Origin of the sequence: Escherichia sp. E2562 (assembly GCF_005781075.1) — a bacterium.
Classification (GTDB): Bacteria; Pseudomonadota; Gammaproteobacteria; order Enterobacterales; family Enterobacteriaceae; genus Escherichia.
In genome coordinates this window covers 488802-542364 of record NZ_VATM01000005.1, presented here as the reverse complement: position 1 = coordinate 542364, position 53563 = coordinate 488802, and the positions used below count along the sequence as shown (strand labels likewise).

The 53563-nt window shown below is 49.4% G+C and carries 50 protein-coding genes, 2 pseudogenes and 1 riboswitch (1 of these 53 running past the window's edge); of the genes and pseudogenes, 38 read left to right on the top strand and 14 right to left on the bottom strand.

Features of this window, described 5'->3' with window-relative positions; genetic code table 11:
• Positions 1 to 17 precede the first annotated feature (17 nt).
• Positions 18 to 299 (bottom strand): CII family transcriptional regulator, encoded by a 282-nt coding sequence (locus tag FEK43_RS11465; protein WP_000536662.1) that lies wholly within the window; start codon positions 297 to 299, stop codon positions 18 to 20.
• 116 nt (positions 300 to 415) lie between these two features.
• Complete coding sequence (locus FEK43_RS11460; protein ID WP_000391959.1) at positions 416 to 646, bottom strand: YdaS family helix-turn-helix protein; 231 nt, start codon at positions 644 to 646, stop codon at positions 416 to 418.
• A gap of 108 nt (positions 647 to 754) precedes the next feature.
• Here FEK43_RS11460 and FEK43_RS11455 point away from each other — a divergent pair, with 108 nt between their 5' ends.
• The 28 genes and pseudogenes from FEK43_RS11455 (at position 755) to yegS (ending at position 24719) form a co-directional block, all read left to right on the top strand.
• Entirely contained in the window at positions 755 to 1441 is a 687-nt protein-coding gene (locus FEK43_RS11455; protein WP_061357740.1) for a S24 family peptidase, read from the top strand.
• 545 nt (positions 1442 to 1986) lie between these two features.
• A complete protein-coding gene (locus FEK43_RS23330) occupies positions 1987 to 2445 on the top strand; it encodes an antitermination protein N (RefSeq protein ID WP_001370778.1) in 459 nt (152 codons plus the stop codon).
• A gap of 11 nt (positions 2446 to 2456) precedes the next feature.
• Complete coding sequence (locus FEK43_RS11440; RefSeq protein ID WP_049084739.1) at positions 2457 to 3080, top strand: Nmad5 family putative nucleotide modification protein; 624 nt, start codon at positions 2457 to 2459, stop codon at positions 3078 to 3080.
• Positions 3081 to 3254: 174 nt separating this feature from the next.
• Positions 3255 to 3671 (top strand): hypothetical protein, encoded by a 417-nt coding sequence (locus tag FEK43_RS11435; protein ID WP_135407288.1) that lies wholly within the window; start codon positions 3255 to 3257, stop codon positions 3669 to 3671.
• A gap of 83 nt (positions 3672 to 3754) precedes the next feature.
• On the top strand, positions 3755 to 3895 hold the full coding sequence (locus FEK43_RS11430; protein ID WP_001198858.1) for a protease FtsH-inhibitory lysogeny factor CIII: 141 nt from the start codon (positions 3755 to 3757) through the stop codon (positions 3893 to 3895).
• Entirely contained in the window at positions 3888 to 4001 is a 114-nt protein-coding gene (kil, locus tag FEK43_RS11425; protein ID WP_000361831.1) for a host cell division inhibitory peptide Kil, read from the top strand. The genes FEK43_RS11430 and kil overlap by 8 nt, the downstream gene beginning before the upstream one ends.
• A complete protein-coding gene (locus FEK43_RS11420; RefSeq protein ID WP_000613346.1) occupies positions 3998 to 4186 on the top strand; it encodes a hypothetical protein in 189 nt (62 codons plus the stop codon). Before kil ends, FEK43_RS11420 begins: the two co-directional genes overlap by 4 nt.
• An 8-nt stretch (positions 4187 to 4194) precedes the next feature.
• Positions 4195 to 4875: an AAA family ATPase gene (locus FEK43_RS11415; protein WP_135407291.1), complete on the top strand. Its 681-nt coding sequence runs from the start codon at positions 4195 to 4197 to the stop codon at positions 4873 to 4875.
• Positions 4872 to 5459, top strand: coding sequence for a DUF669 domain-containing protein (locus FEK43_RS11410; protein WP_135407292.1), 588 nt, complete (start codon positions 4872 to 4874; stop codon positions 5457 to 5459). The genes FEK43_RS11415 and FEK43_RS11410 overlap by 4 nt, the downstream gene beginning before the upstream one ends.
• A 23-nt stretch (positions 5460 to 5482) precedes the next feature.
• A complete protein-coding gene (locus tag FEK43_RS11405; RefSeq protein ID WP_001111299.1) occupies positions 5483 to 5779 on the top strand; it encodes a phage anti-RecBCD protein in 297 nt (98 codons plus the stop codon).
• A gap of 10 nt (positions 5780 to 5789) precedes the next feature.
• A complete protein-coding gene (locus FEK43_RS11400; protein ID WP_001214456.1) occupies positions 5790 to 5954 on the top strand; it encodes a DUF2737 family protein in 165 nt (54 codons plus the stop codon).
• Positions 5951 to 6361 carry a hypothetical protein gene (locus FEK43_RS11395; RefSeq protein WP_135407295.1) on the top strand — a complete coding sequence of 137 codons (411 nt, stop codon included), beginning with the start codon at positions 5951 to 5953 and terminating at the stop codon, positions 6359 to 6361. The genes FEK43_RS11400 and FEK43_RS11395 overlap by 4 nt, the downstream gene beginning before the upstream one ends.
• On the top strand, positions 6354 to 6512 hold the full coding sequence (locus tag FEK43_RS11390; protein ID WP_105269881.1) for a DNA polymerase III subunit theta: 159 nt from the start codon (positions 6354 to 6356) through the stop codon (positions 6510 to 6512). The genes FEK43_RS11395 and FEK43_RS11390 overlap by 8 nt, the downstream gene beginning before the upstream one ends.
• Positions 6488 to 6598, top strand: a pseudogene (locus tag FEK43_RS11385) (IS6 family transposase); the annotation flags it as partial. The gene FEK43_RS11390 and the pseudogene FEK43_RS11385, both read left to right, overlap by 25 nt.
• A gap of 220 nt (positions 6599 to 6818) precedes the next feature.
• On the top strand, positions 6819 to 7520 hold the full coding sequence (locus tag FEK43_RS11380; protein ID WP_130210873.1) for a hypothetical protein: 702 nt from the start codon (positions 6819 to 6821) through the stop codon (positions 7518 to 7520).
• Positions 7521 to 7856: 336 nt separating this feature from the next.
• On the top strand, positions 7857 to 8171 hold the full coding sequence (locus FEK43_RS11370) for a hypothetical protein (protein WP_130210875.1): 315 nt from the start codon (positions 7857 to 7859) through the stop codon (positions 8169 to 8171).
• Positions 8172 to 8235: 64 nt separating this feature from the next.
• Positions 8236 to 8580: a hypothetical protein gene (locus FEK43_RS11365; protein ID WP_016248831.1), complete on the top strand. Its 345-nt coding sequence runs from the start codon at positions 8236 to 8238 to the stop codon at positions 8578 to 8580.
• Positions 8581 to 8685: 105 nt separating this feature from the next.
• On the top strand, positions 8686 to 8904 hold the full coding sequence (locus tag FEK43_RS11360; RefSeq protein ID WP_001303849.1) for an excisionase: 219 nt from the start codon (positions 8686 to 8688) through the stop codon (positions 8902 to 8904).
• A complete protein-coding gene (locus FEK43_RS11355) occupies positions 8882 to 9955 on the top strand; it encodes a tyrosine-type recombinase/integrase (protein ID WP_135407297.1) in 1074 nt (357 codons plus the stop codon). Before FEK43_RS11360 ends, FEK43_RS11355 begins: the two co-directional genes overlap by 23 nt.
• Positions 9956 to 10298: 343 nt before the next feature.
• Positions 10299 to 11546: a multidrug efflux RND transporter subunit MdtA gene (gene mdtA / locus FEK43_RS11350; RefSeq protein WP_131161421.1), complete on the top strand. Its 1248-nt coding sequence runs from the start codon at positions 10299 to 10301 to the stop codon at positions 11544 to 11546.
• On the top strand, positions 11546 to 14668 hold the full coding sequence (gene mdtB / locus FEK43_RS11345) for a multidrug efflux RND transporter permease subunit MdtB (RefSeq protein WP_135407299.1): 3123 nt from the start codon (positions 11546 to 11548) through the stop codon (positions 14666 to 14668). The genes mdtA and mdtB overlap by 1 nt, the downstream gene beginning before the upstream one ends.
• Complete coding sequence (gene mdtC, locus FEK43_RS11340; RefSeq protein WP_138158544.1) at positions 14669 to 17746, top strand: multidrug efflux RND transporter permease subunit MdtC; 3078 nt, start codon at positions 14669 to 14671, stop codon at positions 17744 to 17746.
• Positions 17747 to 19162, top strand: a complete 1416-nt coding sequence (locus FEK43_RS11335; RefSeq protein ID WP_135407301.1) for an MFS transporter — start codon at positions 17747 to 17749, stop codon at positions 19160 to 19162.
• Positions 19159 to 20562, top strand: a complete 1404-nt coding sequence (gene baeS, locus FEK43_RS11330) for a two-component system sensor histidine kinase BaeS (RefSeq protein ID WP_135407303.1) — start codon at positions 19159 to 19161, stop codon at positions 20560 to 20562. The genes FEK43_RS11335 and baeS overlap by 4 nt, the downstream gene beginning before the upstream one ends.
• Complete coding sequence (baeR, locus tag FEK43_RS11325; RefSeq protein WP_130206968.1) at positions 20559 to 21281, top strand: two-component system response regulator BaeR; 723 nt, start codon at positions 20559 to 20561, stop codon at positions 21279 to 21281. Before baeS ends, baeR begins: the two co-directional genes overlap by 4 nt.
• 243 nt (positions 21282 to 21524) lie before the next feature.
• Positions 21525 to 21857, top strand: coding sequence for a YegP family protein (locus tag FEK43_RS11320; RefSeq protein WP_130206970.1), 333 nt, complete (start codon positions 21525 to 21527; stop codon positions 21855 to 21857).
• Positions 21858 to 22200: 343 nt separating this feature from the next.
• A complete protein-coding gene (gene yegQ / locus FEK43_RS11315) occupies positions 22201 to 23562 on the top strand; it encodes a tRNA 5-hydroxyuridine modification protein YegQ (RefSeq protein WP_135407306.1) in 1362 nt (453 codons plus the stop codon).
• A gap of 257 nt (positions 23563 to 23819) precedes the next feature.
• Positions 23820 to 24719, top strand: a complete 900-nt coding sequence (gene yegS, locus FEK43_RS11310) for a lipid kinase YegS (protein WP_135407308.1) — start codon at positions 23820 to 23822, stop codon at positions 24717 to 24719.
• A 191-nt stretch (positions 24720 to 24910) separates the two neighbouring features.
• Here the strand turns inward: yegS and fbaB are convergent, their stop codons facing one another.
• Positions 24911 to 25963: a class I fructose-bisphosphate aldolase gene (fbaB, locus tag FEK43_RS11305; RefSeq protein ID WP_000129551.1), complete on the bottom strand. Its 1053-nt coding sequence runs from the start codon at positions 25961 to 25963 to the stop codon at positions 24911 to 24913.
• 256 nt (positions 25964 to 26219) lie between these two features.
• Between fbaB and FEK43_RS11300 the strand changes: the two genes are divergently transcribed.
• The 3 genes from FEK43_RS11300 to FEK43_RS11290 are packed head-to-tail and all read left to right on the top strand — an operon-like array spanning position 26220 to position 29460.
• Entirely contained in the window at positions 26220 to 27497 is a 1278-nt protein-coding gene (locus FEK43_RS11300; protein WP_130206976.1) for a nucleoside permease, read from the top strand.
• Entirely contained in the window at positions 27494 to 28498 is a 1005-nt protein-coding gene (locus FEK43_RS11295; protein ID WP_135407310.1) for an ADP-ribosylglycohydrolase family protein, read from the top strand. Before FEK43_RS11300 ends, FEK43_RS11295 begins: the two co-directional genes overlap by 4 nt.
• Positions 28495 to 29460, top strand: coding sequence for a carbohydrate kinase family protein (locus tag FEK43_RS11290; protein WP_135407312.1), 966 nt, complete (start codon positions 28495 to 28497; stop codon positions 29458 to 29460). Before FEK43_RS11295 ends, FEK43_RS11290 begins: the two co-directional genes overlap by 4 nt.
• Here FEK43_RS11290 and FEK43_RS11285 read toward each other — a convergent pair.
• The 5 genes from FEK43_RS11285 to rcnR all read right to left on the bottom strand — a co-directional run bounded on the left by FEK43_RS11285 (position 29434) and on the right by rcnR (position 33196).
• Positions 29434 to 30180 (bottom strand): GntR family transcriptional regulator, encoded by a 747-nt coding sequence (locus tag FEK43_RS11285; RefSeq protein ID WP_115424782.1) that lies wholly within the window; start codon positions 30178 to 30180, stop codon positions 29434 to 29436. The genes FEK43_RS11290 and FEK43_RS11285 overlap by 27 nt on opposite strands.
• Before the next feature lie 51 nt (positions 30181 to 30231).
• Positions 30232 to 31050 carry a glycoside hydrolase family 25 protein gene (locus tag FEK43_RS11280; protein WP_130206982.1) on the bottom strand — a complete coding sequence of 273 codons (819 nt, stop codon included), beginning with the start codon at positions 31048 to 31050 and terminating at the stop codon, positions 30232 to 30234.
• 65 nt (positions 31051 to 31115) lie between these two features.
• A complete protein-coding gene (gene thiD / locus FEK43_RS11275) occupies positions 31116 to 31916 on the bottom strand; it encodes a bifunctional hydroxymethylpyrimidine kinase/phosphomethylpyrimidine kinase (protein WP_135407314.1) in 801 nt (266 codons plus the stop codon).
• Positions 31913 to 32701 carry a hydroxyethylthiazole kinase gene (gene thiM / locus FEK43_RS11270; RefSeq protein WP_135407316.1) on the bottom strand — a complete coding sequence of 263 codons (789 nt, stop codon included), beginning with the start codon at positions 32699 to 32701 and terminating at the stop codon, positions 31913 to 31915. Before thiM ends, thiD begins: the two co-directional genes overlap by 4 nt.
• Positions 32702 to 32735: 34 nt before the next feature.
• A riboswitch (TPP riboswitch) is annotated at positions 32736 to 32832 on the bottom strand.
• Positions 32833 to 32923: 91 nt separating this feature from the next.
• Positions 32924 to 33196, bottom strand: coding sequence for a Ni(II)/Co(II)-binding transcriptional repressor RcnR (gene rcnR, locus FEK43_RS11265; protein ID WP_000019944.1), 273 nt, complete (start codon positions 33194 to 33196; stop codon positions 32924 to 32926).
• 120 nt (positions 33197 to 33316) lie between these two features.
• On the opposite strand from rcnR, the gene rcnA reads away from it, so the two are divergent.
• Positions 33317 to 34144, top strand: a complete 828-nt coding sequence (gene rcnA, locus FEK43_RS11260) for a nickel/cobalt efflux protein RcnA (RefSeq protein WP_135407318.1) — start codon at positions 33317 to 33319, stop codon at positions 34142 to 34144.
• A gap of 217 nt (positions 34145 to 34361) precedes the next feature.
• Positions 34362 to 34700 (top strand): Ni(II)/Co(II) efflux transporter accessory subunit RcnB, encoded by a 339-nt coding sequence (gene rcnB / locus FEK43_RS11255; RefSeq protein ID WP_131161432.1) that lies wholly within the window; start codon positions 34362 to 34364, stop codon positions 34698 to 34700.
• A gap of 81 nt (positions 34701 to 34781) precedes the next feature.
• Here rcnB and FEK43_RS11250 read toward each other — a convergent pair whose 3' ends face one another.
• The 6 genes from FEK43_RS11250 to apbC all read right to left on the bottom strand — a co-directional run bounded on the left by FEK43_RS11250 (position 34782) and on the right by apbC (position 41573).
• Entirely contained in the window at positions 34782 to 35816 is a 1035-nt protein-coding gene (locus tag FEK43_RS11250; protein WP_135407320.1) for a putative fimbrial-like adhesin protein, read from the bottom strand.
• A 15-nt stretch (positions 35817 to 35831) separates the two neighbouring features.
• Entirely contained in the window at positions 35832 to 38312 is a 2481-nt protein-coding gene (locus FEK43_RS11245) for a fimbrial biogenesis outer membrane usher protein (RefSeq protein WP_135407322.1), read from the bottom strand.
• Between the two features lie 15 nt (positions 38313 to 38327).
• Entirely contained in the window at positions 38328 to 39002 is a 675-nt protein-coding gene (locus FEK43_RS11240) for a fimbria/pilus periplasmic chaperone (protein ID WP_135407348.1), read from the bottom strand.
• 87 nt (positions 39003 to 39089) lie between these two features.
• The gene (locus FEK43_RS11235; protein ID WP_130206998.1) at positions 39090 to 39632 is read right to left on the bottom strand and encodes a fimbrial protein; all 543 of its coding nucleotides are present in this window, start codon (positions 39630 to 39632) and stop codon (positions 39090 to 39092) included.
• Positions 39633 to 39923: 291 nt separating this feature from the next.
• Positions 39924 to 40205: a DUF2574 family protein gene (locus FEK43_RS11230; RefSeq protein ID WP_130207000.1), complete on the bottom strand. Its 282-nt coding sequence runs from the start codon at positions 40203 to 40205 to the stop codon at positions 39924 to 39926.
• 258 nt (positions 40206 to 40463) lie between these two features.
• Positions 40464 to 41573, bottom strand: a complete 1110-nt coding sequence (gene apbC / locus FEK43_RS11225; RefSeq protein WP_130207002.1) for an iron-sulfur cluster carrier protein ApbC — start codon at positions 41571 to 41573, stop codon at positions 40464 to 40466.
• Between the two features lie 167 nt (positions 41574 to 41740).
• On the opposite strand from apbC, the gene metG reads away from it, so the two are divergent.
• From metG to FEK43_RS11200, 5 genes and pseudogenes are all read left to right on the top strand, one after another.
• Positions 41741 to 43774, top strand: a complete 2034-nt coding sequence (gene metG, locus FEK43_RS11220; RefSeq protein ID WP_135407324.1) for a methionine--tRNA ligase — start codon at positions 41741 to 41743, stop codon at positions 43772 to 43774.
• A gap of 140 nt (positions 43775 to 43914) precedes the next feature.
• Entirely contained in the window at positions 43915 to 45285 is a 1371-nt protein-coding gene (locus FEK43_RS23395) for a WGR domain-containing protein (protein ID WP_346763262.1), read from the top strand.
• A gap of 1353 nt (positions 45286 to 46638) precedes the next feature.
• A pseudogene (locus tag FEK43_RS23390) lies at positions 46639 to 47715 on the top strand (DUF4132 domain-containing protein); the annotation flags it as partial.
• A 12-nt stretch (positions 47716 to 47727) separates the two neighbouring features.
• Entirely contained in the window at positions 47728 to 50760 is a 3033-nt protein-coding gene (locus tag FEK43_RS22830; RefSeq protein ID WP_171020816.1) for a WGR and DUF4132 domain-containing protein, read from the top strand.
• Between the two features lie 9 nt (positions 50761 to 50769).
• Positions 50770 to 53563, top strand: the 5' portion of a protein-coding gene (locus tag FEK43_RS11200; protein ID WP_135407327.1) for a DUF4132 domain-containing protein. The gene runs 854 nt beyond the window's last position; 2794 of the gene's 3648 nt are visible here — the first part of the coding sequence; its start codon is at positions 50770 to 50772; its stop codon lies off the right edge, out of view.

Below are 53563 nucleotides of genomic sequence, written 5' to 3'. Positions count from 1 at the left end.
GATCCAGTCTTTCTACATCAGGCCTCGAAGAATTCGCCGTTCTTCGGGGCTTTTTCTTTTGTCAGGTAATCGGCAAGCCGCTTAGTCAGTTCAGCCATTTCATCGTCTTCGATTCCGTATTCCAGAACAGCCAGCATCATGCTTACCTGCGAGAAGAAACCATTCTTCCATCGGCTTACCTGGTATTCCGGAACCCCCATCGCGCGAGCGAATGTCTTCTGCCCCATCAGTGCCAGTTTGTTCAGCAAGGCTGACTCGATGCGAGCCGCTTTCTTGCTTTTAGTTGCAATAGTACCCATAGATAATTTCCTTAATGATTAGATAGAGTTGGCTTCGCAAAGAAACGCAAAACCATAGAGATTTGTTTCTGGTAATGCCCTTTTTCAGGGCGGGGATGTGTAAGAGCGTTAATAACTTAAGCGGCCATTAATTCAGGCCAGATGCTTTCCCAATCAACCGGATGAAGGTCTTTGCGAGTCACTTCACCATTGCTGAACTTCTCAATCAGAACACAAAGTGCTGCGCCCAATTCATGATTACGGCTAAGTGCTTTCCTCAAATAGCCGATAGAAGTTCCGCACTTGGTGGCAAATTCTCTCTGCTCTTCCAGTGAAAGGGAGTTCAGATACAAGCGGAGTTCTTCCATTTGCTATCTCCTTCCCGTTGTTGAATAAGGTGAGTTTACCTGTAGGTAAAAAGCAAATCAATACCCATAGGTTATTTACCGGCAGGTAATCAAAGATAGAATTAAATCATGGATAAATACGAACAAAGACGACTAAGGCTGATAGAGATAAGAGACCGATTCTGTAATGGAAAGGCCTCAGAGTTGGCTCGTCGAATAGAAAGGGAACCATCATACGTTTCCAGAATGCTGTATCCGGAAGGAAAAAGCGGAAAAAAACGCATTGCTGACGATATGATGGAACTAATTGAAAAATCTTTTAATCTCCCACGCGGATGGATGGACATGCTTGTAGATGGTAAAGCTGGAGCTACAGACCATCTTGAGTTTGCGGGTAACGTTCGTGCGGGTTTTGTTCCGGTAATTGGTGAAGCCGTTTTGGGAGTTGATGGCTCAGTGGATATGATTGAATTCAGATCCGGTTGGTTAAGCATCTACAGCGGCGATAAAGATGCTTACGGTCTGAAGGTTAAGGGTGACAGCATGTGGCCAAGGATTCAGTCAGGAGAATATGTTGTTATTGAACCAAATACGCCAGTACATCCAGGTGATGAAGTCTTTGTAAGGACCAAAGACGGTCACAACATGATAAAGATCATGAACAAAACAAGAGACGGTGATTATCAGTTTAGTAGCATAAACAGTGATCACCGCCCAATCACTCTTCCTGTTGAAGAAGTTGATAAAATGCATTTTGTTTCAGCTATTGTGAAACACACCAGGTACGTAGACCAGGACGATCTGCCAAAAGTTTGAGGATAAAGCAGCAAATGTTTATACCCGGCATAGTAGTCGCTGTTGTAATCATCTGCTTCATATGGGCACAGTTATCTCCTGTAAGCTCTAAGCATACAGCTGAACTCATGAGGAAGAAGCACCTTATACATGAGGCAGAATCGATAATTAAAAAGTTCAAAGGCATGTCATACGACGACATGTCATCAGAGCAGATTGCTATGTATAAATGCGCCATTGAGCGCCTTGACTACTTAAACGGACTCAAACCCAAACACACCCCAGTAGAATCAAAATTGCCGCAATGGCCAAGCAATCCAAATAGCTTCTGACATCTCCTTTCAGCCCGCAAAGCGGGCTTTTTTATATCAATCCAAAAAATTAATTACCTGAAAATTCAAGCAGGTAAACTCTCACATCAATTTTATTTACCTACAGGTATAGACAGCAGTTTTACCTGTAGGTATATTTTAAGCCATCAGCAGGACGCACTAACCACCATGAAGGTGATGCTCTTAAAAATTAAGCCCTGAAGAAGGGCAGCATTCAAAGCAGAAGGCTTTGGTGTGTGTGATACGAAACGAAGCATTGGCCGGAAGTGCGAATCCGGATTAGCTGCCAATGTGCCATTGCGGGGTGTTTTCGTTCAGGACTACGACTCACACACACAACCAAAGCTAACTGACAGGAGAATCCAGATGGATGCACAAACACGCCGCCGCGAACGTCGCGCAGAGAAACAGGCTCAATGGAAAGCAGCAAATCCCCTGTTGGTTGGGGTAAGCGCAAAACCAGTTAACCGCCCTATTCTCTCGCTGAATCGCAAACCGAAATCACGAGTAGAAAGCGCACTGAATCCGATAGACCTTACGGTGCTGGCTGAATACCACGAACAGATTGAAAGCAATCTGCAACGTATTGAGCGCAAGAATCAGCGCACATGGTACAGCAAGCCACGGAGTGAAATGGGTGTGACTTGTGTTGGTCGCCAGAAAATGAAATTAGGCAGCAAACCACTTATTTGAGAGGAATTAATATGTCATCAATCCGCTTAACAACGAGAATGAAAGAGGAAATCGCTCGTAACGCTTTAATTAAGTCTGGGGTTTTCACTGAACTTGAAGAAGTAACAAAGTTAAAGAACCAGCTTGCACTTGACGCCAGAGTTATTGCGTTTGGCGGTAAAAAGAAAACTGAGGAAGTGGATCAGTTATCATCCAAGTTGGTAGCTATAAGTGAAGAACTTGAAAAGATGGGATGTTCATTTTACTCATACGATGTTCGTTCTACTTCAATTTATCTGACTGTATCTGGCAGAAGGGTTGGATGGCATTCATATGGGAAAGACGGCAACGGCGAAGATATATTGCTCCCTACTCCAACCAAAGATAAATGCATGTTTGACGCAGAACACGAAATAACAAAAAGGTTTGATGAAATCTGCGCATTGCAACAAAACCTTGAAGCCTTGAAAAAGGATATCGAATCAAATGTATGGGCTGCTTTGAACTCAGTCACAACAGTTAAGCGACTTATTGAAGTTTGGCCTGAAAGCAAAGAATTGCTACCAAAAGAAGCAGATAAAGCAAGTACAGCACTTCCTGCTTTACGGGTAGAAGATTTGAATAAGATGATTGGACTTCCTTCCGAGGCCGCATAGTCGGCCTTTATTTTTGGCATAAACAACAGAATAAACACTGCACTGTGTATTCATTCCAACGATTGAATACACGGAGCAATGTCGCTCGTAACTAAACAGGAGCCGACTTGTTCTGATTATTGGAAATCTTCTTTGCCCTCCAGTGTGAGGGCGATTTTTTTTGACGGAGAAATTATGAAAATTACAGATATTCTGGTTAATCCAGATAATTACGACCAATTCAATATCTCTACTAAATCGGTTGATTTGGGATGTGCAACTGTCAGCGCATGGCTACTTAATGGTAAACAGTTGGATAAATGCCTTGATGCACATATGACGGTTAACAGCTTCCTTGCAGAAAAGACACGCTGGCAAGATGCTGGAGGGAAATATGCTGAATGGCTTGAAAGCATGGGATTTGAATATCAATCTGATGAAGGTTGGTGGAGCATTATAGCTGTAACGCCTGAGACAATAGAATGCTTCGTTAAATACTCAAACGACGATGACTATAAACACCAGGTAGATTCTGCGATAGAAAGATACAAAAGAAAATCGTTCAACCACGAAATATCATCAGTTCTTGATTTCATAGAAATCTTCAAATAAGCCGCCAAGCGCGGCTTTACCGCATACCAATAATGCTTCACCAGAGGCATTTCCGTTATGTGTAAATAAATAAGGAGCACACCATGCAATATGCCATTGCAGGGTGGCCTGTTGCTGGCTGCCCTTCCGAATCTTTACTTGAACGAATCACCCGTAAATTACGTGACGGATGGAAACGCCTTATCGACATACTTAATCAGCCAGGAGTTCCAAAAAATGGATAAAACACTTATGGCTATCCAGACTAAATTCACTATCGCCACTTTTATTGGCGATGAAAAGATGTTTCGTGAGGCCGTCGAAGCCTACAGGAAATGGAGGTCAAAATGATTCCGGTAGAACTGGCGAAAACTCCAGAGTTAAGTCGATTAAAAAGAGAATATCACATTGCTGAGGCTCGTTACTGGCGTAAAGCGGGAGATAAATCAAAGAAACAACTTTGTTTATGGCAGGCACAAAGAGAGCGCATGAATGAGCGCGAGTTTCTTTCCTCTCCATCCGAATTACCATTCTGAGGTGAATTATGGGAACTGCGACATTAATACTCGGTGAGTCTGGCACCGGAAAATCAACCAGCATGAGAAATATCAATCCAGATGAAGCAATACTTATAAAACCAATAGGCAAGCCGCTACCATTTAAATCAAAAGACTGGCTTGCATGGGATGCCAGAGCAAAAAAAGGAACTGTAGTTACCACTGACAAATGGGACGTAATAGTTGCCGTAATTAAGCGTGCTCACGAATACGGGAAAAGAATCGTTATTGTTGATGACTTCCAGTATGTGATGAGCAATGAGTTTATGCGCCGCTCAGAAGAAAAATCGTTTGATAAATTCACTGAGATAGGCCGTCACGCATGGGAGGTCATTAAGGCTGCACAGGATGCGCCTGATGACCTGAGAGTCTATTTTCTTGCCCATACCGAAGAAACCCCTATGGGGCGTGTGAAAATGAAGACTATCGGCAAAATGCTGGACGAGAAAATCACTGTCGAAGGCATGTTTACTATAGTTCTTCGCACTCTTACCCGCGATGACCAGTTCTTTTTCACCACGAAAAACAACGGTGCAGACACTGTTAAATCCCCAATGGGAATGTTTGATTCCAATGAGATTGATAACGATCTCTCTTTCGTCGATGCCACTGTTTGTGATTACTACGGCATCAATAATGTTCATCAAATTAAGGAAAACGCCGCATGAGCAACGTGATTTTTACTTATAACGAAGAAGCAGCACTGACCGCAGGACAAGGTGGTTTTATTAATGAAACTGGCGCTCATGTCATTACCATTACTGAAGCAGAGCTAAAGCAATCAGAAAAAGGCGCAAAATTTATTGAGTTTTCTGGCGAATCCGACGACGGACGTAAAATCCAATATCTTAGCGTTTGTGTTCAGAAAAATGACGGAACGGAAAACAAATTTGGCGCAAATGTCGTTCACGCCATGATGGGGTGTGCCGGGATTGGACAATTAACGCAACATATGGTTTCCGCCAGTAAATTTGTTGCTCCTGAGTTTCACGGAAAGAAAATCGGGTTAGTGCTACAGAAAGTATTAACCACAAACAAAAAGACTGGCGCAGACAGTTACCAGATGGAAATACGCATCCCGTTTATTGCACAAACAGGTCAAACCCTTAAAGAAAAGGCGGAAGGCAAGCAACCAGAAACTATCGCCAACATGGTTGCCAGCCTCAAAGATAAAGACAATCGCTCTAAAAACGTAAGCCAGAATCATGCAGATGATTATGGTTACAGCCAGAACGATTACCCTCCTTTCTGATTACTGAAAATAAGGCTCCCATTATGCCAGCGCCTCTGTATGGTGCGGATGACCCGCGCCGCTGTTCCGGCAATTCCGTATCGGAGGTGCTGGATAAATTCAGAAAAAACTACGACCTGATAATGTCGCTACCGCAGGAAACGAAAGAGGAAAAGGAATTTCGCCATTGTATATGGCTTGCAGAGAAAGAAGAACGCGAGCGAATTTACCAGACATCAATCCGACCATTCCGCAAAGCCACATATACCCACTTCCCTGAATATATCGACCCGCGCCTGCGTAATTACCGCTCACGCTATGGCGCTATCAGTAATGACTGAGGAATTCACCATGAGAGGACTTGCATACAATCCCGGCATTCTTCCGGCAGAAATGATTATTCGCCAACGCGTAAAGCCAATGCCATCGAGAGAGGAATTGCTTAAGAGAAATTCTTTTCCTTCAGTGAATCAAAACAAATATCTGAATGCGATGTGGCGGAGTGGTAAGAAATGAAACAAATGTCACTAATTGAGATGGATGGATTTCTGAAAGGTAAATGCATCCCACGAGATTTAAAGGTTAACGAAACAAACGCTGAATATCTGGTGCGTAAGTTCGGTGAACTTGAAGCTAAATGCGCGGCGCTGGCGGAGGAGAATGCTGGGCTGAAAAACGCAATGGCCGTAACTCTTGAGCATGTGTCGGTCACGGACGCAGGACAGGCCGGAGTAGCTGCGATGATTATCAATGATGCCCTGCACCACAGCGAAACCCCAGCCACCGACGCTTTCTTGGCTGAAGTCCGGGCGCAGGGATTGGAGATGTTTGCACAGAAATGTAACTCAAAATCCGAACAGTCGCTTGCATCTGATATACGCGACAACTGGAAAAACTCTAACTCGGTGGCCAGTTTTGGTTGACCACTTCAACGTTGACCTGGCCGCCAGCGGCGTTGCCTACAAAGAGCGGATGAATATACCGGTAATTGCAGAACAGGTAGCCCGTGAGCAACCGGAGAACTTGCACACCTATTTCATGGAACGGCTACGATACTGGCCGGCGTTGAATTAATCCACATGATGCGCAAGGGGCAATATCAGCATCCTCAGGGTGATGGATTGCCACCCGCGGAACAATTTTATCTGCTAGCTGTATAAAGAAACAGCAATACAACTTTTGCTGACTTTCCACCGTTAACGCGACACAACCTTAATATGCCACAAAGGTTTTTGTTAACGAACTGCGTCTTTTTCTTTCCTGGGTGATGATTGTTTTATAATAAACAAATAACAACATTTATTCTTGTAAAAGTAATAATATCTCTTTGGTGATCGAATTTATTGATCGCATTTCAATTAAACAAATAAGGAGTTTTTTATGCCAAAAATTACCGGTGTTCTAGTGAGCCACCATGTGTTCGATATAAAAAAAGACATGGCTAATGGTTCATTCCCGAAAACATTATTTCCAGGTGCGACATTTCAGATGGTGGTTGACAATGATGTTGTCAATAATAATACATTGGACTGGAGTGTTGTCACCAATGCGGGAGACAATTCGCTGACTGTAAATCAGGACGGCGTGGTGTCATTTTCAAATGATATTGATGAAAGTTGCATTGGTAAAACATTTGTTATTTTTGCGAAGGATAAAGCCACAGGGAAAAATGTGTCATCTTATTTAATTAAACCTTATCGCTTCTTTAAACCTCGTACCGCAACGTCGGACAGATTTTACGATGCATTGTTTTGGATTGAGGATAAAAAAGGGACTGTCCCGGCACGACGCGATATCAATAATGTCCCTTTCGATGAACTGACGGGAGAAATGTTTCATGATGTAAAACGTGAAGTGAATTCCGGGCTTTTTCAGGAATGGGGATTTTTACTGTTTAGTGGGTGGACTAATCCTGTACGTGGTGATATTGGTAGTCTCGAATCAGAAATTTTCACTTTAGAAAATGACAGTATATTTATATCGACAGTCAACTCCCTCCCATACTCCAGAGATCTCCATGATGATATGGACTCCCAGTCTGCACAGGCTGTAGCGTTTTACGGGGAATCTGTTGTTTCCTGATGTTTTAATGAGTTTTTAATAGTCTCCGTCTTTTTAATTTAAAGAGACGGAGATTATCGGCTCTGCAACGTGAAGCTCAGGAACAAAGGTTGTGTCGCGTTAACGGTGGAAAGTCAGCAAAAGTTGTATTGCTGGCTTTTCATGCAGCCAGCAGATAAATTGTTCCGCGGGTGACAGCCATTACCGCGAAGGCATATTGCAAGGGGCGTTGCTTGTGGTCGATTCCTCACTCACTCCAGTTGATGGTTCGCTGCTTGTATGTGCTTATCGCATAAAGAGATATCGGAAGCATCCGCGCCGCTATGATTGTCTTTCTCCTGATGCAGGAAAAGCAGAATGGCTAAATCAGCAGCAGAGCGCAAAGCCGATCAGAGGGCCAAGCAAGCATCATCCGGTATGCGTAAGCTGGAGCTTGTACTTGATGCTCAGGAAATTGAAATGCTGGAGCGTAACTGTGCCACGCGTCGCTTCAGGCGTGCGCCTTACGAGTTTGGTGAGTACATCGCGTTACTGAGCCGCCAAGATGATGCACTTGTGCGCTGGCGTATAAAATCGATCAGCATAAAACGTTGCGGTAAGTGCGGCGAGAGAGTTCCTGTTAATTCATGCCCGTGTAATGGTGACTCACAATGCTGGGTGACCAAAGGCTGATTCGAATTTAAGAACTGAAAGAACACCAAGCCGCCTGATGGCGGTTTTTTATTGGAGACAAGAAATGTCAGATTTGGCTATGAAGATTTTGAAATGGCAAACGACTGGCGATGTCGGCATCAGTAGCGCAACTCTTGCCTCAATCGCATGTGGACTGAAAAAGAATATCTATGGTCATCACTTCGGTGCTCCACATGACGCAGCCGATTTCCGACGATGCGTTGCACTTGTTGAGCAGATTCCAGAAATCAGAGATTCATTCGACAAGGTTGCAAAGCGCGTTCCGGCATTCAAAGGCATCCTCAACGAATGGGATTCTCTCGTTGCTCTGTTGAAGTCTGAAATGAAGATACACGGAAACAAAGCACCAGAGACTTACAGAAGAATTAGCGAGCTACGCAAGGACTAACCACAGCCTCACACTCGATGAGGCCTGTTCATTTCTCAAGATATCCAGACCTACCATCGCCGCATCAATGCGGCTTTTCTTGCGTGTAATTGCGGAGACTTTGCGATGTACTTGACACTTCAGGAGTGGAACGCACGCCAGCGACGCCCAAGAAGCCTTGAAACAGTTCGTCGATGGGTGCGCGAATGCAGGATATTCCCTCCTCCGGTTAAGGATGGAAGAGAGTATCTGTTCCACGAATCAGCGGTAAAGGTTGACTTAAATCGACCAGTAACAGGTAGCCTTTTGAAGAGGATCAGAAATGGGAAGAAGGCGAAGTCATGAGCGCCGGGATTTACCCCCTAACCTTTATATAAGAAACAATGGATATTACTGCTACAGGGACCCAAGGACGGGTAAAGAGTTCGGATTAGGCAGAGACAGAAGGATAGCAGTTTCAGAGGCTATTCAGGCCAATATTGAGTTGCTATCTGAGAACAGGCGTGAGTCACTGATAGACAGGATTAAAGGCGCTGACTCAATCACTCTTCATGTGTGGCTTGACCGATATGAAACAATTCTCAGCGAGAGGGGCATCAGACCGAAAACTCTACTCGACTACGCCAGCAAAATCAGGGCAATCCGAAGAAAATTGCCGGACAAACCGCTCGCTGACATATCAACGAAAGAGGTGGCAGCAATGCTAAACACCTACGTAGCAGAAGGTAAAGCGGCTTCCGCAAAATTAATCAGGTCAACCCTTGTTGACGTTTTTCGTGAGGCAATAGCCGAGGGGCATGTGGCAACGAATCCGGTAACAGCAACCCGCACAGCAAAGTCAGAAGTAAGGCGCTCAAGGCTGACAGCTAATGAGTATGTCGCGATTTACCATGCAGCCGAACCTCTCCCAATCTGGCTGAGGCTGGCAATGGATTTGGCTGTCGTTACAGGGCAGAGAGTGGGCGATTTGTGCAGAATGAAATGGGCAGACATAAACGACAACCATCTTCACATTGAGCAGGGTAAAACAGGGGCTAAGCTCGCCATTCCGCTGACGCTAAGGATTGACGCGCTCAATATCTCATTGGCTGATACACTACAGAAATGCAGGGAGGCCAGCGGCAGTGAAACTATAATCGCATCAACGCATCACGAACCACTTTCCCCGAAAACAGTATCGAAGTATTTTACAAAGGCGAGAAATGCATCTGGACTCTCATTTGATGGAGACCCGCCAACATTCCATGAACTGCGTAGCCTGTCGGCGAGGCTATACCGGAACCAGATTGGCGATAAGTTTGCTCAACGTCTTCTCGGGCATAAATCAGATTCAATGGCGGCGCGGTATAGGGACAGCCGTGGACGGGAATGGGACAAAATTGAAATCGACAAATGATTTTATTTTGACTAATAATGACCTGTTCATGGTAATTTATTGATAATTAAAGAAATTTTAAATATGCAACTTACCTTATTTAAGGCCCTTCCTCGGGAGGGGCTTTCCCGTTTCAGCATCCCGCTGAAATCTTCGGGTTACCTCCTTATTGCCATGTACGCAGTCTATCGCTAACCTGCGAATAAAATAGTTTCCTGTGTCATTACTGGATGCATGCTCGCAAAGCGCACCGTCATTCAGACGATTCCCGAAACTGTTTCATAATTCCTCCATTTTTCGCCCTTATTGGCTGGCTACACTAGTATCATTCCGCGAAACGTTTCAGGAAGAGAAACTCTTAACGATGAAAGGCAGTTATAAATCCCGTTGGGTAATCGTAATCGTGGTGGTTATCGCCGCCATCGCCGCATTCTGGTTCTGGCAAGGCCGCAATGAATCCCAGAGCGCAGCACCAGGTGCGACGAAACAAGCGCAACATCCACCTGCGAGTGGTCGCCGTGGTATGCGTTCCGGCCCATTAGCCCCGGTTCAGGCGGCGACCGCCGTAGAACAGGCAGTTCCGCGTTACCTTACCGGGCTTGGCACTATTACCGCTGCTAACACCGTTACGGTGCGCAGTCGCGTAGATGGTCAACTGATGGCGTTACATTTCCAGGAAGGCCAGCAGGTCAAAGCAGGCGATTTGCTGGCAGAAATTGACCCCAGCCAGTTCAAAGTTGCATTAGCACAAGCCCAGGGCCAACTGGCAAAAGATAAAGCCACGCTTGCCAACGCCCGCCGTGACCTGGCGCGTTATCAACAACTGGCAAAAACTAATCTCGTCTCCCGCCAGGAGCTGGATGCTCAACAGGCGCTGGTCAGTGAAACCGAAGGCACCATTAAGGCTGATGAAGCGAGCGTCGCCAGCGCACAACTACAACTCGACTGGAGCCGCATCACCGCGCCAGTCGATGGTCGCGTTGGCCTGAAGCAGGTTGATGTTGGTAACCAAATCTCCAGTGGCGACACCACCGGGATTGTGGTGATCACCCAGACGCATCCTATCGATTTAGTCTTTACCCTGCCGGAAAGCGATATCGCTACCGTTGTGCAGGCACAAAAAGCCGGAAAACCACTGGTGGTTGAAGCCTGGGATCGCACTAACTCGAAGAAATTAAGTGAAGGCACGCTGTTAAGTCTCGATAACCAAATCGATGCCACTACCGGCACGATTAAAGTGAAAGCACGCTTTAATAATCAGGATGATGCGCTGTTTCCCAATCAGTTTGTTAACGCGCGCATGTTAGTCGACACCGAACAAAACGCCGTGGTGATCCCCACCGCCGCCCTGCAAATGGGCAACGAAGGCCATTTTGTCTGGGTACTGAATAGCGAAAATAAAGTCAGCAAACATCTGGTGACACCGGGCATTCAGGACAGTCAGAAAGTGGTGATCCGCGCAGGTATTTCTGCAGGCGATCGCGTAGTGACGGACGGTATTGATCGCCTGACCGAAGGAGCGAAAGTGGAAGTGGTGGAAGCCCAGAGCGCCACCGCACCGGAAGAGAAAGCCACCAGCCGCGTATACGCGAAAAAAGGAGCGCGCTCCTGATGCAGGTGTTACCCCCGAGCAGCACAGGCGGCCCGTCGCGCCTGTTTATTATGCGTCCTGTCGCCACCACGCTGCTGATGGTGGCGATCTTACTCGCCGGGATTATCGGTTATCGCGCCCTGCCCGTTTCGGCACTGCCGGAAGTGGATTATCCGACTATTCAGGTGGTCACCCTCTACCCTGGCGCCAGCCCGGATGTCATGACCTCCGCCGTTACCGCGCCGCTCGAACGCCAGTTTGGGCAGATGTCCGGCCTGAAACAGATGTCGTCGCAAAGTTCCGGCGGTGCGTCAGTTATCACTTTGCAGTTCCAGCTAACATTACCGCTGGATGTCGCCGAGCAGGAAGTGCAGGCCGCGATTAACGCTGCGACCAACCTGTTGCCGAGCGATCTGCCTAACCCGCCGGTTTACAGCAAAGTGAATCCGGCAGATCCGCCGATCATGACGCTTGCCGTCACCTCAACCGCCATGCCGATGACGCAGGTAGAAGATATGGTGGAAACCCGCGTCGCGCAGAAAATCTCACAGATTTCCGGCGTCGGACTGGTGACGCTTTCCGGCGGTCAGCGTCCGGCCGTTCGCGTCAAACTTAACGCCCAGGCGATTGCCGCACTCGGTCTGACCAGCGAAACCGTGCGCACCGCCATTACCGGCGCTAACGTTAACTCAGCTAAAGGTAGCCTTGATGGCCCTTCCCGTGCGGTCACGCTGTCAGCGAACGACCAGATGCAATCCGCCGAAGAGTATCGCCAGCTAATCATCGCCTACCAGAACGGCGCGCCGATTCGTCTGGGCGATGTCGCAACTGTAGAGCAAGGTGCAGAAAACAGCTGGCTCGGCGCGTGGGCGAACAAAGAACAGGCCATCGTGATGAATGTTCAGCGCCAGCCCGGTGCTAACATTATCTCCACCGCCGACAGCATCCGGCAGATGCTGCCACAGCTCACCGAGAGTTTGCCGAAATCGGTGAAGGTGACGGTACTTTCTGACCGTACCACCAATATCCGCGCATCGGTCGACGATACCCAGTTTGAGCTGATGATGGCTATCGCGCTGGTAGTAATGATTATCTACCTGTTTTTGCGCAATATTCCGGCGACCATCATTCCAGGCGTCGCAGTGCCGCTGTCGTTAATCGGCACCTTCGCGGTCATGGTGTTTCTCGATTTTTCAATCAATAACCTGACGTTGATGGCGTTAACTATCGCCACCGGATTCGTTGTCGATGACGCCATCGTGGTGATCGAAAACATTTCCCGCTATATCGAAAAAGGTGAAAAACCGTTGGCGGCGGCGCTCAAGGGCGCGGGTGAAATCGGCTTTACCATTATCTCGCTGACCTTCTCACTGATTGCGGTGTTGATCCCACTGCTGTTTATGGGCGATATCGTCGGGCGACTGTTCCGCGAATTTGCCATTACTCTGGCAGTCGCGATTTTGATCTCAGCCGTGGTGTCGCTGACCCTGACACCGATGATGTGCGCGCGGATGCTCAGCCAGGAGTCGCTGCGTAAACAGAACCGCTTCTCCCGTGCCTCGGAAAAAATGTTCGACAGGATAATCGCCGCCTATGGACGTGGACTGGCGAAAGTGCTGAATCATCCATGGCTGACCTTAAGCGTGGCGCTCAGCACGCTGCTGCTTAGCGTGCTGCTGTGGGTGTTCATTCCGAAAGGTTTCTTCCCAGTGCAGGACAACGGCATTATTCAGGGCACTTTGCAGGCACCGCAATCCAGCTCCTTTGCCAATATGGCCCAGCGGCAACGCCAGGTCGCGGACGTGATTTTGCAGGACCCGGCAGTGCAAAGTTTGACCTCATTTGTTGGCGTTGATGGCACTAACCCGTCGCTGAACAGTGCGCGTTTACAGATCAACCTCAAACCGTTGGATGAACGTGATGATCGGGTGCAAAAAGTCATCGCCCGTCTGCAAACGGCGGTAGATAAAGTACCGGGCGTCGATCTCTTCCTGCAACCAACGCAGGACCTGACCATCGATACACAGGTCAGCCGCACCCAGTACCAGTTTACCTTGCAGGCCACGTCACTGGATGCGCTCAGTACCTGGGTGCCACAGTTGATGGAAAAACTCCAGCAACTACCACAGCTTTCTGATGTCTCCAGCGACTGGCAGGACAAAGGGCTGGTGGCGTATGTCAATGTTGATCGCGACAGCGCCAGCCGTCTGGGGATCAGCATGGCGGACGTCGATAACGCCTTGTACAACGCGTTTGGTCAGCGACTGATTTCCACTATTTATACTCAGGCTAACCAGTATCGCGTGGTGCTGGAGCACAACACCGAAAATACTCCTGGGATTGCGGCGCTGGATACTATTCGCCTGACCAGCAGCGACGGTGGCGTAGTGCCGCTAAGCTCAATTGCCAAAATTGAGCAGCGTTTTGCCCCGCTCTCCATCAACCATCTGGATCAGTTCCCGGTAACGACCATCTCCTTTAACGTGCCGGATAACTATTCGTTGGGCGATGCGGTGCAGGCGATTATGGACACCGAAAAGACGCTGAATCTGCCAGTGGATATCACCACGCAGTTCCAGGGCAGCACCCTCGCCTTCCAGTCGGCGCTGGGCAGCACTGTCTGGCTGATTGTCGCAGCGGTGGTGGCGATGTATATCGTGCTCGGCATTCTGTACGAGAGCTTTATTCACCCCATCACTATTCTCTCGACGCTACCCACCGCAGGGGTCGGCGCACTGCTGGCGTTAATGATTGCCGGTAGCGAACTGGATGTGATTGCGATTATCGGCATTATTTTGCTGATCGGTATCGTGAAGAAGAACGCCATCATGATGATCGACTTCGCGCTGGCTGCCGAGCGCGAGCAAGGCATGTCGCCGCGCGATGCTATTTACCAGGCTTGTCTGTTGCGTTTTCGTCCGATCCTGATGACCACCCTGGCGGCTCTGCTTGGCGCGCTGCCGCTGATGTTGAGTACCGGGGTCGGTGCGGAACTACGTCGTCCGTTAGGCATCGGTATGGTCGGCGGTCTGGTTGTCAGCCAAGTGCTGACGCTGTTTACCACGCCGGTGATTTATCTGCTGTTCGACCGCCTGGCATTGTGGACCAAAAGCCGCTTTGCCCATCATGAAGAGGAGGCGTAAGTGAAGTTTTTTGCCCTCTTCATTTACCGCCCGGTGGCGACGATTTTACTGTCGGTTGCCATTACCCTGTGCGGCATTCTGGGCTTCCGTATGCTGCCGGTCGCCCCGCTGCCGCAGGTTGATTTTCCGGTGATTATGGTCAGCGCCTCGCTGCCCGGTGCATCGCCAGAGACAATGGCGTCTTCCGTTGCCACGCCGCTGGAACGTTCGCTTGGGCGCATTGCCGGAGTCAGTGAAATGACCTCCAGCAGTTCGCTCGGCAGCACGCGCATTATTTTGCAGTTTGATTTTGACCGGGATATCAACGGCGCAGCGCGCGATGTGCAGGCGGCGATCAACGCCGCGCAAAGTTTGCTGCCCAGCGGGATGCCAAGCCGTCCGACCTATCGCAAAGCGAACCCGTCGGATGCGCCAATTATGATCCTGACGCTAACCTCCGATACTTATTCGCAAGGTGAACTGTACGATTTCGCCTCAACACAGCTTGCCCCGACGATTGCGCAAATCGACGGTGTCGGTGATGTCGATGTCGGTGGCAGCTCGCTGCCCGCCGTGCGCGTCGGGCTGAATCCGCAGGCGCTGTTTAATCAGGGCGTCTCGCTGGACGATGTACGCTCCGCCATCAGCAATGCCAACGTGCGTAAACCGCAGGGGGCGCTGGAAGATGGGACTCACCGCTGGCAGATCCAGACCAATGATGAACTGAAAACCGCCGCCGAATATCAGCCGCTGATTATTCATTACAACAACGGCGGCGCGGTTCGTCTGGGCGATGTGGCGACGGTGACCGACTCAGTGCAGGATGTGCGCAACGCCGGGATGACCAACGCCAAACCGGCTATTTTGCTGATGATCCGCAAACTGCCAGAAGCCAATATTATCCAGACGGTAGACAGCATCCGGGCGAAATTACCGGAGTTGCAGGAAACCATTCCGGCGGCAATTGATCTGCAAATTGCCCAGGATCGCTCCCCCACCATTCGCGCCTCGCTGGAAGAAGTCGAGCAAACGCTAATTATCTCGGTGGCGCTGGTGATTCTGGTGGTGTTTTTATTCCTGCGCTCGGGTCGCGCCACTATTATTCCCGCCGTTGCGGTGCCGGTCTCGCTGATTGGTACGTTTGCGGCGATGTACCTGTGCGGATTCAGTCTCAATAACCTTTCGTTAATGGCGCTCACCATTGCTACTGGTTTCGTGGTGGATGACGCCATCGTGGTGCTGGAAAACATTGCCCGTCATCTGGAAGCGGGGATGAAACCGCTACAGGCCGCGCTACAAGGTACTCGCGAAGTCGGTTTTACGGTGCTGTCGATGAGTCTGTCACTGGTGGCGGTGTTCCTGCCGCTGCTGTTGATGGGCGGATTGCCGGGCCGCCTGTTACGCGAGTTTGCCGTGACGCTTTCTGTCGCCATTGGTATTTCGTTGCTGGTTTCCCTGACGCTAACGCCGATGATGTGCGGCTGGATGCTGAAAGCGAGCAAGCCGCGTGAGCAAAAGCGACTGCGTGGTTTTGGTCGCATGTTGGTAGCCCTGCAACAAGGCTACGGCAAGTCGCTGAAATGGGTGCTCAATCATACCCGTCTGGTGGGCGTGGTGCTGCTTGGCACCATTGCGCTGAATATCTGGCTATATATCTCGATTCCGAAAACCTTCTTCCCTGAGCAGGACACCGGCGTACTGATGGGCGGGATTCAGGCTGACCAAAGTATTTCGTTTCAGGCGATGCGCGGCAAATTGCAGGACTTCATGAAAATTATTCGTGACGATCCGGCAGTGGATAATGTCACCGGCTTTACCGGCGGTTCGCGAGTGAACAGCGGGATGATGTTTATCACCCTCAAGCCACGCGACGAACGCAGCGAAACGGCGCAGCAAATTATCGACCGTCTGCGCGTGAAGCTCGCAAAAGAGCCAGGAGCGAATCTGTTCCTGATGGCGGTACAGGATATTCGCGTTGGCGGACGTCAGTCGAACGCCAGTTACCAGTACACGTTGCTGTCCGACGACCTGGCGGCACTGCGCGAATGGGAGCCGAAAATTCGCAAAAAACTGGCAACGTTGCCGGAACTGGCGGACGTGAACTCCGACCAGCAGGACAACGGCGCGGAGATGAATCTGGTTTACGATCGCGACACCATGGCACGGCTGGGAATCGACGTGCAGGCCGCCAACAGCCTGTTAAATAACGCCTTCGGTCAGCGACAAATCTCGACCATTTACCAGCCGATGAACCAGTATAAAGTAGTGATGGAGGTGGATCCGCGCTATACCCAGGACATCAGTGCGCTGGAAAAAATGTTCGTTATCAATAACGAAGGCAAAGCGATCCCGCTGTCGTATTTCGCTAAATGGCAACCGGCGAACGCGCCATTGTCGGTGAATCATCAAGGATTATCGGCAGCCTCGACCATCTCGTTCAACCTGCCGACCGGGAAATCGCTCTCGGACGCCAGTGCGGCGATCGACCGAGCAATGACCCAGCTTGGTGTGCCTTCGACGGTGCGCGGCAGTTTTGCCGGAACAGCGCAGGTGTTCCAGGAGACGATGAACTCGCAAGTGATCCTGATTATCGCAGCGATCGCCACGGTGTATATCGTACTGGGGATGCTGTATGAGAGTTACGTACATCCGCTGACGATTCTCTCCACATTGCCTTCGGCGGGCGTCGGGGCGCTGCTGGCGCTGGAGCTGTTCAATGCCCCGTTCAGCCTAATCGCCCTGATAGGGATCATGCTATTAATCGGCATCGTGAAGAAAAACGCCATTATGATGGTCGATTTTGCGCTTGAAGCCCAACGCCACGGTAACCTGACGCCGCAGGAAGCTATTTTCCAGGCCTGTCTGCTGCGTTTTCGCCCGATTATGATGACCACCCTGGCAGCACTGTTTGGCGCGCTGCCGCTGGTATTGTCGGGCGGTGACGGCTCGGAGCTGCGGCAACCCCTGGGGATCACCATTGTCGGCGGTCTGGTAATGAGTCAGCTCCTGACGCTGTATACCACGCCGGTGGTATATCTCTTTTTCGACCGTCTGCGGCTGCGTTTTTCGCGTAAACCTAAACAAACGGTAACCGAGTAAATGACAGATCTTCCCGACAGCACCCGCTGGCAATTGTGGATTGTGGCTTTCGGCTTCTTTATGCAGTCGCTGGACACCACCATCGTTAACACCGCCCTTCCCTCAATGGCGCAAAGCCTCGGGGAAAGCCCGCTGCATATGCACATGGTCATTGTCTCTTATGTGCTGACCGTGGCGGTGATGCTACCCGCCAGCGGCTGGCTGGCGGATAAAATCGGCGTGCGCAATATTTTCTTTACCGCCATCGTGTTGTTTACCCTCGGTTCACTGTTTTGCGCGCTTTCCGGCACGCTGAACGAACTGTTGCTGGCACGCGCGTTACAGGGCGTTGGCGGTGCGATGATGGTGCCGGTCGGCAGGTTGACGGTGATGAAAATCGTACCGCGCGAGCAATATATGGCGGCGATGACCTTTGTCACGCTGCCCGGTCAGGTCGGCCCGCTGCTTGGCCCGGCGCTCGGTGGTCTGCTGGTGGAGTACGCCTCCTGGCACTGGATCTTTTTGATCAACATTCCAGTAGGAATTATCGGTGCGATCGCCACATTGATGTTAATGCCGAACTACACCATGCAGACGCGGCGCTTCGATCTCTCCGGCTTTCTGTTGCTGGCGGTTGGCATGGCGGTATTAACGCTGGCGCTGGACGGCAGTAAAGGTACAGGACTGTCGCCGCTAACCATCGCCGGACTGGTGGCGGTTGGCGTGGTGGCACTGGTGCTTTATCTACTACACGCCAGAAATAACCACCGCGCTCTTTTCAGTCTGAAACTGTTCCGCACTCGTACCTTTTCGCTGGGCCTGGCGGGGAGCTTTGCCGGACGTATCGGTAGCGGCATGTTGCCCTTTATGACGCCGGTTTTCCTGCAAATTGGCCTTGGTTTCTCACCGTTTCATGCCGGATTGATGATGATCCCGATGGTACTCGGCAGCATGGGGATGAAGCGAATTGTGGTGCAGGTGGTGAATCGCTTTGGTTATCGTCGGGTACTGGTGGCGACCACGCTGGGTCTGTCGCTGGTCACCCTGTTGTTTATGACCACCGCGCTGCTAGGCTGGTACTACGTTTTGCCGTTCGTCCTGTTTTTACAAGGAATGGTCAACTCGACGCGTTTCTCCTCCATGAACACCCTGACGCTGAAAGATCTCCCGGACAATCTGGCGAGCAGTGGCAACAGCCTGCTGTCGATGATTATGCAATTGTCGATGAGTATCGGGGTCACCATCGCCGGGCTGTTGCTGGGACTTTTTGGTTCGCAGCATGTCAGCGTCGACAGCGGCACCACACAAACTGTCTTTATGTACACCTGGCTTAGTATGGCGTTTCTTATCGCCCTTCCGGCGTTCATCTTTGCCAGAGTGCCGAACGATACGCATCAAAATGTAGCTATTTCGCGGCGCAAAAGGAGCACTGAATGAAGTTCTGGCGGCCCGGCATTACCGGCAAACTGTTTCTGGCGATCTTCGCCACCTGCATCGTCTTGCTGATCACGATGCACTGGGCGGTACGTATTAGTTTTGAGCGTGGTTTTATTGATTACATCAAGCATGGCAATGAGCAACGGCTGCAAATGCTTGGCGACGCGCTTGGCGAGCAATACGCCCAGCACGGTAACTGGCGTTTTCTGCGTAATAACGATCGCTTCGTATTTCAGATCCTGCGTTCGCTTGAACACGATAGCAACGACGATAAGCCCGGCCCCGGTATGCCACCACACGGCTGGCGTACCCAGTTCTGGGTGGTCGATCAAAATAACAAAGTGCTGGTTGGCCCACGCGCACCCATTCCACCGGACGGTACACGGCGACCTATTCTGGTCAATGGTGTGGAAGTCGGCGCGGTGATCGCTTCCCCCGTTGAACGCCTGACGCGCAATACCGATATCAATTTTGATAAGCAACAGCGGCAAACCAGCTGGCTGATTGTGGCTTTATCTACTTTATTGGCGGCGCTGGCGACATTTCCACTGGCACGCGGTTTGCTGGCTCCGGTAAAACGGTTAGTTGACGGCACGCACAAACTGGCGGCGGGCGATTTCACCACTCGCGTGACGCCCACCAGCGAAGATGAACTGGGGAAACTGGCACAAGACTTCAACCAGCTTGCCAGCACGCTGGAGAAAAACCAGCAAATGCGCCGCGATTTTATGGCCGATATTTCTCACGAACTGCGTACGCCATTAGCGGTGCTGCGCGGTGAACTGGAAGCCATTCAGGATGGCGTGCGTAAATTCACGCCGGAGACGGTGGCGTCTTTACAGGCGGAGGTCGGCACACTGACCAAACTGGTTGACGATCTCCATCAGTTGTCGATGTCTGATGAAGGCGCTCTCGCCTATCAAAAAGCACCGGTAGATTTGATCCCACTGCTGGAAGTGGCGGGCGGCGCATTTCGCGAACGATTCGCCAGCCGTGGCCTGAAACTGCAATTTTCCCTGCCAGACAGCATTACCGTATTTGGCGATCGCGACCGTTTAATGCAGTTGTTCAATAATTTACTGGAAAACAGCCTGCGCTACACCGACAGCGGCGGCAGCCTGCAAATCTCCGCAGAACAGCACGATAAAACGGTGCGCCTGACCTTTGCCGACAGCGCGCCGGGCGTCAGTGATGATCAGCTGCAAAAACTGTTTGAGCGTTTTTATCGCACCGAAGGTTCCCGCAACCGTGCCAGCGGCGGTTCCGGGCTGGGGCTGGCGATTTGCCTGAACATTGTTGAAGCGCATAATGGTCGCATTGTTGCCGCCCATTCGCCTTTTGGCGGGGTAAGCATTACAGTAGAGTTACCGCTGGAACGGGATTTACAGAGAGAAGTATGACCGAGTTACCTATCGACGAAAACACGCCGCGTATTTTGATCGTGGAAGATGAACCCAAGCTGGGGCAGTTGCTCATTGATTATCTGCGTGCCGCGAGCTACGCGCCAATACTTATCAGCCACGGCGATCAGGTACTGCCGTACGTGCGCCAGACGCCGCCGGATCTGATCCTGTTGGATCTGATGCTCCCAGGCACCGATGGTCTGACGCTGTGCCGGGAAATTCGTCGTTTTTCCGATGTCCCAATTGTGATGGTGACGGCGAAAATCGAAGAGATCGATCGCCTGCTGGGGCTGGAAATTGGTGCTGATGACTATATCTGCAAGCCGTACAGCCCGCGTGAAGTAGTGGCGCGCGTCAAAACCATTTTGCGCCGCTGCAAACCGCAGCGCGAGTTGCAGCAACAGGATGCCGAAAATCCGTTGATTATCGACGAAGGTCGTTTTCAGGCTTCATGGCGTGGCAAAATGCTTGACCTGACGCCTGCGGAATTTCGTCTGCTGAAAACGCTCTCCCATGAACCGGGTAAAGTATTCTCCCGCGAGCAATTGCTCAATCATCTTTACGACGACTACCGCGTGGTAACCGACCGAACTATCGACAGCCACATTAAAAACCTGCGCCGCAAACTGGAATCTCTCGACGCCGAACAGTCATTTATCCGCGCCGTTTACGGCGTCGGTTACCGTTGGGAAGCTGACGCCTGCCGTATTGTTTAACCTGTTCCTTTTAATGGCAGTCTCAAACTACAACGCGTACCGTTCCGTCGCCCACTGAGTATTATTACCCTCTCTGAAAAAGAGAGGGATAAAGCCGTGCTCGTATTCAGATTTCAGCATATTTATCAGTAATCTCCCCCATGCATTAGAGGGTATTCCCCTGATTGGCAACCACCTGAATATCACCCATACTTAAATCGTTACATACTGTTTTCGATACGCAATTTCAAGCAAGGAGTCAATATGGCTGGTTGGTTTGAACTTAATAAGAGCAGTGATAATCAGTTCCGTTTTGTGTTAAAAGCGGGAAACGGAGAAATCATTCTCACAAGCGAATTGTATGCCTCAAAAGCCTCTGCGGAAAAGGGCATCGCCTCGGTACAAAGCAACAGTCCGCAGGATGAACGCTATGAGAAAAAGACGGCGAGCAACGGCAAGTTTTATTTCAATCTGAAAGCGGCCAATCATCAGATAATTGGCTCCAGCCAGATGTATGCTACCGCTCAATCACGCGAAGTCGGAATTGCCTCTGTAAAAACCAATGGCGTAAGCCAGACGGTGAAAGATAAGACTTAATCATTGTGCCGGGCGCGGATGACGCGCCCGGCTTTATTTCTAATAAACACTGGCTTATTGATGCTAAGGATCAATCCGCGCCATTAAAATAATGAGAGGATAAGTTTCATATTCGGTGAAAGAATTTTTGTTCTTCTTTTTGAACGCCACGTTATTTATTTCCTGCAAGTGCCGAAGAAATTATCGTTATTCGCATCCTTACCAAAACCAGGAGACGACCAGACATTTACACTGGAGCCAACCCCACCGATTGCGCTACAATGCCCGCCCTTAAAGTGGGGACACTCCCCTAACCGCTTCATCAGGTGAAGCGGATCTGACCTGTCATCAGAACGAGAGAATTATGTTTAAACCGGAACTCCTTTCCCCGGCGGGAACGCTGAAAAATATGCGTTACGCTTTCGCTTATGGCGCAGATGCTGTTTATGCGGGCCAGCCGCGTTACTCCCTGCGTGTGCGCAACAACGAATTCAACCACGAAAATCTTCAGCTCGGCATCAATGAAGCCCATGCGCTGGGGAAAAAGTTTTATGTCGTGGTCAACATTGCGCCGCACAACGCTAAGCTGAAAACCTTTATCCGTGACCTGAAACCGGTAGTGGAAATGGGGCCGGATGCGCTGATTATGTCCGATCCTGGGCTGATTATGCTGGTGCGTGAGCACTTCCCTGAAATGCCGCTCCACCTTTCCGTGCAGGCTAACGCCGTAAACTGGGCGACGGTAAAATTCTGGCAGCAAATGGGCCTGACCCGCGTGATCCTCTCCCGTGAACTATCACTGGAAGAGATTGAAGAGATCCGCAATCAGGTGCCAGATATGGAGCTCGAAATCTTCGTTCACGGCGCACTGTGCATGGCCTACTCCGGTCGCTGCCTGCTCTCTGGCTATATCAACAAACGCGACCCGAACCAGGGCACCTGCACCAACGCCTGCCGCTGGGAGTACAACGTCCAGGAAGGTAAAGAAGATGACGTCGGCAACATCGTACACAAATACGAGCCGATTCCGGTGCAAAACGTTGAACCGACGCTGGGTATCGGCGCGCCAACCGACAAAGTGTTTATGATCGAAGAGGCCCAGCGTCCGGGCGAGTATATGACCGCGTTTGAAGACGAACACGGCACTTACATCATGAACTCGAAAGATCTGCGCGCTATCGCACACGTTGAACGCCTCACCAAAATGGGCGTGCATTCGCTGAAAATCGAAGGCCGCACCAAATCTTTCTACTATTGTGCACGCACCGCGCAGGTTTATCGTAAAGCTATCGATGATGCCGCTGCGGGCAAACCGTTCGACACCAGCCTGCTGGAGACGCTGGAAGGTCTGGCGCATCGCGGCTATACCGAAGGTTTCCTGCGTCGCCATACGCATGATGATTATCAGAACTACGAATACGGTTATTCCGTTTCTGACCGCCAGCAGTTTGTTGGTGAGTTTACCGGTGAGCGTAAAGGCGACCTCGCGGCGGTAGCGGTTAAAAACAAATTCTCCGTTGGCGACAGCCTTGAGCTGATGACTCCACAGGGCAATATCAACTTTACCCTTGAGCATATGGAAAACGCCAAAGGCGAAGCGATGCCGGTTGCGCCGGGCGATGGTTATACTGTGTGGATCCCAGTCCCGCAGGATCTCGAACTGAACTACGCGCTGCTGATGCGTAATTTCTCTGGGGAAACCACGCGTAACCCGCACGGCAAGTGATTAATTTCAAGTATTTTTCCCAGATAGAAAATTCTTAGAAACCGATCACATACAGCTGCATTTATTAAGGTTATCATCCGTTTCGCTGAAAAACATAACCCATAAAATGCTAGCTGTACCAGGAACCACCTCCTTAGCCTGTGTAATCTCCCTTACGCAGGCTTATTTTTTTGCACCACGACTTTCATCCTGTTCTGACTCCACCTTCTCTTTTCTGCTCTACACTTTCTAAAGATCAATAATAAAGGCATACGACGATGGCCGATTTTCCCGCCAGTTTGCTGATTCTTAACGGCAAAAGTGCTGACAATGAAACATTGCGCGAGGCGATTATGCTGTTGCGTGAGGAGGGAATAACGATCTATGTACGGGTCACCTGGGAGAAAGGTGATGCCGCGCGTTTTGTGACTGAAGCGCGTCAACTCGGCGTCGCGACAGTGATAGCAGGCGGTGGTGATGGCACCATTAATGAAGTCTCCACGGCGTTGATTCAGTGTGAAGGCGATGACATTCCTGCTTTGGGGATTTTGCCGCTAGGTACAGCGAATGATTTCGCCACCAGCGTGGGGATCCCTGAGGCGCTGGATAAGGCGTTGAAACTGGCGATTGCCGGTAACGCTATTGCGATTGATATGGCGCAGGTTAACAGGCGCACCTGTTTTATCAATATGGCAACGGGCGGGTTTGGTACGCGTATCACCACCGAAACACCGGAAAAATTAAAAGCCGCGCTGGGGGGAGTCTCTTACATCATTCATGGCTTAATGCGCATGGATACATTGCAACCGGACCGTTGTGAGATCCGTGGTGATAATTTTCACTGGCAAGGAGATGCCCTGGTTATTGGCATTGGCAACGGACGTCAGGCCGGTGGCGGTCAGCAGTTGTGCCCAAATGCGCTGATTAATGATGGCTTATTGCAGTTGCGTATTTTCACCGGAGATGAAATTCTTCCGGCCCTCGTATCCACATTAAAATCTGACGAAGATAACCCGAATATTATCGAAGGCGCTTCGGCGTGGTTCGATATACAAGCACCACACGAAATTACGTTTAATCTTGATGGCGAACCGTTGAGTGGACAAAACTTTCATATTGAAATACTTCCGGCGGCGCTGCGTTGTCGATTACCACAGGATTGTCCGTTATTGCGTTAATCAAATTATTCTCTCTTGAATTAGGGAAAATCAGTTATGCCGGATGCGGTGTAAACACCTTATCCGGCCTATGGGGCTGTGCTGTGCGTAGGCATGATAAGACGCTTCAGCGTCGCATCAGGCATAGGTTGCCGGATGCGGCGAGAACGCCTTATCCGTCCTACGGGGCTGTGCTGTTCGTATGAAGCACATCAGGCGATAGTAATTTTGCTATCGAGATAAACGTCCTGCACGGCGTTAATCAGTTTCACGCCGTCAGCCATCGATTTCTTGAACGCTTTACGTCCGAGAATCAGCCCCATTCCGCCAGCGCGTTTGTTGATGACCGCAGTACGCACCGCATCACTAAGGTCGGTTTCACCGCCTGCAGCACCGCCGGAGTTAATCAGCCCTGCACGCCCCATATAGCAGTTAGCTAACTGATAACGCACCAGATCAATCGGGTTTTCACTGGTCAGCTTGCTGTACACGCGATCGTCGGTATAACCGTAATTAATCGCTTTATAGCCGCCGTTATTTTCCGCCATTTTTTGTTTGACGATATCTGCACCGATGGTCGCCGCCAGATGGTTCGCCTGACCAGTCAGGTCGGCGGAAACATGGTAATCAACGCCATCTTTCTTAAAGGCGGAGTTACGCAAATAGGCCCACAGCACTGTCACCATGCCCAGCTCGTGCGCACGTTCAAAGGCCGCAGAAATTTCTTCAATCTGACGACGTGACTCTTCCGAGCCAAAATAGATAGTCGCACCAACCGCCACCGCGCCCATGTTGAACGCCTGCTCCACGCTGGCATACAGCGTTTGATCGTAGGTGTTCGGGTAACTTAGTGTCTCGTTGTGATTAAGTTTGACGAGGAATGGAATGCGGTGCGCGTAACGCCGCGATACCGATGCCAGCACGCCGTAAGTTGACGCCACACAGTTGCAGCCCGCTTCGATCGCCAGTTCCACAATGTTTTTCGGGTCAAAGTAGAGCGGATTGGCGGCGAATGAAGCTCCGGCGGAGTGCTCGACGCCCTGGTCAACCGGCAGAATAGAAAGGTATCCTGTGCCGGCCAGACGCCCAGTGTTGTAGAGCGTCTGCATATTACGTAACACCGCTGGCGGACGATTATTGTCAATCATCACGCGGTCTACGTAATCATGTCCGGGGAGATAAAGCTGGTCAGAAGGAATAGTCATACAACGGTGCTGTAAAAGGTTGTCGGCGTCTTTGCCAAGCAACTGCGCAATATCTGTCATTACTATGCTCCCGTAAATTCCGATTGGATATCGGCTATGGATTGTCCTGGCCCACCTTTTGCGGGCAATCATAATCCTGGTCGTTACGGGCTGGTTTTGCCATCTTTTGGATGTTTTTTCAGCGTTTTCTGTTGGCACGATTCATCAGAAAAAATGTTACAGCGGTCAAGTTTTCACCGCAAAGGTGTTTAAAAGGTATTGTTAAGTGGTATTGTCAGCGCGTACCTTACATTACCTGTCATGAAGGAATTAAAAGATGAAAACAACAGCAAAGCTGTCGTTCATGATGTTTGTTGAATGGTTTATCTGGGGCGCGTGGTTTGTGCCATTGTGGCTGTGGCTAAGTAAAAGCGGTTTCAGTGCCGGAGAAATTGGCTGGTCCTATGCATGTACCGCCATTGCGGCGATCCTGTCGCCTATTCTGGTTGGCTCCATCACTGACCGCTTTTTCTCGGCGCAGAAAGTGCTGGCTGTATTGATGTTCGCCGGTGCGGTGCTGATGTATTTCGCCGCGCAACAGACCACCTTTGCCGGGTTCTTCCCGTTACTGCTGGCCTACTCGCTAACTTATATGCCGACCATTGCGCTGACTAACAGCATCGCGTTTGCCAACGTGCCGGATGTGGAGCGTGATTTTCCGCGCATTCGCGTACTGGGGACTATCGGCTGGATTGCCTCTGGCCTGGTCTGCGGATTCTTGCCTCAGATGCTGGGATATGACGATATCTCACCGACCAATATTCCGCTGTTAATTACCGCAGGAAGCTCCGCATTGCTCGGTGCGTTTGCCTTATTCCTGCCAGACACTCCGCCAAAAAGCACCGGCAAAATGGACATTAAAGTCATGCTCGGCCTGGATGCGCTGATCCTGCTGCGCGATAAAAATTTCCTCGTCTTTTTCTTCTGCTCATTCCTGTTTGCGATGCCACTGGCGTTCTATTACATCTTTGCCAACGGTTATCTGACTGAAGTCGGCATGAAAAACGCCACTGGCTGGATGACGCTCGGCCAGTTCTCTGAAATCTTCTTTATGCTGGCATTGCCGTTTTTCACCAAACGCTTTGGTATCAAAAAGGTATTATTGCTTGGTCTGGTCACCGCCGCGATCCGCTATGGCTTCTTTATTTATGGCAGCGCGGATGAATATTTTACCTACGCGTTACTGTTCCTCGGCATTTTGCTGCACGGCGTAAGCTACGATTTTTACTACGTTACCGCCTACATCTATGTCGATAAAAAAGCGCCCGTGCATATGCGTACCGCCGCGCAGGGGCTGATTACGCTCTGCTGCCAGGGCTTCGGCAGTTTGCTCGGTTATCGTCTTGGCGGCGTGATGATGGAGAAGATGTTTGCTTATCAGGAACCGGTAAACGGGCTGACCTTCAACTGGGCCGGGATGTGGACTTTTGGCGCGGTGATGATTGCCATTATCGCCGTGCTGTTCATGATTTTTTTCCGCGAATCCGACAGCGAAATTACGGCTATCAAGGTCGATGATCGCGATATTGCGTTGACACAAGGGGAAGTTAAATGAAAACAGAACGTATTCTCGGTGCTCTTTATGGGCAGGCGTTAGGGGATGCGATGGGGATGCCCTCCGAGCTTTGGCCACGCAGCCGCGTTAAAGCACACTTTGGCTGGATTGACCGTTTTCTGCCTGGACCAAAGGAGAATAACGCGGCCTGTTATTTTAACCGCGCCGAATTCACCGACGATACCTCGATGGCGCTGTGTCTGGCGGATGCGTTGCTGGAACGTGAAGGCGAGATCGATCCGGATCTGATTGGGCGTAATATTCTCGACTGGGCGCTGCGTTTCGACGCCTTCAACAAAAACGTGCTTGGCCCAACCTCGAAGATTGCGCTTAACGCCATTCGCGACGGTAAACCCGTTGCTGAACTGGAAAACAACGGCGTGACTAACGGTGCGGCGATGCGCGTCTCACCATTGGGGTGTTTACTTCCGGCGCGTGATGTTGATTCCTTTATTGATGATGTGGCGCTGGCGTCCAGCCCGACTCATAAATCCGATCTGGCGATTGCGGGGGCGGTGGTTATTGCATGGGCGATTTCTCGTGCCATTGACGGCGAAAGCTGGTCAGCGATTGTTGATTCTCTACCCTCGATTGCGCGACATGCTCAACAAAAACGCATCACCACATTCAGCGCCTCACTGGCGGCACGTCTGGAGATTGCGCTGAAAATTGTGCGCAATGCCGACGGCACCGAATCCGCCAGCGAACAGCTTTACCAGGTCGTTGGCGCAGGCACCAGCACCATTGAGTCCGTGCCGTGCGCCATTGCGCTGGTTGAACTGGCACAAACCGATCCGAACCGTTGCGCCGTCCTGTGCGCCAATCTTGGCGGCGACACAGACACCATCGGCGCCATGGCGACGGCAATTTGCGGCGCGTTGCATGGCGTTAACGCTATCGATCCTGCATTAAAGGCGGAACTGGATGCGGTAAATCAGCTTGATTTCAACCGCTATGCCACAGCGCTGGCGAAGTATCGCCAACAACGGGAGGCGGTATGAGCGGCGCTCGATTACACACGCTGCTGCCTGAATTAACCTCGCGTCAGCCGGTTATGGTGATTGGCGCGGCGGTCATTGATGTGATCGCCGACGCTTACGCCCTGCCCTGGCGCGGGTGCGATATCGAGCTGAAACAGCAGAGCGTTAACGTTGGCGGCTGCGCACTGAATATTGCCGTGGCGTTAAAGCGCCTCGGCATCGAAGCGGGTAATGCCCTGCCGCTCGGTCAGGGGGTGTGGGCGGAGATTATTCGCAACCGGATGGCGAAAGAGGGGTTAATCAGCCTGATCGATAACGCCGAAGGCGACAACGGATGGTGTCTGGCGCTGGTTGAGCCGGATGGTGAACGCACGTTTATGTCGTTCAGTGGTGTGGAAAATCAGTGGAATCGCCAATGGCTGGCGCGATTAACCGTTGCGCCTGGCAGCCTGCTCTATTTTTCCGGTTATCAACTGGCCTCGCCCTGCGGCGAATTGTTAGTGGAATGGCTGGAAGGGCTGAAAAACGTGACGCCGTTTATCGATTTTGGCCCACGTATTGGCGATATCCCGGATGCATTACTTGCGCGGATCATGGCCTGTCGACCTTTAGTGTCACTCAATCGTCAAGAGGCTGAGATTGCCGCCGAACGTTTTGCTTTATCCGCAGAGATAACAACGCTTGGCAAGCAATGGCAGGAGAAATTTGTCGCGCCGTTGATCGTCCGTCTCGATAAAGAAGGTGCCTGGTATTTCAGCAACAACGCTTCTGTCTGCGTTCCGGCATATCCAACGCAAGTTGTAGACACCATTGGCGCAGGCGACAGTCATGCAGGTGGCGTACTTGCCGGGCTGGCCTCTGGTCTGCCACTGGCGGATGCCGTATTACTGGGCAATGCAGTGGCGTCGTGGGTTGTCGGGCATCGCGGCGGTGATTGTGCGCCAACGCGCGAGGAACTACTCCTCGCACACAAAAACGTATAGATCGCTGCGACAGTGGCTGATGCTGTACTCAATAGGCCGTTGCTGTTGGTCAAGTGCCACTTGCTTGATCACCAGCACCGGTATTTTGCTATCTAACTGAATATGTGACTGAAACTCAGCATCCGGCATTCGGGCGCTAACACGGGAACGGGTACGCTTAGGAAAAATATGCTGACTGCGGAAGTAGTCATAAAGAGAAATCCCGATGGCATCAACATCATGAATTAAATGCGCCGGAACCCACGATTCCTCAATGGATACCGCGTCTTCATCGACATAACGAATACGCTTCAATAAAAAGACATCACTTCCCGCTTCGACCGCCAGTTGCTGCGCCACCTCTTCGGGGCATTTAACCACTCGCTTGTTAACCCACAGCGTATCGGGCTTTTTCCCGCGCAACACCACCTGTTGAGAAAATCCTCGCGCTTCTTTCAACGAGTATTCAAAGATGTTGTTGATCTGCGTGCCGTAGCCACGCGAACGCGTCACCACGCCCTCTTCTTCCAGCGCCTGCATCGCCTTGCGCACCGTAATACGCGAAACGCCGGTTAACTGACTTAAATCACGCTCGCCGGGTAAAATATTGCCATGTTCCAGCACCCCGCTGCGCACGGCATTTTTTACCGTTTCGGCAAACTTAATATAAAGCGGCGTGTTGTCCGCCGCTAAAATACGCTCATTCAGTTGAGCGATAAGCTGGGTATGCGCTTGTTCCATTTGTCTTTTTCCTGCCGGGGAGTCTGGTAGGAGTATATCACTGCTGGTTATTTAAGGCGTTTCTTTAATGCCATCAACGAAAGCCTGCAACTCCTCCGCCTTGCCATTAAACACATTAAAATCCACCGGACCATTAATGCCATCTACCTGTCCACGGTCGGAATGCTGCCAGAAGCGCCAGGCCATGCCGTCATTGTCCGGGCGACGTTGGTAGTAGTGCGCTACCCACCACGGATACTCATTGAAATACCCCGCCAGGTTCGTGTGATAAAACACGGCTCCTGAGTAAATAATCGGCTTTTTTCCCGTACTTTTTTCGACCATTTTTAGCCACTGACTTACCCGCTTGCGTAATTCTTTTGCCGATAATTTTCCTCGCTCTTCTACGTCCAGCACGGCAGGGAAATCGCCGTGGGCAAAATCCACCGTTTGCAGAAATAATCTTGCCTGAACTGAAGCGGATACCGACGGAGAAAAATAGTGATACGCCCCACGCAGCAGGCCATTTTCACGGCTTCTTTGCCAGTTGCGCGAAAAATACGGGTCAACCAGCTTTTCACCTTCCGTAGCCTTAATAAAAGCAAACTGTAAGCGGATACCGTTGTCGCGCATTTTTGCGACACGCTGCCAGTCGATCCGCTCCTGCCAGCGTGAAACATCAATACCATGAATGGTGTAATTGGCAGGAATGCGAATAGCAAAAGATTTGACCGGGCGATAACCATAAAAGTGGATGTAGTCTTTAATCTGAATTGCTGTCGAATAGAAAAAATTCACCGTCTGACGGGGATGAATCGCAACGATGGAAATTAGCCCCAGAGCGCATATCAAAGCGGTGAATTTTTTTCGACTGGCGATTCTTAGCTGCATTGGTTTCATCCCTGAATTTCAGCGCGAAAAAGCTGAAAAATGCCAAAGCAGCTATACTACGGTGCTCACCACCAGGCGTGAAAGTGGTGAACCGGACCAATCCCGTGGCCAACTTCCAGCGAGTCTGCCTGCGCTAACGCCGCAGAAAGCCAGCTTTTTGCCTCCTGTACGGTGTCAGCCCAGTTTGTATGGCGCGGGCTTAGTGCAGCCAGCGCCGCAGAGAGCGTACAACCGGTGCCGTGGGTGTTTTTGGTCATAATACGCGGTGCGGTAAACCGTTGTTCACCTTCGCGGGTAAACAGCCAGTCCGGGCTTTGCTCGTCATCCAGATGACCGCCTTTCATCAGCACTGCACCGCAGCCCATCGCCAATAATTCACGTCCCTGTTCCAGCATTTCCTGTTCGTTACGCGCGTGTGGCGCATCGAGCAAGGCGGCAGCTTCGGGCAAGTTTGGCGTTATTAATGAAACCAGTGGCAATAATCGACCGCGCAGCGTGGCAACCGCCGAAGGTGAAAGCAGCGGATCGCCACTTTTTGCCAGCATAACGGTGTCGAGTACCACGTTTTGGATCTGATAACGTTGCAGCCGTTCTGCCACCGCTTCAACAATATCGGTTTCCGCCAACATACCAATTTTAGTGGTGTCGATTCGCACATCGCTGAACACCGAATCGAGCTGGGCGGCGACAAAATCAGGCTCAATGCGATACACCGACTGTACGCCACGGGTATTTTGCGCCACCAGTGCAGTAATAACTGAGCAACCATAAGCGCCAAGTGCCGAGAAGGTTTTAAGATCGGCCTGAATCCCCGCACCACCACTCGGATCAGTACCGGCAATCGTCAGAGCGTTAATCCGTTTCATGCCTGCACCTCCTGCGTCAGCTGCCAGAGCGCGTCAAGGAGATGTGGAACAAAACTACCCGGCCCCTCGCTTCTGGCGACTGCGCGTTCTCCCGCTTGTTTCATCCAGTGACAGGTAGATGCGACATTTTCCAGCGTATCACCCGGTAATGCACAACTGGCGGCGACGACTGCCGATAATGCACAGCCAGTTCCTACCACTTTGGTCATTAACGGATCGCCGCCGTGAATGACAACGGTGCGACGACCATCGGTAACATAATCTACCTCGCCAGTGACCACGACGACTGCGCCAGTTTCCCGTGCCAGAGTTTGTGCGGCGGGCAACGCGTTAGCTGCGGCGTCAGTGGTATCCACTCCCCGTCCGCCATTAGCAATGCCAGCTAATGCCATGATTTCCGAAGCATTACCGCGTATCGCTGCCGGTTTAAAAGATAAAAGTTCATGACAAAAACAGCGGCGATAATCGAGCGCACCAACCGCAACCGGATCAAGCGTCCAGGGCGTTTGTGATCGTGTTGCCTGCCCAACGGCGGCACGCATCGCCTGCGCACGTGGCTGCGTCAGTGTGCCAACGTTAATCAACAAGGCACTAGCGATGGCCGCAAACTGACTGGCCTCTTCGGCTTCGATAACCATCGCTGGCGATGCACCGAGCGCCAGTAAGGTATTAGCAGTAAAGGTTTGCACCACATCATTGGTCATGCAGTGCACAAGGGGAGAGTGTTGGTGAAAGAGGTGTAACGCGTGCGCAGATTGCGCGGAACTCAGCAGGTCGACTTGCATAGTTTGCTCCTGCCATAACGTGAAGAAGCAATGACCTGATGGTCTGTGACTTCCCTACGCTGGCATTATCCAGATCAGGTGATACGGGTATTTCTCAGCCTTCACGCAGAAGGGCACCCCGAGTCGTTTGGTTGCGATGATAAATCGCAGAGGAGGATGGTAATGTCCAGCGCACGTGTTGTAAACGAGGAAAAACCGCAGTTTTACAATCGCGTTAATAAATTATTTGATATAAGAATCTAGCACCTTCAGAACGACATCCAGATCTTCTTCACGTTTTAGCTCATCCCCCTGGTGAACGATGTGTTCCGTCAGATGACCTTTAATCACTTCCCGCATCAGACCGTTTACCGCGCCACGGATAGCAGCAATCTGTTGTAAAACTGCAGCGCATTCATGCGGTTCGTCGAGCATTTTCTTGAGCGCCACGACCTGGCCCTGAATCTTACTGGCACGCGCTTTCAGTTTCTGTTTATCACGGATTGTATGAGACATGGCAACACCTGGTTAACAAGAACATGAAAAATCATAGCACTATTAATCTACTGGGGGGTAGTATCAGGTACTGGGGGGGAGTAGAATCAGATTGCCGAATTAATACTAAGAATTATTATCATGACCGAATTTACCACTCTTCTTCAGCAAGGAAACGCCTGGTTCTTCATCCCTAGCGCCATCTTACTTGGTGCGCTTCATGGCCTGGAACCAGGGCACTCAAAAACGATGATGGCGGCGTTTATCATCGCCATTAAAGGCACCATTAAACAGGCGGTGATGCTTGGACTGGCGGCAACCATTTCGCATACGGCAGTAGTCTGGTTGATTGCTTTTGGTGGGATGGTGATCAGCAAACGCTTTACTGCTCAGTCAGCGGAGCCGTGGCTTCAGTTGATTTCCGCGGTGATCATTATTGGCACCGCTTTCTGGATGTTCTGGCGTACCTGGCGCGGCGAACGCAACTGGCTTGAGGATATGCACGGGCATGATCATGAGCATCATCACGACCACAAACATCACCACGACCACGAACATCATCATCACGAACATGGTCAGAGTGACGAGTATCAGGATGCTCATGCGCTGGCCCATGCCAGTGACATTAAACGACGCTTTGATGGTAGAGAGGTCACCAACTGGCAAATTTTGCTGTTTGGCTTAACCGGCGGGCTTATCCCCTGCCCCGCAGCGATAACAGTACTGTTGATTTGTATTCAGTTGAAAGCCCTCACGCTGGGAGCAACGCTGGTCGTCAGTTTCAGCATCGGCCTGGCATTAACGCTGGTAACAGTAGGCGTTGGGGCGGCAATCAGTGTTCAACAAGTTGCAAAACGCTGGAGCGGATTTAACACTCTCGCTAAACGCGCCCCCTATTTTTCCAGTCTGTTAATTGGTTTAGTCGGGTTGTATATGGGAGTGCATGGTTTTATGGGTATTATGAGATAAAACAAACACCTGGGCTTCGTTATCCCTTTAGCCCAGGATGATTCTTAAATCAGCTTATTCCGCTCACTTCTCGCTCAATGAGGATGCTTTTGCTGCATCCTTTCATTTACACTTTTTACGAAATCATGGGATCACTAACAAAATATCTCTTGTCGGTTATATTGTATGGCAGGAAAGATATGCGACTGATTTTACTGATCCCCAAAGTGGAGAGTATATGACCATAAAAAATAAGATGTTGCTGGGTGCGCTTTTGCTGATAACCAGCGCAGCATGGGCCGCACCAGCCACCGCGGGTTCGACCAATGCCTCGGGAATTTCGAAGTATGAGTTAAGCAGTTTCATTGCTGACTTCAAGCATTTCAAACCAGGTGACACCGTACCAGAAATGTACCGTACCGATGAGTACAACATTAAGCAGTGGCAGTTGCGTAACCTGCCCGCACCTGACGCCGGAACCCACTGGACCTATATGGGCGGTGCATATGTGCTGATCAATGATACCGACGGAAAAATCATTAAAGCCTACGACGGTGAGATTTTTTATCATCGCTAAAAAAAGCCCCCTCGGAGAGAGGGGGAAATGCAGACACCTTATTATTTTTTATTATTAGCCACTTGCTCGTCTTACTTGTTATTAGTCGTATTTCACGTTGATTAATGCGGTTGCCTGCAGTGCGCCAGATTTAACTTTATTTTTATCATAAACATAGTAGCTGGCAGTTACCGGAATTGAGACCGTTGTATCTGTAATTTTTGACTTCGCCGCAATTTCTTTTAAATTTGTGTATCCTTTACTGCTGTCAGTGATATTTAAAAATGTGACTGGCGAACCATTACTTTCAAGAATAAATCCTACACCATTATCTTCCGCACCTTTAAGGATCGTGTTACTACTGCCCAACAAATCAGAACTTGATAAATACATCTGCATTTTCCGTGATGTTTGATTCTGTTGGCCTAATAAATTTTTACAACGCAGAACAATATTCCCTTTGTTACTGTTAATTGATGTTTTATTGCCAGCTTCTGGTAGTTGTGAAACAGGTATACTCTCTAAAGTAATTAATAAATCATCAGGTTTGCAGGTTGTGTTTAACGGGTTGTATGACAATGTCAGATTAAAGGAATAGACACCTGCATTTTGAGCCAAGGCATTTCTGTAGCTATTTACACATGCATCCCATGACTTCCCACCTAATAAACACAGTAAAAATTGTACTGCGGCACTCCCACGCGTTGTTGAGGAAGCACTGGATAATGTCGCGACTCCATTAATCATCACTGAACCGCCGCCCCCCGCAGAAACATTCACTTTTGCATTACTGGTCGCAGGTGTCACCGTTACCGAATAACCACTGGTGAAACTGGTCTGGTTATTTGACAACGTGATGTTGTTTTTGTTGGTCCATTCAAAATGTAAATTTAATTTAATGGTATCGTTATAAAGCCCAACAATAATATCCGACGGACTCATGGGAGTGATAGTATTTGTACTCACGCATGACGAATCATTAAAATTATGCTCATATGTCGCCGTTTGTGTTTGAGTAAGTGCAAAATCCCCCTGAACAACCAAATTGTGCTGCACGGATAGTTCACCATAACATGCCGCATAGCTCACGGGGATAACCATCATCATTAATATAAATAGCATTATACGAATTTTCATAGAACCACCTGACTATTACTGGCAAATATAATTTCTACTTTCATCAATCTCTTTACCGAAGGTGATTGTGCATGAAAGCCCTTGTTGCTTATCAATTGCCACATTAACCGATGGCGGTACGTCATTAGTGCGAATAAATATCTGACTTCCCTGGCCGACAACACCAATATTGTGACCGTGGATATCATTGACTTCATAACCAAACGTTAATGGTTGCCCATCCGCTCTTGACGCTTTTATAAACCAGGGCTTGCGCTGATCGGTATCAAAATTAACCAATACAACCGCGCCGCGATAAGGTGCGGCAATTTTCCGGTTACCGCGCAATTCTGCTTCGCTATCGCTTTGCGACACATCCAGCATCAGGTGATTTTCCCGATAAGGTGTCATTCCGTCGTATACCACCACTCCATTACGGTTTGTTGTGCGATATTTTTGCCCATTGACATAAGCATCTTTAATTCCTGGCGCCTTCATCACAGCAAACGTTTCGGAAAGACGGTTCGCCAGATTAACGCCACCCGACCAGGCGACAATGCCCCCTGAAACACTGGCTCCAGCCTGTCGATAAGTACTCGACTGACTATAGCTGCCATTCACTGTTGCCACCGGCGCGTTCCAGGTTAAATTCGCTCCAGCTGTCGTTTCATTTCCCTGGTGTTGATGGCTCAAGTTGATCCCATAGTTAAACTGATCGCGATTACCAACGGTTCCCGATAATCCGGTATTATTTGAGGAAAAACCCTGATCATCAAAGGTCGTTGAGTTAGACATATATATTTGCCGCCGCGACGTCGTAACGTCATCACCCCAGTCAAAGGGAATCGATATAAAAATATTAAAACGTTTCTCTTCGGCGTGGTTCTCGTCATACGCCTGACTTGCCGCGAGGGTATAGCTTATCCGCCGCCAGTTATTGGAATAACTCAGTTGATAATCTTTACTACTGCCACTGCGCCCCCAGTAATCACGCCATAAAGTACTTAATGACACAGATCCCCAGCCTTCTGGCAATGACTGACTCATATTGGCGGAAAAACTATTTTTGCGACCAAAATCATTCTGGTAATAATCGGCAATGTCATAGACATCGTTTTTATCACGACGATAATTATCTTTATTATTTGCCCACACATAATCGTTAAACGTGCGGTAATCACGCGACGAATAACGCCAGGCCGCCAGACCAAAACGCGTCGACGTTTGGCTCACAAATTTGTTGTAGGCAATTTGATAACTTTGCCCGTCAAACACATCACCATTGTCTTGTTTACTGTGCGATTTAGTTGCATCGACTGAAATTGCGCCAATGCGCGTGTTCCAACCTGTTCCGAGGGTAAACGCATAGTAATTATTAGCAACCATCGTGCCGCCATACAGCGTCAATAAATTATTAAAACCATACTGATAACCTGCCTGGACAAAATCACTTTGCTTGCTCGCACCTTCAATATGACTACGGCCCGCCGCAAAATCATATTTTGATACGCCAGGTTGCAGCATATTAGGTACTGCCGCATAAGGCACCAGATACGTAGTCACAGAACCATCGGCTTCCTTAACACTCACATCAAGATCCGCACCTCCGCCCGCTAACTGCAAATCACTAATCGAAAACGGGCCAGGTGGAACCTCTTTCTGATAAACGACAAAACCGTTCTGTTCAATAGTTACCAACGCGTTACTCTGGGCAATCCCCTGTACCCGAGGGGTAAAATTTTGCCTCGAGTTTGGCAACATCTGCATATCACGAAATAACCGAACCCCGCTGAAGCGAACGGAATCAAATATATCGGCTGACGTGTACATATCACCAATACGCAGCGTACCGAGAATTTGAGAAAATCCACGTTCCAGATACAGTGTGTTGCTCTTCCACTCCCCTGGATTATTATCCGTTTTGCTAAAACTGGCATCAGAATGCAACTGCCATCCCAGCAAATTTAGCCCACTGTTAAAACGCACATAGGTACTCTTACTATTACCCGAGGCTTTATAGTCACTGTAATACTGACTTACGTAATAAGACGTATAAAACGCATTAATTCCCCGTTCCCAGTTTTCTGGCGGAACGTAACCATTTTCCAGTTCTTCGACCCAGGCTTGCGGGACAGCAAGATCCAAACGAAAAATTCCAATATCCCAGGCGTAGCTTCCACCCTGTACAAGTTGCTCAAATGTTAAACATTGTTTGTCGCGTGCGAAATTATCGCTATTTATACCTAACCGCTTTACAATTTCACGCGTCAGGCAAGTTTCATCTGGATTATCTTTTACGATAATCTCATATTTTCCACGCCATTGCTTATTGACATAAATATCAATGTCATACTGGCCGGGTAAAGGCTGATTATCATCAAGACGCAAATTTGTTACTTGCTCACCTTTCATTCCTCCCATCATAAAATGGGTGTCAAAGGTTTCTTCTGTTGCATGTGCTTCAATGCCGAGCAATAACGCGACTATTGCTGATGCAAGCGGGGTCATTCTCAACATAGGAAGCTCCTGCAATTAAATTTTGTCACTAATATAGTTGCCGTGATCATCGATAATGGTCAGTTGCCAACTATCCGTATTATTATTTTTTACACTGACATTCTGACTTTCTAGTGGTGCAATCATGATAGTTTCATAATTCACTTTGACGTTATTAGCTTTAACGTCAGAAATCGTTACCCAATTTGGCGAATCATTTTTTATGACTACGTTATTACCGCTACGACTCACTCGCAGTTTTTTAAAAGTTGTTTTATTTACTGGAGCTACACCTGCAGGCCGGTAAAACAACTTGATTCTATTTTGCATGGCAAATTTTAACGCATTATTTCCTTCATCTTCTGGGCTATTCGGTGGAATATCCAGAACGTTTAGATAGAAAATACTCTCCTTATTAACAGGTAATTTATTAGGCATGATTTTAATTTTTATTTGTTGCCCAGAATTGGCCGCTACTTTCACTACTGGTGGCGTTAACATGAAAGGAACCTGGATCTTTTCTGGCGGCAGAGACGTGTCACCATCATCAATCCACGTCTGCACCAGCGAAGAGCGGTTTCCCTGATTCATCAGTTGTACCATGACTTCTTTCTGCTCTGCCGGGTAAATGATACGTGTCCCGAAAATAACCATTCCGGCATGCGCAGGAAATATCATAGAAGAGATGAGTAAAGATAATAATCCTTTCATCTTAATGCCTCTTATATTTATGCTGACCGCCATGAACATGGCGGCCATTTTAATTTGCTGAAAAAATAAGATAATTATTTTAAATGTTTAATCCTGGGCAACACGCATAACCAATGAAGAGTTAACAGTACCAGATGCAACACTACTGTCAGTCAACTTCAGATATTTTGCCTTAAACGGTATGGCATATTGTCCATCAGCAGTTTTATAACTTTCAATATTAAACGGTGCGGAAATATCCAGTACGTCACTACTATCACCCAAATAGAGATAGTATCCAACGGTGTCATTACTACTGGATATCGCCTTATCATTACCAAGAATTTTCTCGTTGGTGATCAATGAAAGTTTTACGCCATCAATAGTCTTCGGACAAGATATTTTCAGCATACTGCTGGTTACACCAACCGCGTTATCATAAGTTGAATATTTCGCTTTACCATCAAATACAGTGGTTGGTACAGTCGGCATATTAATACTGACTGAATCACCACCAGCGACAAATGTACATGGAGATTCAGCAATATTACCTTTAATGGTTAAAGTTCCGGTATCTACTTCAGCAGCGAAAATACCAGCACTCATAAATACAGAGGATAAGACAGCGGCAGCAATAATTGAATTTTTCATAATGCATTCCTTAATAAGTTTATTTTGTTTTGTTAAGAGTCTGTATCTCTTGGAAACAAATTTCTCACACCCAAAAGGTTACCGCAATGTAAACATATTGTTTTGTTGATTTAAAACAAATTAACCAATGCAATATAATTACAACAAATAATTCGCTATAAAAAACATTTTTAAAACTGATTGATTACCGTAAATTACTGTAAATAACATTTATTAAATAAATAAAAAAAGCCAAAATCATTCACGAGAATGATTTTGGCTTTCTAAATATGCTTAAACGGTGTTGCCAAATTAATCGTAACGATTTAACACGATTTTGCGTTTGTCATTATTACCCACTGCAACCACTTCTGTCGTAACGCCTTTTGCAGTAGAAGATGCACGATAGTTGGCTTCAACTCGTTGTAACAACCGCCCACAACGTTGCTGAAGATGATTATTAACAACATCCATACTGCATGTAGGGGAACTAATCCTGCCATTGATGGTTAATGTTGCAGTATCAGAAGAGAACGCGGGTGATGCTAGTCCATAAGCAAGAAAAAAAACTCCTGACAACCAATACTTATTCATTGAACGTTATCCCTGTAGTAAAGGTTATGCCGGGTAGATTGAGTGCATAACAAACTATAGCTGTACATCCGCTACACAGCCACGAGGGATGATAAAGAGACAGTGCTTGCACAATCAATCGCCTTTGTACAGTTTCGGACTAAAATCCGCTGAATATTCGCAGCATCAAAAAAGGGGTTATTAAAGCTGCAAAAAATTCACCGCATCAATTTAACATTGATACGGTGAATGAATAATAACCAGAAAGATTAATACGCGTTATACGGCGCGAAAGGCAATCTCGCCAGGGATGACTTCGCCCTGCCAGTAGAGCTGGGCTGCAACACGGTCTGCCAGCTGGCGGTAGATAGCGGTAAATTCGCTCTCCGGACGGCTGATAACCGTTGGCGTGCCTTTATCGAGATCTTCACGTAAGGAGATGTGTAACGGCATCTGCCCCAGCAGTTGCGTGTGGTATTTCTCTGCCAGTTTCTCTGCGCCGCCAGTGCCGAAAATCGGCTCGTGGTGACCACAGTTACTGCAAATATGCACACTCATGTTCTCGACAATACCGAGCACCGGAACTTCGACCTTTTCAAACATCACGATGCCTTTTTTGGCATCAATCAACGCGATATCCTGCGGCGTTGTTACCACTACTGCACCCGTCACCGGAATGTTCTGCGCCAGCGTCAGCTGAATGTCACCAGTTCCTGGCGGCATGTCGAGCACCAGATAGTCGAGGTCTGGCCATAAGGTTTCTTGCAACATCTGCATTAGCGCCTTGCTGGCCATTGGACCACGCCATACCATCGCATTGTCGTCAGTGACCAGATAACCAATTGAATTAGTTGCCAGGCCATGAGACATAATCGGTGCCATGTGAGTACCATCCGGCGAGGTTGGACGCTGATTTTCCGCCCCCAGCATGGTTGGGATTGATGGGCCGTAGATATCGGCATCCAGAATACCAACTTTCGCCCCTTCTGCCGCCAGTGCCAGCGCCAGGTTTACCGCCGTGGAGGATTTACCCACGCCGCCCTTACCGGAACTGACTGCAATAATGTTCTTCACGCCATTAATACCCGGCTGATTCTTCACGCGTTTCAGAGTGGCGATGTTATGCGACAATTTCCAGTCGATAGCTTTCGCCCCAGTGATACGCAGCAATTCGGCGCTACATTGCTCTTTTAACTCTTCAAACGCACTATGCCAGACAAACGGCATAACCAGTTCCACATGCAACGTGTCGTCCATCCAGGCAACATGGTGCAACGCTTTTAGCGTAGTGAGGTTATGCTTGAGGGTTGGGTGCTGAAAATTGGCCAGTGTCCCGGCGACCATTGCGCGCAGGGCTTCTGGTGATTTGGCCTGGGATTGTTCGTTCATCCCGACTCCTTATTTATAAAGATAACTTATCGCTATTAGTTTACCTGAAGTTAACAGCTAAGTACTTACCTAATAATGCATCCTAAGATGCTTGCACAGGACTTACGTAACCATGCCCCATTTGGTACTATCTAAGCCCTTTTCACTACAAAGAAGTAATGCCTACTATGACTCAAGTCGCGAAGAAAATTCTGGTAACGTGCGCACTGCCGTACGCCAACGGCTCAATCCACCTCGGCCATATGCTGGAGCACATCCAGGCTGATGTCTGGGTCCGTTACCAGCGAATGCGCGGCCACGAGGTCAACTTCATCTGCGCCGACGATGCCCACGGTACGCCAATCATGCTGAAAGCCCAGCAACTTGGTATCACACCGGAGCAGATGATTGGCGAAATGAGTCAGGAGCATCAGACTGATTTCGCAGGCTTTAACATCAGCTACGACAATTACCACTCTACGCACAGCGAAGAGAACCGTCAGCTGTCGGAGCTTATATACAGCCGCCTGAAAGAGAACGGTTTTATTAAAAACCGCACCATCTCTCAACTGTACGATCCGGAAAAAGGCATGTTCCTGCCGGACCGTTTTGTAAAAGGCACCTGCCCGAAATGTAAATCACCGGATCAATACGGCGATAACTGTGAAGTCTGCGGCGCGACTTACAGCCCGACTGAACTGATCGAGCCGAAATCGGTGGTTTCTGGCGCTACGCCGGTAATGCGTGATTCCGAACACTTCTTCTTTGATCTGCCCTCTTTCAGCGAAATGTTGCAGGCGTGGACTCGCAGCGGCGCGTTGCAGGAGCAGGTGGCAAACAAAATGCAGGAATGGTTTGAATCCGGCCTGCAACAATGGGATATCTCCCGCGATGCGCCTTACTTCGGTTTTGAAATTCCGAACGCACCGGGCAAATACTTCTACGTCTGGCTGGACGCGCCGATTGGCTACATGGGTTCCTTCAAGAATCTGTGCGACAAGCGCGGCGACAGCGTAAGCTTCGATGAATACTGGAAGAAAGATTCCACCGCCGAGCTGTACCACTTCATCGGTAAAGATATTGTTTACTTCCACAGCCTGTTCTGGCCTGCCATGCTGGAAGGTAGCAACTTCCGCAAGCCGACCAACCTGTTTGTTCACGGCTATGTGACAGTGAACGGCGCGAAAATGTCCAAGTCTCGCGGCACCTTTATTAAAGCCAGCACCTGGCTGAATCATTTTGACGCTGACAGCCTGCGTTACTACTACACGGCAAAACTCTCTTCGCGCATTGATGATATCGACCTGAATCTGGAAGATTTTGTTCAGCGTGTGAATGCCGATATCGTGAACAAAGTGGTTAACTTGGCATCCCGTAACGCTGGCTTTATCAACAAGCGTTTTGACGGTGTGCTGGCAAGCGAACTGGCTGACCCGCAGCTGTATAAAACCTTCATTGATGCCGCTGAAGTGATTGGTGAAGCGTGGGAAAGCCGCGAATTTGGTAAAGCAGTGCGCGAAATCATGGCGCTGGCTGACCTGGCTAACCGCTATGTCGATGAACAGGCTCCGTGGGTAGTCGCAAAACAGGAAGGTCGCGATGCTGACCTGCAGGCGATTTGCTCAATGGGCATTAACCTGTTCCGTGTGCTGATGACATATCTGAAGCCGGTTCTGCCGAAACTGACTGAACGTGCAGAAGCATTCCTGAATACGGAACTGACCTGGGATGGTATCCAGCAACCGCTGCTGGGCCATAAAGTGAATCCGTTCAAGGCGCTGTATAACCGCATCGACATGAAACAGGTTGAAGCACTGGTGGAAGCATCCAAAGAGGAAGTAAAAGCCACTGCTGCACCAGTTACTGGCCCGCTGGCAGACGATCCGATTCAGGAAACCATCACCTTTGACGACTTCGCCAAAGTTGACCTGCGCGTGGCGCTGATTGAAAACGCAGAGTTTGTTGAAGGTTCTGACAAACTGCTGCGCCTGACGCTGGATCTCGGCGGCGAAAAACGTAATGTCTTCTCCGGCATTCGTTCTGCTTACCCGGATCCGCAGGCACTGATCGGGCGTCACACCATTATGGTGGCCAACCTGGCACCACGTAAAATGCGCTTTGGTATCTCCGAAGGCATGGTAATGGCTGCTGGTCCTGGCGGGAAAGATATCTTCCTGTTAAGCCCGGATGCTGGTGCTAAACCAGGCCATCAGGTGAAATAATCCCCCTTCAAGGCGCTGCATCGACAGCGCCTTTTCTTTATAAATTCCTAAAGTTGTTTTCTTGCGATTTTGTCTCTCTCTAACCCGCATAAATACTGGTAGCATCTGCATTCAACTGGATAAAATTACAGGGATGCAGAATGAGACACTTTATCTATCAGGACGAAAAATCACATAAATTTTGGGCGGTGGAGCAGCAAGGCAACGAGTTGCATATCAGTTGGGGCAAAGTCGGCACCAACGGGCAAAGCCAGGTAAAAAGTTTTGCTGATGCTGCTGCGGCGGCGAAAGCGGAACAGAAGCTGATCGCAGAGAAAACGAAAAAAAGCTATGTGGAAGGCGATTCGGCAAACGTATATATCCCTCCAGTCACCAAAGCCACTCCTGAAGTTAAAACTCCCCCTGTGAGTCAAAATAAACGCCCATGGCTGGCTGATGATGCAGTCATTCCGGTAACTGACGATATTAATCGATTTGCTTTTCCTCATCGCCGCAGGCCAAGAGAAATTAATTATCCGCGCAATAAAGGAGAGATATGGAAGCGTATTGCAGATAACACCAATGCATATGATTTAAAACAATACTACAGTTCTTATCCGGAAAACTGGAAGCAGGCGTTTGCCGAATTACAGTTGCGAATCCGGGATAATCTACAGACAGGGAGTGCGCAGTCTGACGCAGCATTACTCTGGCACTTTAGGAACTCTTACTCTGCAGATGAACTGGTCGATGACTTAGTCATTCGCTGTGGTCTGGAAAGTGCCGTTGAAATTGCCCTTCTCGCTCTTCAACTAAAATATAAATCAGTAAAAGGCGTCGTCACGACCATTATTCCTCCAGCTCACGAAGCAGAATCACTACCGAATTGGCACCAACGACTTTGTCATCATCTTTCACTCGCCTCAGAAGATGAGTGGCAACGCTGTGTAGATAAAGTACTCACCGCCATTCCAACGCTATCCCCGGCACGGCAACCTTTTGCGGCGTTACTGCTCCCTGAACGCCCAGATATTGCCAATGCTATGGCTCTACGCTATGCAGACCAAAACGTTCCGGCGATGACCTGGTTAAGACTGGTGGTAACCGATGATGCCGCTCTGACTACAGCGGAAAAATACGACTTCCCGCCATTACATCGTGATTTTCGCGCTTATCTGGCAATGTTGCTGGCAAATAATGGAATTCGCGGTGCAGGCCGTATACTTACTGAGTTTATGGAAGAGCATTCTGACAATCCCACTTATCTCTTCGAGCGCATCAGCGAGACTGAAAATCTTGTCAAATGGCTATGGAAAACGAATCACCCGGATGCGATTCAAATTCTGATCCTCGGTGTGATTGGCAAGAAAAAGCACCTGGAATACTTAAGCAAAGCTTGTCACAAACATCCCGCTGCGGCTATTGCCGCTTATGCAACTTTGCTGGCAATACATGAAGATGCACAGTGGCGTAACGCACTTGTCAAACTGATTACCGCCACGCCAGAGTTAGTCACTGACGTCATTCCCTAGCTTAATGCTAAGGCGGCAGGCATCTTATCTGAATGTCGTCCTCAGTCAGTAGCTGAAGAATGTGATTACGCCACTGCGGATATGTTGCCACAATTGCTTGTTTCGCCCCCCTGGATGACCAAAGAGAAAAAGAAAAATACGCCGGGGTTTGATCTTCCTGTGCTCCCAGTTCCTTCTGTTTCGGATATCACTCCCGAGATTGCCAAAAGACTAACCCGTACATACCTTGTCACCCGCTTCCAGCAAATAGCCCAACAGCAGGCAACAAAACAAACATTGTTTACTGACCTGCCGCCGATGGAAAAAGCAAGCTGGGAGACTCACTTAGTCCCCCTTACGCCAGAACAGCAAATTCTGTGGCATCTTGGTTTTGACAAATGGCGGGAGAGCGGAGAAAAAACATACGAAAAAATTCCGGCGCTACAAAGTGCCGTTGATGCCCTGCTACGCTTCGATTTTCCAGCACTCAATGCTGAATTTGCGCAATACCATAACAGTGCTTACAAAAGCTGGAATCTCATTGCCCTCTGTTATCTACCTGGTCAACAGGCCATTTCTTTTCTTAACCAGATAGTCAAAGAAGATAACTACTCTGGTGAGGGAAATATTCTGGCAATTTTTGGTAGTGCCGCCATTCCTGCATTTATGACCTGCCTGCAACGTGATCCACGACGCCTGTGCTTCTTCACCTTTTTCCTTGGTGTCAATGACCTGGCCTTACCGATGGCGCAACAGCTACAGAAAAAAATGTCTTATGAAGATGCGCGAAACTGGCTAACTGATTACCCACGCCATGCCGCCGCCGGGCTACTGCCTGTGGCACTGGGCAAACAGGGAAAAGATCGTGATTGTGCTCGCCAGGCGCTCCGCCTGCTAGTGAAATTAAACCAGCGAGAAACGATTGAGGAAATCGCCCAGGGGTATAACCAACCTGATGTTTTAGCTACGCTGGCAACATTATTTGATAGCGACCCGCTGGAAGAATATCCCGCAAAAATCGCCCCACTGCCCGGCTTTTATCAGTTCACCTTATGGCGCAGACCTCGGCTTAAAAGTAACAACCTGCCTCTGCCAGATGACGCTATGCGCCACCTCGGCACAATGTTGAGCTTTCCACGCGACATTACCTCCTACGCTGGGCTGGCGATCATCAAAGAGACCTTCACCCGCGAATCACTGGCTGACTTTGGCTGGGATCTGTATACCGCCTGGACGGAGGCTGGCGCTCCCGCAAAAGAAAACTGGGCATTTACTTCGCTTGGGATTTTAGGCAATGACGACACCGCGCGTAAATTAACCCCGCTTATCCGTGCCTGGCCTGGGGAATCCCAGCATAAACGGGCGGTTTACGGGCTGGATGTGTTAGCCAGTATCGGTAGCGACATTGCGCTAATGTTGCTTAATGGCATTGCGCAAAAGATTAAATTCGTTGCATTACAGGAACATGCCCGCGAGAAAATCAACATAGTTGCTGAAAACCGTGGGCTGACTATGGCTGAACTGGAAGACCGCCTGGCACCGGATTTAGGGCTTGATATCAACGGCTCGCTGATACTGGATTTCGGCCCCCGCAAATTCACCATTGGTTTTGACGAAACCTTAAAACCTGTAGTGCGCGATGCAAACGGCAACGTCCTGAAAGATTTACCCAAACCAATTCAGAGCGATGATAAAACACTGGCAACTGACGCCGTTAACCTCTTTAAACAATTGAAGAAAGATGTGCGCGCCATTGCCAGCCAGCAGATTGATCGTCTGGAGCAGGCTATGTGCCAGCGCAGACGCTGGACGGCAGAGCAGTTCCGCCTGTTTCTGGTGGAGCATCCGCTGGTACGTCACTTAACCCGACGGCTGTTATGGGGGGTATATAGCGATGAAAACGCCCTTATGACATGTTTCCGCGTGGCAGAAGACAGCACTTACAGCGATGCGCAGGATGAGCTATTCACGCTGCCAGCAGGAAACATCGGTATTCCGCATGTGCTGGAAATCTCCCCTGAATCCGCCGCTGCATTCAGGCAAATATACATTGATTACGAACTGCTTCCCCCTTTCCAACAGCTTGATCGTGGTTGTTACCACCTTGCGGATAACGAGCGTGATGCCCATGAATTGTCACGCTGGGACGGACGTCTCTGCCAGGCCGGACGCATTGTCGGGCTGGAACGCAGAGGCTGGCAACGTCTGGAAGAAAGCGGCAGCATCTATGCGATGCGCAAATCTACCCCTTATGGCGCTCTCGAACTTGAAACAGAACCTTTTTCATTAATTTATGGCGAAACGGGGTATAGCGACCTGCTGCCTGTCGAAAGCGTAAAAATCACTGCCCCTTATGATCGCTATGGTAAACAATCCTCACCCACTTTCTCCGTGCTCGACGACATCACCGCCAGCGAGCTAATTAACGACATCGAATCACTGTTTGATTAAAAGGATTTAGCAATGAAAACCTATATTTATCAGGACGAAAAATCACATAAATTCTGGGCGGTGGAGCAGCAGGGAAACGAGCTGCATATTAGCTGGGGTAAAGTCGGCACCAACGGGCAAAGTCAGGTAAAAAGCTTTGCTGATGCTGCGGCGGCGGAAAAAGCGGAACTGAAGCTGATTGCGGAGAAGGTGAAGAAGGGATATGTAGAGCAAGTAGACTCTAACGCTCACTCACATGACGCCTCAGCAAAGAAAATCCTCGTCACAGAGGAAAAAACCTTAATAAATCATCAGGCTGCGACTAACGGTTTACCATGGCTGGCAGACAACGATCCCATTATTCTTCCCCCGAATATTGCCCGCTATGCACTCAGCCACCGCCTTTGGCCTGGGGAACCAGTAAAAAAACCGACCAAACCCGAGAAACAAAATTTAATTTCCCGGCTGGCAAATCGTACTTATCACTATTATAAAAATCTGACTTTCGATTACAGCTCATGCTCTGATGAATGGGCTGATGCGATTAACCAGGCAATTAGCTTAATTAATGCTCAAAAGCTGGAGGTACCTGCACGTGCTATGGCGGTGCTGACCTTACTGGAAATTTGTTTTTGTCAGAGCTGGAATGATGAAACCTCATCCGAGTTGCTGGATGAAATTGTAAGTACGTTCGGTATTGAATACGCGACTGAAACAGTCATCTTCTGGTGGCAAATTGATTTCGATTTTGACTATAAAGATGAACATTTAACTTTCTTTATTAATCATGCAGATAACAGCAAGGACAGTTATAGAAGGAATAGAGACAAGTTTAGTTTCCGTCTACGTAAACATTTATCGCTGGCTGATGAGGAAGTCTGGAATAACTGTATTGCAAAATTACTCGTTGCGTTACCAGATATATCACTCTATCGCCAGCCGTTAATTGCCATTTTAATGCCAGAAATACCCGAAGTGGCCCATGAGATCGTACACCGATTGCACCAGGTCGCAGATGTTCCACAACTGGAAATGTTGAAACTGGTTGCGACAGATGCCTTCACGCTCGAAATACTGGAAAACTATCAACATATTGATGTATTTAACATCTATGGTACCAGTTGGTCAGCTACAGTATTACGGGAACAAGGCATAGCGGCATTAGCTCGCCTGGTTCCCTATGCTCAACATGACAGTTGCGGCGATGTACTTACATGGGTCAATCATCCCCTGGCTGTTTCTGCCCTTATAGAAGCCGCCGATAATAATAAACGTTGTTATGAACGACTGATAAAAAGTGCCGAAAATTTTCCTTCTGCCACAATAGCAGCATTAGCCGAAGCATTAGTAAAAAAAGATGATAAACGCAAACATACATTGCTGGTTTCATTACTCAATGCAAATCCTTTATTGGCCGAAAAATTAGTCATGAGGTTATCGCCATACGCTGCGGACTTAGTGCAACAATGCCAGCAATTGCTGAATAGTCGCAATGAAGATTTTGCAAACTCAGAAATGCTACCAATGATATTAGTCTCGCCGCCCTGGGCAACGCCAAATAAAAATAACGACAACAGTCCTATGGGTAAATACCCGGCGAAAATACCCGCTTTGCCGTTGTTTTATCAACCCTCATTATGGACACGCCCGAAACTCAAAAATAGCAGCAAGGTACTTCCAGATAACGCCCTCCTCCACCTCGGTGAAATGCTCCGCTTCCCTCAGGAAGAGGCGCTGTATCCGGGATTATTGCAGGTGAAAGACGCCTGCACCGCCGACTCACTGGCGGGATTTTCCTGGGATATGTTTACCGCCTGGCAAGCCGCTGGCTCACCGTCGAAAGAGAGCTGGGCGTTCACTGCGTTAGGTGTTCTCGGCAACGATGACACCGCCCGCAGACTGACGCCATTAATCCGCGCCTGGCCTGGCGAATCCCAGCACAAACGCGCCACCGTTGGGTTGGATATTCTCGCAGCTATCGGCAGCGATATCGCCCTGATGCAGCTTAACGGCATCGCCCAGAAACTGAAATTCAAAGCATTACAGGAGCGGGCAAAAGAGAAAATTGCCGATATTGCCGAGAGCCGCGAGCTCACGGTCGCGGAGCTTGAAGATCGCTTAGCGCCCGATCTCGGTCTGGATGATAACGGTTCGCTGCTGCTGGATTTTGGCCCACGTCAGTTCACCGTCAGCTTTGATGAAACCTTAAAACCGTTTGTGCGCGATGTTTCCGGCAGCCGCCTGAAAGACTTACCTAAACCGAACAAAAGCGATGATGAAACGCGGGCGAACGAGACAGTTAACCGCTATAAGCTGCTGAAAAAAGACGCGCGTACCGTTGCTGCCCAGCAGGTGGCAAGGCTGGAATCCGCCATGTGCCTGCGCCGCCGCTGGTCGGCTGAAAACTTTCAGCTCTTCCTGGTTGAGCATCCACTGGTACGCCACTTAACCCGGCGTCTGATTTGGGGCGTTTATAGCACCGACAACCAGCTACTGGCTTGCTTTCGCGTGGCTGAAGATAACAGCTACAGCACCGCTGACGATGACCTTTTCACTTTGCCGGAAGGCGATATCTCTATTGGTATTCCTCACATTCTGGAGATATCACCGACGGATGCCGCCGCCTTTGGGCAGCTTTTTGCCGACTATGAACTGTTACCGCCGTTCCGCCAGCTTGACCGTAACAGTTACGCGCTGACAGAAGCCGAGCGCGATGCCAGCGAACTGACCCGCTGGGCAGGCAGAAAATGCCCGAGTGGTCGGGTCATGGGGCTGGCGAACAAAGGCTGGATAAAGGGCGAGCCGCAGGATGCTGGCTGGATCGGCTGGATGATCAAACCTCTGGGCCGCTGGTCGTTAATCATGGAAATCGATGAAGGTTTTGCGGTAGGCATGTCACCAGCCGAACTCAGTGCGGAGCAACTCTTAAGCAAACTGTGGCTATGGGATGGAAAAGCAGAGAATTATGGCTGGGGAAGTAATTCAACTCAGGAAGCGCAGTTCTCCGTACTCGATGACATCACCGCCAGCGAGTTCATTAACGATATTGAAGCTCTGTTTGAATAAGGAAAGCACATGAGCAAGGAACTACCGTGGCTGGCGGATAACGCACAACTGGAACTGAAATATAAAAAAGGCAAAACACCACTCAGCCATCGTCGCTGGCCGGGAGAACCAGTGCCTGTTATCACTGAAAGCCTCATCCAGACACTGGGTGATGAACTTCTGCTACGTGGAGGCAGCAAAGAAAATATTAACTGGCAATATGAGCACTGTTCAGCTGAGTGGCACGCCCCCATCAGACAAGCGATCGCGCTGCTCGGCGAGCATAAGCCGTCAGTATCTCCCTTTACAATGGCGGCACTTATCTGTATCGCAAACAATGACAGTGAGCAGTTGCTGGATGAAATCGTCCAAAAAGAAGGGCTGGAATATGCGACGGATGTGGTGATAGCCCATCAGAGTATTGCGCAGGGCTACCGTACTGATCCATCAATAGTGCATTTAATGACGGTGACTGATGACCAGAGTTATGGCTATCGCTCAGAAACCTATAACGAATTCGATCTGCGACTGCGTAAACACCTTTCCCTGGCGGAAGAAAGCTGCTGGCAACGTTGCGCGGATAAACTCATTGCCGCACTGCCAGGAATACCCAAAGTTCGCCGTCCTTTTATTGCGCTGGTGTTGCCGGAAAAACCAGAAATTGCTAATGAACTCGTAAGTGTTGAAAGCCAGTGGACTCATTTTCATTCTAAGGAATGGTTAAAAGTCGTAGCGACTGACCCTAAAGCGATAACGAAACTTGAACGTTTCTGGGTCCTGGACATCTTTTGCGATCGCGAAGCCAGCTACATGTCGCATGAAAACCGCTTCGGCTACGCGGCCTGCGCCGCCCTTTTGCGCGAACAAGGATTGGCAGCCGTTCCGCGCCTCGCGATGTATGCGCATAAAGAAGATTGCGGCAGCTTGCTGGTGCAAATTAACCATCCGCAGGTCATCCGCACTTTGCTACTAGTTGCCGATAAAAATAAACCCAGCCTGCAACGTGTTGCTAAATTTAGTAAAAATTTCCCCCATGCAACACTCGCCGCACTGGCAGAACTGCTGGCGTTAAAAGAACCACCTGCGCGCCCTGGTTATCCCACCATCGAAGACAAAAAGCTGCCTGCACAGCAAAAAGCTCGAGATGAATTCTGGCATACGCTGTTACAAACGCTGATGGCATCGCTGCCACAACTGGCAGAAGACGTCATGCCGTGGTTAAGTATTCAAGCCCGGACAGTGCTGAATAGTTATTTATCGGCACCGCCCAAACCGGTTATTGATAGCACCGATAACAGCAATCTGCCTGAAATCCTCGTTTCACCACCGTGGCGTGGGAGGAAGAAAAAGACTTCCATAACTCACTTTTCGCTGCCTGATCTTACGCTTGCACCGCAAACGTACAGGTCGCCGAATAAACACTGGACGCCGGAACAGCAAGCTGCAATTGACCATTTTAGCGCCATGTCTTTTGACGAACGTCTTGCTAACAGAGGGGCGGATACCTTCTTGCGGGAATTAGGTTTTGACGTTCATAGCCTGAAATTTAATAAGTGTCTTCTTAAAGGACAGTTGGATGCCTTTGATGCTCAGCAACTGCAAGAATACACATCAATAGGACTATTGCGTACTTATCACGCGCATCAGGCCAAATCTAAACAGTACCGGGAAGAAGCCACCAAATCATTACTTGCACAAGATAGCATTGCATTGATGGGAGGGTGGCGAACTTTTCAGCACGGATTTTACTATGGTAATGAAAAGCGTTGGGGGATTTGGAATCTGTACCTTATCGCGCAGATGCCGCGCGAAATGACGGTATCGTGCTGGCAACAAATTGTTGAGGCTGATTTTCATTACACCGGGGTGGAATATCTGTTAAGTGTGCTGGGTACCGATGCTTTGCCTGGATTAAACACCGCCTTTGCACGACATCCAAAAGAGATATTTCCGCTGCTGATTCATTTCGGCGCCACCGAACTGGCGCTACCCATTGCTCGCGTCTGGCGACGTTTCGCGGCGCAGCGTGATCTGGCTCGCCAGTGGATTTTACAATGGCCGGAACATACGGCTACTGCACTTATCCCTCTTGTCTTCACCAAATCCAGCGATAATAGCGAAGCTGCATTACTTGCCCTGCGTTTACTTTACGAACAGGGACATGGCGAATTGCTACAAACTGTAGCCAATCGTTGGCAGCGTACATATGTATGGCCAGCCCTGGAACAATTACTTAAACAGAGTCCAATAGAAATTTACCCGGCACGCCTTCCAAAAGCCCCTGATTTCTGGCATCCGCAAATGTGGTCCAGGCCGCGACTTATCAAGAATAATCAGCCTGTTACTAATGACGCTCTGGAAATTATCGGCGAAATGCTGCGCTTTACCCAGGGTGGACGTTTTTATAGCGGGCTGGAACAACTGAAAACGTTCTGCCAACCGCAAACGCTGGCCACTTTTGCCTGGGATCTCTTCACCGCGTGGCAACAAGCTGGCGCCCCCGCAAAAGACAACTGGGCATTTCTGGCGTTAAGTCTCTTTGGCGACGAAAGCACGGCACGAGATCTGACGACACAGATCCTCGCCTGGCCACAGGAAGGCAAATCTGCCCGTGCTGTCAGTGGTCTGAATATACTTACCCTGATGAATAATGATATGGCGCTGATACAGCTGCATCATATATCGCAACGGGCGAAATCCCGCCCCTTACGTGATAACGCGGCGGAATTCCTTCAGGTGGTCGCAGAAAATCGCGGGCTAAGCCAGGAAGAGTTAGCGGACAGATTAGTCCCATCACTGGGCCTTGATGATCCGCAGGCGTTGA

What these genes read in the sequence shown, in the direction of transcription:
- FEK43_RS11235 (WP_130206998.1), bottom strand. Translation starts at nt 39,632, where the DNA reads ATGAAAAATTCAATTATTGCTGCCGCTGTCTTATCCTCTGTATTTATG.
- FEK43_RS11460 (WP_000391959.1), bottom strand. Translation starts at nt 646, where the DNA reads ATGGAAGAACTCCGCTTGTATCTGAACTCCCTTTCACTGGAAGAGCAG.
- FEK43_RS22830 (WP_171020816.1), top strand. Translation starts at nt 47,728, where the DNA reads ATGAAAACCTATATTTATCAGGACGAAAAATCACATAAATTCTGGGCG.
- mdtB (WP_135407299.1), top strand. Translation starts at nt 11,546, where the DNA reads ATGCAGGTGTTACCCCCGAGCAGCACAGGCGGCCCGTCGCGCCTGTTT.
- FEK43_RS23395 (WP_346763262.1), top strand. Translation starts at nt 43,915, where the DNA reads ATGAGACACTTTATCTATCAGGACGAAAAATCACATAAATTTTGGGCG.
- FEK43_RS11245 (WP_135407322.1), bottom strand. Translation starts at nt 38,312, where the DNA reads ATGTTGAGAATGACCCCGCTTGCATCAGCAATAGTCGCGTTATTGCTC.
- FEK43_RS11395 (WP_135407295.1), top strand. Translation starts at nt 5,951, where the DNA reads ATGAAACAAATGTCACTAATTGAGATGGATGGATTTCTGAAAGGTAAA.
- FEK43_RS11290 (WP_135407312.1), top strand. Translation starts at nt 28,495, where the DNA reads ATGAGCGGCGCTCGATTACACACGCTGCTGCCTGAATTAACCTCGCGT.
- FEK43_RS11455 (WP_061357740.1), top strand. Translation starts at nt 755, where the DNA reads ATGGATAAATACGAACAAAGACGACTAAGGCTGATAGAGATAAGAGAC.
- FEK43_RS11250 (WP_135407320.1), bottom strand. Translation starts at nt 35,816, where the DNA reads ATGAAAATTCGTATAATGCTATTTATATTAATGATGATGGTTATCCCC.
- FEK43_RS11405 (WP_001111299.1), top strand. Translation starts at nt 5,483, where the DNA reads ATGCCAGCGCCTCTGTATGGTGCGGATGACCCGCGCCGCTGTTCCGGC.
- FEK43_RS11465 (WP_000536662.1), bottom strand. Translation starts at nt 299, where the DNA reads ATGGGTACTATTGCAACTAAAAGCAAGAAAGCGGCTCGCATCGAGTCA.
- FEK43_RS11440 (WP_049084739.1), top strand. Translation starts at nt 2,457, where the DNA reads ATGTCATCAATCCGCTTAACAACGAGAATGAAAGAGGAAATCGCTCGT.
- yegQ (WP_135407306.1), top strand. Translation starts at nt 22,201, where the DNA reads ATGTTTAAACCGGAACTCCTTTCCCCGGCGGGAACGCTGAAAAATATG.
- baeR (WP_130206968.1), top strand. Translation starts at nt 20,559, where the DNA reads ATGACCGAGTTACCTATCGACGAAAACACGCCGCGTATTTTGATCGTG.
- apbC (WP_130207002.1), bottom strand. Translation starts at nt 41,573, where the DNA reads ATGAACGAACAATCCCAGGCCAAATCACCAGAAGCCCTGCGCGCAATG.
- fbaB (WP_000129551.1), bottom strand. Translation starts at nt 25,963, where the DNA reads ATGACAGATATTGCGCAGTTGCTTGGCAAAGACGCCGACAACCTTTTA.
- FEK43_RS11420 (WP_000613346.1), top strand. Translation starts at nt 3,998, where the DNA reads ATGATTCCGGTAGAACTGGCGAAAACTCCAGAGTTAAGTCGATTAAAA.
- metG (WP_135407324.1), top strand. Translation starts at nt 41,741, where the DNA reads ATGACTCAAGTCGCGAAGAAAATTCTGGTAACGTGCGCACTGCCGTAC.
- yegS (WP_135407308.1), top strand. Translation starts at nt 23,820, where the DNA reads ATGGCCGATTTTCCCGCCAGTTTGCTGATTCTTAACGGCAAAAGTGCT.
- FEK43_RS11230 (WP_130207000.1), bottom strand. Translation starts at nt 40,205, where the DNA reads ATGAATAAGTATTGGTTGTCAGGAGTTTTTTTTCTTGCTTATGGACTA.
- baeS (WP_135407303.1), top strand. Translation starts at nt 19,159, where the DNA reads ATGAAGTTCTGGCGGCCCGGCATTACCGGCAAACTGTTTCTGGCGATC.
- FEK43_RS11285 (WP_115424782.1), bottom strand. Translation starts at nt 30,180, where the DNA reads ATGGAACAAGCGCATACCCAGCTTATCGCTCAACTGAATGAGCGTATT.
- FEK43_RS11295 (WP_135407310.1), top strand. Translation starts at nt 27,494, where the DNA reads ATGAAAACAGAACGTATTCTCGGTGCTCTTTATGGGCAGGCGTTAGGG.
- FEK43_RS11435 (WP_135407288.1), top strand. Translation starts at nt 3,255, where the DNA reads ATGAAAATTACAGATATTCTGGTTAATCCAGATAATTACGACCAATTC.
- kil (WP_000361831.1), top strand. Translation starts at nt 3,888, where the DNA reads ATGGATAAAACACTTATGGCTATCCAGACTAAATTCACTATCGCCACT.
- FEK43_RS11365 (WP_016248831.1), top strand. Translation starts at nt 8,236, where the DNA reads ATGTCAGATTTGGCTATGAAGATTTTGAAATGGCAAACGACTGGCGAT.
- rcnB (WP_131161432.1), top strand. Translation starts at nt 34,362, where the DNA reads ATGACCATAAAAAATAAGATGTTGCTGGGTGCGCTTTTGCTGATAACC.
- FEK43_RS11355 (WP_135407297.1), top strand. Translation starts at nt 8,882, where the DNA reads ATGGGAAGAAGGCGAAGTCATGAGCGCCGGGATTTACCCCCTAACCTT.
- thiD (WP_135407314.1), bottom strand. Translation starts at nt 31,916, where the DNA reads ATGAAACGGATTAACGCTCTGACGATTGCCGGTACTGATCCGAGTGGT.
- rcnR (WP_000019944.1), bottom strand. Translation starts at nt 33,196, where the DNA reads ATGTCTCATACAATCCGTGATAAACAGAAACTGAAAGCGCGTGCCAGT.
- FEK43_RS11400 (WP_001214456.1), top strand. Translation starts at nt 5,790, where the DNA reads ATGAGAGGACTTGCATACAATCCCGGCATTCTTCCGGCAGAAATGATT.
- FEK43_RS11335 (WP_135407301.1), top strand. Translation starts at nt 17,747, where the DNA reads ATGACAGATCTTCCCGACAGCACCCGCTGGCAATTGTGGATTGTGGCT.
- FEK43_RS11300 (WP_130206976.1), top strand. Translation starts at nt 26,220, where the DNA reads ATGAAAACAACAGCAAAGCTGTCGTTCATGATGTTTGTTGAATGGTTT.
- thiM (WP_135407316.1), bottom strand. Translation starts at nt 32,701, where the DNA reads ATGCAAGTCGACCTGCTGAGTTCCGCGCAATCTGCGCACGCGTTACAC.
- FEK43_RS11380 (WP_130210873.1), top strand. Translation starts at nt 6,819, where the DNA reads ATGCCAAAAATTACCGGTGTTCTAGTGAGCCACCATGTGTTCGATATA.
- FEK43_RS11320 (WP_130206970.1), top strand. Translation starts at nt 21,525, where the DNA reads ATGGCTGGTTGGTTTGAACTTAATAAGAGCAGTGATAATCAGTTCCGT.
- mdtA (WP_131161421.1), top strand. Translation starts at nt 10,299, where the DNA reads ATGAAAGGCAGTTATAAATCCCGTTGGGTAATCGTAATCGTGGTGGTT.
- rcnA (WP_135407318.1), top strand. Translation starts at nt 33,317, where the DNA reads ATGACCGAATTTACCACTCTTCTTCAGCAAGGAAACGCCTGGTTCTTC.
- FEK43_RS11280 (WP_130206982.1), bottom strand. Translation starts at nt 31,050, where the DNA reads ATGCAGCTAAGAATCGCCAGTCGAAAAAAATTCACCGCTTTGATATGC.
- FEK43_RS11415 (WP_135407291.1), top strand. Translation starts at nt 4,195, where the DNA reads ATGGGAACTGCGACATTAATACTCGGTGAGTCTGGCACCGGAAAATCA.
- FEK43_RS11410 (WP_135407292.1), top strand. Translation starts at nt 4,872, where the DNA reads ATGAGCAACGTGATTTTTACTTATAACGAAGAAGCAGCACTGACCGCA.
- FEK43_RS11360 (WP_001303849.1), top strand. Translation starts at nt 8,686, where the DNA reads ATGTACTTGACACTTCAGGAGTGGAACGCACGCCAGCGACGCCCAAGA.
- FEK43_RS11240 (WP_135407348.1), bottom strand. Translation starts at nt 39,002, where the DNA reads ATGAAAGGATTATTATCTTTACTCATCTCTTCTATGATATTTCCTGCG.
- FEK43_RS11430 (WP_001198858.1), top strand. Translation starts at nt 3,755, where the DNA reads ATGCAATATGCCATTGCAGGGTGGCCTGTTGCTGGCTGCCCTTCCGAA.
- FEK43_RS11370 (WP_130210875.1), top strand. Translation starts at nt 7,857, where the DNA reads ATGGCTAAATCAGCAGCAGAGCGCAAAGCCGATCAGAGGGCCAAGCAA.